A 52,643-nucleotide genomic window follows, 5' to 3' on the forward strand; every position below is an offset into this window, starting at 1 on the left:
CGGCAGTTATGGTGGCTATATGTCTCTGGCCGTTGCGACCCACTATGGCGATCGCATTCGTGCCTCAATTGATATTGTTGGTATTTCCAATTTCGTCACGTTTCTGGAAAAAACAGAAGGCTACCGCCGCGACCTGCGCCGAGTGGAATATGGCGATGAGCGTGATCCCGAAATGCGACAGTTTTTGCTCACCATTTCTCCCATTAATAACGCGCACCGCATCCAGAAGCCTCTGTTTGTTATCCACGGGCAAAACGACCCGCGCGTGCCGTTATACGAAGCAGAGCAGATCGTGTCTACGGTTCGACAAAACGGCATCCCGGTTTGGTACCTGATGGCAAAGGATGAAGGACACGGCTTCTCTAAGAAAAAGAACGTCGATTTTCAGTTCTACGCCACTATCCAATTTGTGCAAGAGCACCTGCTAAAAACATAGAGAACCTGTGGGGAAACCCAGCTCCCGGATTCCCATACCTGTAGACTTCGACTGCACCTGACCAACCGAGAGCCGACCAACCGAGAGCCGACCAACCGAGAGCCAACCAACCGAGGGCTGAGCGCAGTCGAAGCCCGGCTGGCTAATGTGTTGACTAGTTTGCCAGTCTGTAGAACGTTGAACTGCCATTCAAGAGAGTCTTTGCGTGGGGGACAGGTTAACCGTCGTGCCCATTACCAGCGATCGCGCTCCAAATCATAAATAGCTTTCTCCCAGTACCAATCTTCTGGTCGGTTGGGATGCTTTTGCTTCAACCGCTCCACCAGGCCAATGACAATGCGGCGATCGTCACCCACCAGACGACGCAATTTGTTCTGCACTTTTTGGCTGGGAGTACCCGCAACCATGCGGCGTGAACTCGACTGGGGCACAGCACTCACTGTGCGATCGCCAGTGGTCGCAATTCTGACTTGAGCGGCCTTGAGCTGATAGATAGTATCCAGCATTTGCTGAGCCATTGATGGTTCAGCCTGTTTCTGAAACAAATTGGCCGCCTGCTGATAATCGTCGATCGCCCCTCGCCAGTCGTGTAACTCTGCTCGCACTTTACCGCGACTGGCATAAGCGCTGGCATCCTGCGGATCGATTTGCAGCGCCCAATCTAAATCTTCGATCGCGCTATGGAAATAGCCCCGTCTTGCCTTTTCAATCGCCTGCTGCAAGAACTCTTCATTATTGATGGGGGGAAGCGTTGGCGGTGATGGTTGTGCATCGGGTTCAGGCGTAGCTGGCGCTTGCAGTTGGCGAATAGTAGTCAGGCAATGACGGGCATTCGTCAGGTCTTGAGCATCCAGATACAGTTCTGCCGCTTTGCGATAGCAGGAAATAGCTTTTGCGGTTTCGCCTTGCTGGCGGCGGATAGTACCCAACAGATTGTAAGTCAGGGCGTGGGTGGGTTTAAGCAGTATGGCTTTTTTGGCATCTGCGCTGGCATCGTTTAAATTGCCAAAGGCGATGTACGCCAAACTGCGAGCATAATAAGCGTTGAAATGGTTGGAGTCTAATCGCAGGGTTGCCGTGTAGTCGGCGATCGCCCACCGAAATTCGCCCAGCTTAAAGCGAGCCAGCCCCCGACGGTAATAGGCTTCGACAAAGGTTGGGTTGAGCAACAGCGCCTGATCAAATTCAGCGACTGCCGCTTTGTAGTCTTTCTGCTCTGCTTTTTCTACCCCTTGCCGATAAAACGCGTCGTGCATCAGTTCGCTTCAACAGTTGAGTTATAAATAGCTTCATGGGCTTGCAAACTTGCAATCCTATTCCTTCAGCTTAGCTCACCCCCATTGGTGTCATTGATCACAATGGACTGTTTTTTAGCGGCTGATAATCCATGCAATCTGATGACGGCATTTCAGAGTGCCCATGCCCCATCCCGCGCTTGAATAACGTAGCTAATGGGTTGCATTCGCTCCCTTTTCTGCTATTTTTTGCTATTTACAAAAGGCTTTAAGCCCACAACCTCAGGAACTGCCGAACCAGTTCTGGGGCAAAATCCCCTAGAATTGGGAAATAGCGCCTGCGGTAAGCCCAAAAAAGAGGCGGTTCGAGCTGCGCTTCGCACTTTGTAAAGCAACCTCTTAGCGACTGGGATAGATCACGAATGGGGGCTTATTGCTGTCGCCCGCAATCGCTGCTTCTGTCGCTCCGCCTTTTAACGGTAATTGTGGCCATAACGCCACGCAGTTGAGACACTAGCGTAACGATGAACACAGCACCCTCCAAGTCTCGTCCTGCTCCCGGTTGGTACAAACGGCTGTTTGCCTGGTTGATGGCACACGCCAATGCAGAGTATGAGGCAACAGTAGCCGATCGCAAACGAGATTTGTTTACCGATCTCAACGGTACCGTTGTAGAAATTGGCCCCGGAAGTGGTCCCAACCTGGCCTATTATCCTGCGGATATTCGCTGGATTGGCATTGAGCCAAACCCATTCATGCATGTCTATCTGCGGCAGGAAGCCGAGCGCCTGGGTTTAACGGTTGACATTCAAACCACCTCTGCCGAACGGTTAGAGTTTGCCGATCGCAGTGTGGATGCTGTTGTCAGTACATTGGTGCTGTGTTCCGTGCCAGATCTGGAACGCACGTTGCATGAAATTGTGCGCGTGCTAAAGCCAGGCGGCCGTTTTTTCTTTTTAGAACATGTGGCTGCCCCAGCCAACACGCGATTGCGGCGAGTGCAGCAATGGATTCGTCCACTCTGGCGTGCCGTTGGGGATGGCTGTAACCCCGATCGCGAAACCTGGGTTGCGATCGAACAGGCCGGGTTTGCACAAATTGACTACCAGCACTTTCGGGCGGATCTTCCAGCTATCGTCAGTCCACAAATTATTGGAGTGGCAACGAAGGCCACCGCTTAGCGATCGATCTACTGCCCACAGCCAAGCCTTCCGTAGCACATCTAAGAGGCTTAATTTTCTATGCAAATTAACACAGATTGATCGGCTAAAGTTCAGCAAAACAAACGATATGGCGATCGAATCGGTTCAACATCTCGGCATTTATCACGATTCGAAATACCACGTATTCATGCAAAATCTTGAAACTAACGGTTGCAAATCTTTGATTTCAGGCAAAACAATTTGCCAGTAACAACACGTCTGTAACTGCTCTGCGATCTTCAATGATTTCACGCGCAAAAGACCCACTTTTGCCAGATCGCAGTGAGGATTTTTACCATTCCTCACCACACCACACGGATGCATTGGTATCAATGATCAACCTTTATTTAAGAAACATCCTTTAAGATAAAAAATCCTTAGGATTTCAAAAATAGCTAAGACTGAGACATTGTGTCATTGCTCTCTTCCCGTAATCCATCAGGAGAAGCATACAAGTGAAATTGTCCATTATTACTGCAACTCATCGCCGTTCAGAGACGTTCAAAACAATTTGTCTGCCCAGCGTATTGTCCCAGCGGTACAAAGAGTTTGAATGGATTATCGTCAACGATGGCAGAGATTTAGCAACTCGAACCATTGTTAAATCTATCGATACTGAAATCTCAATTCAGTACATTGAAACATCGCATCGAGGGCTATGCGCCTCCAGAAACTTAGGATTAGAGCGAGCCACTGGCGACCTTGTTGGATTTTTAGATGACGACAATTACATCCACGAATCCTATGTGGAAGCGATGGTTCGTCATTTTAATCACAATACAGCGATCGCAATGGGAATGCCCATTCAAAACCGCAGACGAGACATCTACAAAAACGGCAGATTAGTGATGCGGGGCAGAGATTTTGCCAGCCCAAAACCTAGCATTACGAATCAAGATTTGATCATGGCGAATGCCCTGTTTGACAGCAATGGCTTTATTCACCAGCGCAACGATCGGCTCAGATTTAACGAAAACCTGCTTGTGCTTTCAGATTATGAGTACTTGTTGCGGTGTTTTAGCGAGTTTGGCCTGGGGTCTTTCTCGCTCTGCCCGCAGAACCTGGTAGAGTACGTTCAAACAAACGAGGGTATTATCGGTCAAGCTAGCTTCAAAGACTGGCTGAGGGAGTCAGAGTACATCTGGGCGCATCGATCGCATTACAACATCTTCTCCGTTGTCCGTCCCAGTTCGTGGATGCCTGAAAAAATTGTTGATTTACGGCTGAAGGTTTACGACAATGAGCGGCTACACGAATTTTCGGCTTAAAAACAAAAAATCCCCAGCCGAAGCTGAGGATTGAATCAGGGTGCATCTACCAATTCCTTATACTGAGTTGAGCGATCGAATCAGGAAAAGTAGGCGAGATTTCCGAAGATTTTTTTGAGCCACGCTGTACTTAATTGTAGTTCAGGTGTACTATATTTGTAGTGGTATATCCCTTATCCCACTCATGCTCCAGCAGCCGTTTCCGCAGGCTGCTTTTTTATTGTTGAAACGGTTCGGGCTGTTGGGCTGTCGAGCTTTTGGACAATGGCCACTGCCTCAAAAAATTAAAAATCCCCAGCCGTAACTAGGGATTCGTTGGGTGTATTCACCAATCTCTATATTCAGCGTTCCCGCTTTTTCAGAGAAATCACGAGGAGATTCATAAAAGTTTCTTATAACTTTTCAGTAATTAGGAGCGATCGTGGATAGGACACCCCCGCTGCCACCGTATGAGACCAGATAACGTGGCGATCGCTTCGCCTAACGCCAAACAAAAAATCCCTGGCACGTAACCAGGGATTTATAGGGTGCATCTACCAATCTCTTCTACTTAGCTTTCCCAGGTATTCAGGAAAATCACCGTTTACGAGATGAAGTTTTTTTGGGTTGCAGTTAATGAGTAGGGGCGATCGCGGACTGGCTCTGTTGTAGTCAGTGCAGCCGCACAACGTACACCTGGTTCAAAATCCTCCGTTTCACCAGATGCCCGGTGCGGTTCCCCATCGGCACGAACCATTGATGATAGAAGAGAAGTGACGATAGAAGAGAAGCAACATCGCCGCTGTCACGCTATCTCTCCATACCCATCTGAGTTACAGCAGTTCTCAATCGAGTCAGCCACAGTCTCGCCAAGAGGGGTGTGGGGTGTGGGGTGTGGTGAATGCAAATGAAAATGGCTGTAAAACAAAAAATCCCCAGCACGCAGCCAGGGATTTGAATCAGGGTGCATCTACCATTCCCTTCTACAAAACGTAGATGCTTAATCAGGATAGTCTCAAGAAAGTTAGTTCATCGGCCATTGCTAAATCAACAGATGAATCGGTGAGAGGGCATAGCTCTGTTTGCCTCCCAAGTTTTCCCAATCCTGGGGATGTTGCAGGTTCTGGACGTTCCCTAGAACTGAGGGTCGAGGGCGAATTTATAGAATGATTGAGCAACGCCGTTCATCGCTCTCTCGATAACGATGTAACGGCTGCTTCACTTCTGTGCTTACAGCGCCAGGTATCTCTCTGCCCTGTATCCTAACTGTTTTGGGATTGCTGCTCGTCCTGAATTAGCTGCTCTTTTGAGTCGCCCCAATACGCACTGTAGGTCCAAACTTCGTTTGTTCCTCTTGTTTCTACAGACCATCTGTATGTAGCTGATTTGGGATCAACCCCTACCTCAATTAGCTTTGCGCCCATGTAGTATTCCATCTGGCGCTTTTTCATGTCCTTAAGCCCATCGGGTTGATTCTTGCCAAGCGTTTTGGACATGTGCGCTTGTGTTGGTTTTGCCATGCTGATCGATGCCTCTTTAGTAAACCCTCAGAATTTCCAGGATAAAGAATTATACGCAAAGTTTCAGCCTTCTGGCCTGATTCAACAGCACTAACACCAACTAATCAATGACGTGGCGATCGCCTCCTATACCCGATGGCTCAAATGCACCTGAATACACGCCAATAAATCACTGAACCGAAACGGCTTGGTGATATAGTCACTGGCACCGCGACGCATACTTTCAGCGCGATCGCTTTCTCCATCACGAGCCGTGACAATAATCACTAGCGCCTGCTGTTTTAAGCGCCGTATTTCATCCAACACAAACCAACCATCCTTTCCAGGCAGACCCAGATCCAGGAGAATGACATCAAACGGTCGGGTTTGGGCAAACTGCAATGCTTCATAACCATTGTTGGCAATGGTTGTGTCGTATCCAAACTTTCGCAGTCCCTTTTCCACAAACGCTGTAATACGCGGTTCATCTTCAGCAATCAAAATTTGTTGCATGACCAGGTTGAGAGAAGATACGTTGTGCCGTCCATTAACTCTGGTTCAGCGGCTGTTGCAAGGCTACTTTGGCACACTAATTGACTGAACGTTCCCCTGGAAACCTAGCATGGTCAAACCCGATGAATGGAACATGAAGGCTAAATGAGAATATTCTTACGTACGGCAACGGTAACCCATGCCGCGTACGGTTTCAATCAGGTCGTCGCCTAATTTCTTGCGGAGATAGCCAACATACACATCAACAATGTTGGAGCCTGGATCGTAGTCGTATCCCCAAACATGGTTGAGTAACTGTTCTCGGCTGAGTACCTGCCCCGGATGGCGTAAAAAGGTTTCTGCCAGAGTGAATTCGCGGGCAGAGAGGTCAATGTAGCGATCGCCCACCTGCACGCGGCGGGTTCGCAGGTCTAGGGCAACGTTTCTTAAGCGCAGCACCATCTCGGACGAGTTAACGGCCGCTGTACTGGTACGGAGTCGGGCACGAATCCGCGCCAGCAGTTCCTCAAACCGAAAGGGCTTTGTCACATAGTCGTCTGCCCCGGTTTCAAACCCAGCCACTTTGTTATCAACATCATCTTTTGCCGTCAGAATAATAATTGGCAAATGTGCCCCTTGCCCCCGCAGTTCTTCGAGAACCGTCAGTCCATCTTTGCCGGGTAAGCCTAAATCTAACAGGATGAGGTCAAATTCACTGTCTAAAGCCATCTGTGCCGCTTCTTTGCCGTCTCTAACGGCTGTGGTGGTAAAGCCGTTGGCCTGTAGACCCTTTTCCAGAAATGCTGTAATTCGGGGTTCGTCTTCAACAATCAAAATGCGATTCATCCCGATAGTTTCTCCTGTGGAGGCTCTAAAGGAAGAACAACTGTAAAGGTTGAACCCATACCCGGTTGGCTAACCAGGTCGATGCGGCCACCGTGCGCCTCGGCCACGGCTCGAACAATAGATAGCCCTAAGCCTGCTCCTTCAGAACGACGATAGCTGTTTGCAGCACGGGCAAATCGTTCAAAGATGCGCTCTTGATCGGCTGGAGCAATTCCTTCTCCGGTATCACGCACCCAAAATTTCACGTTGCTTCTAGTGAGGGCGGCTCCCAGTTCAATGACATCCTCGCATTGCGTGTACTGAGTTGCGTTTTGAGCCAAGTTGATGAGCGCTCCTGTAATGCGTTGTCGATCGCCAACAATACGACCTGTTCCTTCAATGGTTAGTTTCCAGTTCCGTTCGGCTAATGCTTGCGCCTTCGCAAACAGCTCCTTTGTAAAGGAAGGAACGTTGATAGTTTCGAGCTGAAGAAAGTCAGGCCGTTCTGCCTTGGCTAGTAAAATCATATCGTTAACGAAGCGGCTCATTCGATCTAGCTCGTCTAACACAATTTCTAGTGTTTCTTGCTGCTCTTGAGGATCATTCCCCAATAACTCTAAATGGCCGCGAATGATTGTAATGGGAGTCCGCAATTCATGCCCTGCATCATTGATAAAGTTGCGCTGACTATTGAAAGCAGATTGAATTCGGTTCATCATGGCATTGAACGTTTCTGCCAGTTCTGCCATTTCACCGTTGCCCTGAACCGGGATGCGGCGATTCAGGTCAGACTCGCTGATCGAACGAGCAGTGGTTGATAAGCTGCGGACTGGCGATAGCACCTGCCCTGTTGCAGCCCACGCTAAAACAAATGAAATGACCACCACGCCCAAGGCCACTCTAGTGAATACCAAAACAGCGGCCAGGGCTTCCTGACGTTCACCCAGGGTGATATGAGCGACAACAAAGGTACCTCGAACCACTCCATCCAGCTCCAGCGGTTCTAGCAGATAAATAACGTCGCCCATGTTGGGATCGGCCAATTCCTGCTTGACAGCGGTGGAAATGCTCAATTCTCCCGCCTGTTTCCAGCGTTGTACTAACGGAGAATTGGGCTGTAATTGGGCTGGTAGTACGGTTGGATTGGACTGATAAAATTCGCCCTCAATTAACACAATTAAAAAGTTGTCGTCTTCCGGAAGTTCGTTCGCCAAGAAGTCAGCAACAAACTGCTTGAGACTGTTAACAGATTGGTTTGGTTCTTGTTCCCAGCGTTGGTAATACGTTCTAAACTCATCCATTTCTCGCCGCAGATCGTCACGAACTCGACTATCAACGCTGGTAAACAGCAAAAAGCGGAAGATGGGAATAGAAACGGCTGTGAAAAACAGCATCAACACCACATAGAGAAGCAAAATTCGCGTTCGTGCTTCGCCCATCGCCCGATTCCACCAAGCGCGATCGCGCCATTTCATCTCGTCTGCAATTCGCTTGAGCGATCGAACGACTGAGCGCTTCCATGTACTGCTCACGAATCAGTCCTCGTATTGGTCTGGGAGATGATTTGAAGCCACTATCGTATCTGCTAAAAGCTACGCCATCTGAATTCAATGCTTTATTCGACCGAGGATTGCCTATATTTCTTATATCAAACTCTTCCACCGCAACGAAAAAGAGAGCAATTGGATGCTCCCTGTTCTAGGTTGTTGATATTGAGTGACGCCAAACCACTAGACCAGCGTTAGCCTACTTGCTGCCGCGATCGCGCTCTAAATCGTAAATCACTTTTTCCATATACCAATCGGTCGGGTGGTTAGGATACTTGAAGCTCACCTGCGTTAACAGTCGGTTAGCCGTAGCGCGATCGTCGTGCAACAGCCGCATCAGCCGTTTCTTCAGCTTGCCGCTGGCGCGATCGACGTTAACATCATCGCCCTGTCTACGAGACTGGACACTGTAGCGATCGCGTGTCGATTGGGGTTGGCGCTGGTGTTGCAGGGCACTCGCAACAATAACCGCACCCCCTCCGGCTAGCAGTGCCAGCGCTACCCCAGTGCGGCTGTTATCTGCGGTGGTCTGGGCAGACCATTGATTATTGGCAAACGGTTCAAACGACTGCATTAGCGATGGCTCATGCCGTAACGCTGCGGTAGGAGATACCTCAACCGCCAGCAGGCTTCCCAGCGCTCCAGCCACCAGAAATGACAGAGCTGTTGCAGATTTGGGAAGAGAAAAGGAACGAAACATTTTGGATGTGCGAACTCAACAGTGGTAGGAGCCACGCACCTTAGCTGGTGTAGGGTTGCAAGGCCAAACCCCTGCGGTAGAACCCTCAGTGAAACAGTTAGTGCGTAACGTTTAAGCTATGTCGCTTGATTTTAGTTTAGTAAACCACTGTGACAGCAATATGACAGCCCTATATCGGTAGAAATGGCTGGCTCAATCTTTTGCGTCTGGAGACTCAGGATCGATCGCTTCAATTGGAGTAGAGGTAACACGATCGATCGCCAGATCAAGCTGATAGTCGAAGGGTTCAGTGGTCGTGGAAACGATCACCACTTCATAAAACCCAGACTGCGGCAAGCGTCCCGACCAGGTGCGTTGAGCCGCATCTTCAAGCAAAAATGGACTAACCGGGGTGGGGCGTGGTAAATAAATCGACAAGAGCGTGCTGCGAGCAGGCGCTTGCAGATTGAGGCGCAGATGTTGACCTTCGGACAGGTTGGCAATGTAAACCCGTCCATCACCCGGTTCCAATCGACCGCTAATCTGCTTACCATAGCTATCGTCCTCAAACCGGACTCGCTCCAGGTTGCGGCCCGCTTGCAACGTGGCTACCGCATCTTCCGCGATCGCGTGCCACACTTGCCCGATGGGTTGAGCAATGAAGTTTTGGTCTTGCTGATTGGGAAACAACTGAAAAAATTTGGCATCGGCTAAGTCATTGAGCGCTCGACTGCTGACATAAAGCCGATTCACCGATTGTTTCCAGCGATCGCGATCGGCCTGGGTATATTGCCCCAGGTGACTACGAGCTTCGGCACTCAGGTTTTGCTCTAAAGTGGTCAGCAGGTCGTTGGCGATCGCGTCCCAGCGGGTGCGCCATTCGGCATCGGCAGCCCCATCGGTTAAGGTTCGTCCTTGCTGGTCGGGATAGCGGTCATAAAAAGCACCATTAGTCAGGTCGATCAAAAACTGGTAATCAATTTTCAGGGCTTCCCGGCGATCGCGCAATGCGATTTTGCGTTCCTGTTCGCTGGGTGGAAAGTTAGAGGAGGTATCGCTTCCCGGTTCCACGGCTTCAGGCGGGTTGAGTTGAGAAATGACCACGGGTAGCCAGCGATCGCGCGTTTGCCATCCGGCTCCCGCTAAGCCCATCAGCAGAAACAGCGGCAGCACGGCTTGACCCAGCCCTCGACGCTTTGGCTGAGGTAAGGTCGATTGGGGAACCGCTATGGTTGGGTTGGGCAGGGCAGTGGTTGGGTTGGATTGGGTTGGCGGCGACAGAAAGGGGTCAAGCTCCAATTCCAACAGGGGTGGCGATGTATAGCCAACGGGGGGTTGGGTAGCGGTTTCGTCAAATTCAAACGGATTGCCAGCCAGGGCTTGCAGGACTTCCTCCGCAGACTGGTAGCGATCGACCGGATTCGAGGCCAACATGTGCGTTAACACAGCTATTAGCGTGGGGCTGAGGTGAACCCGGTCTTGCCAATTCTGGCGCGGAGAACCGCTAAGCAAGTCCTGTGGGTCATCTCCGGTCAGCAGTACCAGGACGGTAACGGCCAGGGCATACAAATCGCTAGGCGGGTAAGCCCTCCCCATTTGCATTTGTTCATCGGGCGCATAGCCCATTTTGCCGAGCCGAGTTGGAGGAGCCGCGATCGCCTGATTCATCTGCACGTATTGAGCAGCGGCAGCGGATATCTGCTTCACGCCTCCAAAGTCAATTAAAACGGGCATTTGGTCGTCACTTCGCAGGATAATGTTATCCGGCGAGATGTCGCGGTGGATCACCCCAATACCGTGAAGGTATTGCAGAACGGGCAGCAATTGCACCAGCAGTTGAGTCGCTTCTACTTCCGAGAAGCACACGCCACGTTGCTGTTTTCGGGTTTCTAAAAGCTGCTGGTAGGTTTGACCATCAATATAATCTTGAACTAAAAACAGGTGATCCCGGTCTTCGAATGTGGCTCGAAACAGTTCACGAAATTGGGGAATCTGCGGATGTTGAAGCTTATAGAGAATCCCGGCTTCTCGACCAAACAGTTCTTCTGCCTTTTGCAGAGCGTAGGTTCCTTCCACCTGGGGGGCAAACTCTTTTAAAACACAGGGTTCGTTAAACCGATTGATGTCTTCTGCTAAATAGGTTCGCCCAAAACCGCCGTGCCCTAACTCGCGCCGAATGCGATACCGTAATCCCAAAATAGAGTCAGACGGATGATGGCCTGACGAAGGTTGGGAAAGGCGTTCGCCACACAGATAGCAAAACCGACCTTCATGGGAGTTGAGGTGTCCTTGACTGCAACGGACGGATGTCATTTAACCGCGATCTCCTGGGTTAGGCATTATCTTGCCCAACACTAGCTTACCCATCCATTACAGCCTTAATCTTAGGAATCAGGTAGACCCAGGAAAAATATCGCGATCGCCCCGTCTCTCCGTATCGGCAAAGCCGATAAGATACCAGGTCATGAGAGGTCGGTCGCCTGATGCCTTCAGCACTCTGACGACCTGAATACCAAATATCTAGTCAAGAATATTGTCAATGCTATCCAGGGGGGCGCTGCAACCCCCTGGATGGCCAACCCTCACGTTAAAACGGGCAACGCGGAGGTTTGGGAGATTTAACACTCCTGTTAAGTTACCCTGTTTTGCGCTGCACTGACAACGGGGTTAGCCGGTTTTTTGGCGTTCCTGTGCGTTAGCCAAAACCGGAGTCCTATCAGGTCGGCTCCTGTCGGTGTGTTAACGATGATGGTATCGACGCTCGCAATCCTCAGCAGGCCGCTCAGCAACCAGACGAGATGGAGCGATCGCACCCCGTCGTCTCCCTTCAGCCGCCGATAAAGTGAACCTTTGAGAGGCCAGCGATGGATGTCACCTGCGGTGAAACGGGTTGGCTCAATCGCAACAGTCGATCGCTATAGTTAAATCAAAAACTGACCACACGTTTTACCAACCCACTATGAAAGTTACTCAATCGCTGCACACCGCGCTGCTGGTTTCTAACCTGGAGCAAGCAGAACATTTCTACGGCACCGTTTTAGGATTGCCAAAAGTCGATCGCGTCCTCAAATTTCCGGGTGCATGGTATCAGCTCGGCTCCTATCAACTGCACCTAATTGTCGATTCGGCCTATTCTACCCAGATTCAAAATCAGCAGAAATGGGGACGCAACCCTCACATTGCCTTTGCAGTAGACGATCTGGAACAAGCGAAAGCGCAATTAACAACCCACGGCTGCGATATCCAACTCAGCGCGTCAGGACGACCTGCCCTGTTTACCCGCGATCCGGATGGCAACATTGTTGAATTATCGCAGACGTAAACTTGACAAATCCAAATTTTTCTGTAACACTGAATACAGAAACAAAAAACGTTCATCCTTTCAAAGCTTTCAACAGTTTTTTTAGAAGGACGGAAGTAGGGTCAACACCCGAAGGAACGCGCCTCGTCAATCGACATCCCTGAAGGAGGCGAATCCATGAAACTTCAATATCGCGGTGCTACATACGACTACAATCCACCTGAAGTGGTTTACAGCAGTAGCAACACCGTTGGCAAATACCGTGGGCTAGACTTACGATTCCGCAATCTTCGTAAGGTACCTGTTTTTCAGCCTACGTTAGATCTGATTTATCGCGGCGTGCATACTAAAGCCAGCACATCAGCCCCTGCCGCATCCTAAGCAGCAACGAGCGAGTGGAACCGTTTAATAGAGACTGAAGCACCCTTGAGGGGTGCTTTTTTTGGCAATTGGGGCAATAGTAGTAACGCCGTCCGGCAATGTCTTTGACAATAGGCGTGCCGCACACAAAGCAAGGTTCGCCCTCGCGGTTAAACACCCAATGGCGATAGGCTTGCCGCCGTACCCCTTGCTGGCGCAGTTGGGCGGCCAGGTTTGGATCGTTCGTAATACCGCCTGTTTCGTAGGAGCGACGAGAAATCGCGATCGCCGCCTCTGCCAGTCGGGCGATTGCCTCATTATCACAGTCCACCGGACGCAAGGTGGGATGCAGCCGCGCTACAAACAGCACTTCACTCCGCAAGTAGTTGCCCAATCCAGACAAAAAATGCTGGTCTAGCAACAGCGCCGTCAGAGAGCGACGGTAAAAGCGTTTGTCCTGAAACCGTTGGATCACCGCATTCAGCGACACCGATGCATCCAGCACATCGGGGCCAATTCGGCTCAAAAACGGATGTACCGCAATCTCCGATTCCGTCAACACCTCAATATCAGACGCGCTGTAAAGCAACGCTGATTTTTCCTGTGTGTGGATGGCTAAGCGAAGTTGACGGGTCGTTTCAGGATAAGAATAGGCGTTGCGGATCACCCATTTACCGTAGAGCTGGTTGTGGCTGTAGATGCTGAGCTGGTTGTTAAACCGAATCAGCAAGGCTTTGCCTTTCGGGTCAACCGCCGTTACAAGGTTGCTGGCAAACTGCGGCTCGTAGGGCTTGAGCCGGTCGAACGCAAACCTTACTTCCACAATGGGACGATGGGCGATCGCCGCGGCAATCTCATCTGCCGCCCGTTTAATCTCTGGCCCCTCTGGCATAGGCTACTTATAAAACGCCTTTGGAACTGGGGATCAAATGCGCCCGACGGGGATCGGTTTCGGTCGCCATCCGCATCGCTCTGGCAAACGCTTTGAAGGTTGCTTCAATAATGTGATGCGAATTGATACCGTCCAATTGCCGGATGTGGAGCGTCATTTGCGAATGGTTGACGATCGCCACAAAAAACTCGCGCACCAGTTGAGTGTCGTAGGTTCCTACCCGTTGTGTGGGAATCTCAAGCCCATAGCTGAGGTGAGGCCGCCCCGAAAAGTCGAGCGTTACCTGTACTAACGCCTCATCCAGTGGTGCAAAAAAGTGTCCAAATCGGGTAATTCCTTTGCGATCGCCCAACGCTTTTGCGATCGCCTGTCCCAGGGTGATCCCAACATCTTCATTGGTGTGATGATCGTCAATTTCCACATCACCCGTCGCCCGGATCGTTAGATCGATCAATCCATGAGACGAAATTTGATGCAGCATGTGGTCTAAAAACGGAACGCCCGTTGCCACATCACACCGCCCCTGCCCGTCCAAATTGACGCTGACATGGACATCCGTTTCCTGGGTTTTGCGACTAACAGATGCCGTTCGAGTTAAAGTCGGTAATTCGATCGCAGCATAATGACTGGGTTCAGACGGGGCGTTTGGATCACGAGTTTGCATAGGATAAAGCCCAAATAAACCAAACCATAAACAACCCATGAGGGTCATCAGGCATCATTCTCTATGGTATGCCTTGAGCGGGCAGGTTCACCATCTGGCAATGGATGCATTAGCGATAGACAGCAATTGGTGCTCTGCAACCAATCAACTGCCACCCGCACTTACATCCCCATAATTTCGTAACCTGCATCTACGTAAATCACCTGCCCGGTGATGCCGCTGGATAAGTCGCTACAGAGAAATGCTGCCGTGTTGCCCACTTCCAGTTGAGTCACCGTCCGACGCAACGGAGCCACATTCTCGACATGATGAATCATATCGAGGATGCCGCCCACCGCTGAGGAGGCCAGCGTACGGATGGGACCAGCCGAGATCGCGTTAACCCGAATGTTTTGAGGCCCCAGTTCCGCCGCCAGATAGCGCACATTCATTTCCAATGCCGCTTTGGCAATTCCCATTGTGTTGTAGTTGGGGATCACCCGCACCCCCCCCAGATAGGTCATCGCCACAATGCTGCCCCCGTCGGTCATCAACGGTTTAGCCGCCTTGCTCAGGCTCACCAGGGAATAGGCACTAATGTCGATCGCCTGCAAAAAATCCTGCCGAGCAACGCTGCTAAAGTCGCCGCTGAGGGACTCTTTGCTGGCAAAGGCAAGGCAGTGAATGAGGATGTCAACCGTGCCCCATTTATCTCGAATGGTGTCAAAGGTTGACTGCACCTGCTCCTCATTTTGAACATTACAGGGCAAAAACAAACTGGGTTGAAGCGGCTCGACCAGTTCTGCCACCTTCTTTTCCATGCGGCCTTTTTCGTCGGGCAGATAGGTTATCCCCAGATTGGCACCCGCCTGATGGAGTTGCTGAGCAATGCCCCAGGCGATCGAACGATTGTTGGCAATCCCAGTAACAAGGGCGTTTTTTCCAGTCAAATTCAACATGGCGATTTAATTAGGGCAATTTCAACAAAATGGGACTGATGCAGCCAGAGTGCTTTTCAGGGGGACTTATCCCCACAGAAGGACATCCCGGTTATCCCCAAACAGTCTGAGCTGCGTAACTCGCACGCAACGACTCGAATGCAATTAGGAGAATACTGAAAAAGACGGCACAAAGATAGGGGAGACAGGGTAATTTCACCGGAGAGAGAAGCGATCGCAGCAACAAAACTCAAGCCCCATCAGCCTTTCATCTTTGATAAACAAATCATGCGTCGGGTGCATTTCGATCGCCAATTCCAACTGCTTATGAGGAGTGTCATCCGCCGTTTGGGTGAATTTACACTCAGAACAAACGTATTTACTTAGAATGTGTAGCAAGCACTACAAAAAACTAGATGGGAGTTACGTTTTAGTGTTCTAAAGTCAAAAAGTTCTCACAGTAACATTTTGCTCAATGCAGTAGTCGATAAGACAGGCGATCGATTCAAAATCTCACGAGATGCTCGGAAGGGGAAGAGTATGGTAATGACGCAGGACAAGCCACTCGCAAACGTGTTTCGCCAGCTCGGTGGAGGCGCGTTTCCGCCTGTAGTTGAAACCTTTGACCGGGGTAAAACCATTTTCTTCCCAGGCGACCCGGCAGAGCGAGTTTACTTTTTGCTCAAGGGCGCTGTAAAGCTATCCAGGGTATATGAAGCCGGGGAAGAAATTACGGTTGCTCTATTGCGAGAAAACAGCGTTTTTGGTGTGCTGTCGTTGATTACCGGACAGCGAGCCGATCGCTTCTATCATGCCGTTGCGTTTACACCGGTTGATCTGCTGTCGGTGCCCATCGAACAGGTTGAAAAAGCGCTTAAAGATAATCCTGAACTTTCAATGTTGATGCTTCAAGGGCTATCGTCTCGGATTTTGCAGACCGAGATGATGATCGAAACCCTGGCGCATCGAGATATGGGATCGCGGCTCGTTAGTTTCTTGCTGATTTTGTGCCGCGATTTTGGAGTGCCAACCTCAGAGGGGATCACAATCGACCTGAAGCTGTCGCATCAAGCGATCGCCGAGGCCATTGGCTCAACTCGCGTTACTGTAACTCGGCTGTTGGGCGATTTACGGCAGGATCAAATGATTTCAATCCATAAAAAGAAAATTACGGTTCACAATCCGGTTGCTCTCAGCCAACAATTCACCTGAGCCAATGGGTTTGAATTTAGTCAATCGATACCGTTCAGAATACAGTAGGCTGTATCTGGACTGTTATGGATAGGCGATGACCACAGGGCTGGTCTTGATTGCAGCCATTTTAGTGTTAGGCGGAGTGATTGCCACGGTGGGCGATCGCGTCGGTATGCGCGTTGGTAAGGCTCGCCTCAGCCTGTTCAACCTGCGTCCTCGCAAAACGGCAACGTTGGTCAACATTTTGACGGGTAGCATCATCTCGGCAATTACCTTTGCGATTCTGTTTGCTGTCGATGATCAGTTGCGAACGGGTGTGTTTGAGCTGGAAGAAATTCAAAGTGATTTAGACACTGCCCGCACAGAATTGCAGGAAGCGACGCGAGAAAAGCGGCAAATTGGCCGGGAATTGAACCAGGCTACCGCCCAACAAAACCAGGCGCAGCGGCGACTGCGGCAAATTAATCGATCGCTCAACTCCGCTATTGAACGGCAGACCCAAACCGAAGCGCAGTTAAACCAGACCCAAACCCGTCTCAACCAGGCGCAAGCGCAACTCAGCGAAATTCAGCCCCGGTTTGAACGGGCGCAGGCGCAACTGCGAACCGTGTCGCAACAAACCGATCGGCTACGCATTGAAATTAGCCAGCTTCAGTCCGATCGGCAGGAGCTAATCCGACAGCGGGATGAGGTGAGAGAACAAATTGCCCAACGCGACCAGGAAATTGCCCAACGCGATCGCGCCATCGCCGAACGAGAAGCCCTGTTAATGCGGTTGGAAAATCAGCGGACTGTGCTGATGCGGGAAGTAGAAGCCCTGGAACAGGCGGTTGCCGTCTCACAGCAAGAACTGCTGGATCTGCGGTTGGGCAATCTGGCCGTGATTCGAGGTCAAACGCTGGCAACCGGAGAATTTCGGGTGGTAAATGCGGGGGGAGCCCGGCAGGCGATTGACCAACTGCTGCAAGCGGCCAACCGCTACGCGCTTCAGCGAATTCGACCCGGTACAATCGAGCTAGACACGCAAATCGTGCAAATTACCAACAGCCAGGTCGAACAGCTTGTAAGCCAAATTCAAGATGGGGAAGCGTATGTGGTTCGTATCCTTTCTGCTGGAAACTATGTGGTCGGAGAACCCTGCGTGTTAGCCCGTGAGTCTTGCGTGGCGGTGGCGGCAGAAGCGGCTCCAAACCGCCTGGTGTTTCGGGCTGGAGAAGTCGTGACTTCGACCTCTGCTGATCCCACCAGCATGAACAACCGCCAGATTCAGGAGCAGATTCAACTCTTGATTGATGCAGCACAGTTTCGGGCACGGCAGGCTGGTATTTTGACTGATACAATCCAGATTGCAGATGGCAGTATTGAAGCAGTGTTTCGCTTTTTCGAGGCGGTTCGACAGTACAACCAGCCGGTAGAGCTTCAAGCGATCGCGGCGGTTGATAGCTATACCGCAAGAGCTAGATTTGAGCTGGTTGCAGTTCAAAACGGCCAGATTCTGTTCGGCACTCAAACACTACGCTGATTTTGACCTCTCATTGCTAGAGTTTTGATGTCTTTATCTTTTGAAGCTCCGGCTCAACCCGTCATTTTAGGATTTGATCCTGGACGCTCCAAGTGTGGGGTGGCGGTTATGGGACTAGACCGGAATCTTTACTATCATCAGGTGATCCCGGCAGAAGAGGCGATCGCTACCATCCAGGTGCTGCAAGGAAAGCTGCCCATTTCAATGGTGGTGATGGGCGATCAAACTACGGCAAGTCAATGGAAAGAAAAAATCAATGCTGGTTTAGCAGAACCCCTGCGAATCATCATGGTAGACGAGCGCTATAGTTCGCTGGAGGCGCGCGATCGCTACTGGAAAATGTATCCGCCTCGTGGGGTGTTCAAACTAATTCCTCGCAGCGTTCGCAGCATTCCTCGCCCGATTGACGACATTGTGGCGATTCTCTTAATTGAACGCTACCTGGGACGGCTCACCGACTAACAGAAGCAATAGGCGATCGGCACGGCAGAGCGTTCGGCAGTGCGCTTAGAGTTCGGCACGAATCGTGAAGTAATAATCTCCGCCGGGTTCAAGTTGATAATCGCAGCGTTCTAGAAAACGACTGAGCGGCTCCTTAATCAAGGCTCGGCCAAGGGACGGTTCTACCGACAGTTCGCCCTGCTTGAAGCGCCACTGAAACTGCCATTCATATTCACTGGCTCTGACTTCGCCCTCAATTCGACCTTGATGCCAGGATTGATGCGTAATCCGGACATGAGCAGTCGTTTCAGGTAGACGTTTAGAACTCACAGTCGCTCTCTTTTCCTGCTAGCTGCCTAACAACAGCGGTTACGGTGTGGTACTCGACTTCTGAGCGAGTCGCGCCTCCGGCTCATGAACCCACATTACCAAACCTCTTGGCACTCTAGTCAGGATAACGTTATTTCCACGAGCCGTCATAAGTGCCGCCTTTTGCCGTGCCACGTCCACACTGGAAAAAAATCGCACGTAGGCGTAAAACTGCCCCTCATAAAAGATGGCGCTGGTGGGTTTGGGCGTATCCGGTAATGCAATGTGGCATCGTTCTACCAGCTTTTGCACAAAGATGGGAGTTGGCTCTACGTAATTCTGATAATTTGACTTGTCTTTTGGCATCTCCAACACAAGAACTCTCCTAATATGCAAGTGCCTAGCAGGATTGCGACCTGATCATCACCGCAAATCTAGCCAAGTGCCAGAGCAGGAGCCAACAGTTAAAATACAGAACTTAGCGGATAGCTGATTCGCTTAATGCGAATTTTATTGATAACTCCGTGAAAATACCGCAGTGATGCCCAACCCTTGCTAGACCGTTGGGGGAGAGGCGATGGCTTGATTGAGGGTGAAAAGGCGATCGTTCCGTTATTACCCGTTCTTCGCCATTTTATTGATAGCCATTTTATTGATGACCCACGCGATCTATGGCTGTAGAACCACTTCACGGTTGTTGTAGAGGCTCATGGCTTTAGGAATGCCCTGCTTAAGGCTGAGTTCTGTGGCTTCTACCACCAGTTGCATCACATCTTGAATGACTTGAGTTTCTGCTGGCGCAAACCGCCCCAGAACGTGAGACACCGTCTCACCCCCATTTGCCCCCTTAGGGTTGCCGATGCCGATTCGCATCCGGGGAAAGTTCTGGGTGCCCAAATGCGCGATCGCCGACTTCATGCCGTTATGTCCTCCGGCGGAACCGGATTGACGTAGTCGCAGCCTACCGACGGGCAAATCCATATCGTCGTAAATAATCAGCACGGATTCGGGCGGTAGCTTAAACCAGTCGATTACGGCGCGAATCGACTGTCCAGAGAGGTTCATGTAGGTCGATGGCTTCAGCAGGCGAATTTTGTCCTGATGCGAGCCTCGTCCTTCACCGACAAAGCCTTGAAACTTACGGTTTTCGGACAGGGTAATTTGCCAGCGACGAGCCAGGATATCGATCGCCTCAAACCCAACATTGTGGCGAGTGCGATCGTACTTAGCCCCCGGATTACCAAGCCCGACAATGAGTTGAGGAATGATCAGTTCAGAAGCAGCCGTTTCAGCCATAGATTGAATTGTGATAACCGTCAGTCAAGCGAACAGGGGCAAGATGATCTCGCCCCTTTAATCTTTAAGATGACTCATCAGTGAGGTTGGGCTTGAAGCTGGCTACTGCATTACCCTTGCTGCGTTTGACTCACGGCATCAGGTTCAGTGGTAGCGTCAGCCACTGGCTCATCTTGCTCCGCTGCCGCTTCTGTCGCAGCCAGCACTTTTTGAGACGGTTCCAGCGTTGCCTTCATGGGGACGTTAACGGATTTTTCGATTCGATCGGCTTCTTTTTTGAACTCGTTTTCAAATTCTTTAGAGGCTTCCTGGAAGCCCCGAATGGCTTTACCCAGGCTGCGACCGATTTCAGGTAGCTTTTTGGGGCCGAAAATCAGCAGAGCCACGACCATAATTAATGCCATTTCAGGCAAGCCAATTCCAAAAACATTCACGACATTCCCTCCTGCAATCCGTCGCGATCGCCATCTCTACATTACCGTGCTTGCTTTCATCCTGCCGAGTTTAGCCCGTACAAAAAAACCCGGACAAGCCGGGAGTTTCCATTCAGGTGTTTAAGCGTGTGGAACATGAACCTAGAACTAGCTGCCTAAGCTCTTCCAATCGACATCGAAGCTATCGAGTAGCAGCGAGTTGTTATAGATTTGCAGGATGATCAGCAGAAAAACGAAGAATAGAGCCATAAAAACACCCATCAACGGTGTGGTGCCCCAACCGGGAGCAACTTTACCGTATTCGGAGTTAAGGGGTTTGAGAATATCTCCCAGCCGAGTGCGTTGTGCCATGAGTGACCTATCAGCTAATCTCAACAAATTAATGGTTCGTAATATTATAGAAGCATAATACTCATAATTGATGACACATATGGAGCCTGCAACAGTTCTTAGTATTTCCGTCGGTGCTTTCCTGGTGGCAATCACAGGATTGTCTATTTACACCGCGTTTGGCCCTCCGTCTAAGCAGTTGGACGATCCGTTTGAGGATCATGAAGACTAAGCTTGCCGTTTAGTTTGACGGGTTGCTCCCGAAAGTGGGTCAGGTTTTGCCAGTTGTTAGCGCAAACGTCGCTATCTTCCACGGTGCAATTTGACTCACCTGCGTTTGGGAAATGGTTGCATCCGAAAATGCGTTCGAAGATCGCTCCAGTAAATTTGTAGGGTTGGCGATCGTCAACCCTAAACTATTTTGCACGCTGAACTCCGCTGGCTCACCGTGACATTCATAACAGCGCAAAATCCATTGGTTTGGGTTCGCTTCTGCTGGTTTAAAGGCGGAAAGAATGAGATTAGGGGACGATACATCGATAAATTGCCCCACTGGAGGGAGCGATCGACTTGAAGGGGTCGTTGGCAGGTTACGAACAACGCGCAACGGTTGGTTTAATTCATAGCCTCGCCGCACCGTCTGCGCCATCTGCCAGGTGTCTCCGTGGGGATAGAGAGCATAAGTAAATTCATGGTGCCCCCGGTCAGCGCCAGGGTGAGGCCAGTTAGGGCTACGCAGCAAGGTCAGTCTGAGTTGCGCCGGTTGGCTATCATAACCATATTTGCAGTTGTTGAGCAGGCTAACGCCATAATCTGCCTGACTTAAATCAGCCCACTGCAATGCCGGAACTTCCCACTTTGCGGCTTCCTGAGGCGTAGCGGATTGGGTAGAGCGGGCGATCGCGCCAAACGGAATTTCGTAAGTGGCTTCAGCAGCCGTTAGATTCAGCGGAAATGCCGCTTTAACCATGACATGCTGCTCTTGCCAGTCTACCTGGGACTCAATCTCAAGAATGGGGCTGCCTTTTCGCAGCACATAGGTTTGCCGAAACGTCGAAGTACCCAACTGTCGAGTGACACCCAACCGGGTTTCGAGTGAGCCGTGGGTTTGGTAGCAAATCGCTTGCAGCGTCGCTGAAGGCAAAGGATGGTCGGCATAGTTGGGGTCAATGTTCCAGGCATCCCAATATTGCCCCTTGTCTTGAAACGCCTGAAGCTGGTTACCCGCCCCGTTCAAAACGGAACGCTGACGCACCTTGTCAACCATTTGAGCGATGTCTCCCGTTGCCGGATCAATGCGAACATGGAGATAGTCGTTTTCTAGCTCCAAGGTCGCCACTGGCTCAACAACTGGCTCAATAACAGCAGCGGGGGATGGAGTGGCACAGAGCCAAAAAACGCGATATCCCACCGCCGGAACGTCGATCGCCCAAAATGAAACCTGTTCAACGTTTTGTGTATCTACCCAACGTTGCGTTTCAACCGCTTCACCGTCCGCAGTAAAGACCTGCCAGGAAGACTCTCTACCCTGCGCCACGGCCAGGGGCAGCGTTACCACCTGCGATCGCTTCCAGTTGAGCGAATTGAACACCACGATCGCTTCTGCCCTGGGCTGTGGTGGCGATGGCAAATCGATCTGCGCGGCGATCGCCGTTAACGCTTCATCCACGATTTTCCCTGTCACCTGTTTCACATCTTGCCACGCCTGGTTGGCATCGGTATAAACCTCTGCGATCGCCGATCCTGGCAAAATATCGTGAAACTGGTTGAACAACACTTTCTTCCAGGCTGCTTCAATGGCATCACCGGGATAAGTCGCGTTTGTTAGCAGGGTTGAGATCGAGGCAAACAGCTCTGCCTGGTAGAGCAATATCTCACATTGACGGTTCGATCGCTTCTGCCCCGCGTGGGTGGTGTAGCAACCGCGATGAAATTCTAAATACAGTTCATCGTTCCAAACAGGAAAAGACGGTGGCGAATCGCCATTGAGTGAGGTGCTGGCTTGATCCAGCAGTGGCAATTGCTCCTGACGTTCGAGCGTCTGCAAATAAGCTGAGGCCGTGGTGAATGCAAGCGTTGGGAAGAAGGGCGATCGCTGCCATCGTCGGGCCAGGTCTACCATATCGCGCGTGGGGCCGCCGCCGTGGTCGCCCACTCCCGGTAGCCACAGCGCCGCCGAAACCCCTGTTTTTACTTCTAAATCGCAGGCATAAGCAACCATTTTAACGGGGTCAATGCCCGTGCCAATCGGAGCAGACATGAGGCTAAAGCGCTGAGTGCCATCGGGCGATCGCCACCAAAACAGCTCATGCGGAAACGACGTTGAATCGTTCCAGCGCAGCTTCTGGGTAACAAAATAATCCACCTCCCCCTGCTCCAAAATTTGGGGCAATTGCCAGCAGAACCCAAAACTATCGGGTAGCCATGCGATCGGGCTAACGGTGCCAAATTTTGCCTCTGCATAACGCTGACCGTATAGCACCTGACGGGCGATCGATTCGCCGCTCACCGTATTGAATTCTGGCTCTACCCACAGTCCGGCTACCACTTCCCACCGTCCGTCGGCAATCTGTCGCTGAATCTCGGTAAACAATGCCGGACGGTGTTGCTCGATCCAGTCGTACAAAGCAGGAGTGGAGTGGCAAAACATCAATTCCGGAAACTGACGCAGGAGTTGCAGCACCGATTGAAAGGTGCGCTCGGCAGCCTCCCAGGTTTCACGAATTTCCCATAGCCATGCCAGATCCAGATGAGCATGACCCAATAATTGAATCTGGCGCTGTTTGATCCAGTCTGCAAATGGCTGCAACTGTTGACGGAGGTTGAGCAGCGATCGGTCAAATATCTCTCGCTGCGGTAGCGCCGACCAGTTAATGTGAGCGATCGCCTGTTCTAGCGTTGCCACCTGCTCTGGCTGCAAAGCTGTGAGGTAGGTGTGCAATACGGCTAGCTCATCCGCCACAAATCCGGGTTCAGGTACTGGCTCAAGGCTGTGATCTGGACGTTCGTACAGGCAGAGAGAATGAACCAGCGCACCGTCGTCGTGCCCCGGGCTCACCAAACGAATGGCAATGGCGATCGCCTCTCCTGGCTTAACTGCCGCACTGAGCAAAAGTCGAGTCGAGCAATCAAACAAATCTCCAGCTTGAACGGACACGCCATTAACGAAAATCTCGGCAGCATCCGCCCACCAGGTCAACGATAGTCGCAGCGTCAAACCCTCCAGCGCATAACCGTTCAAGTGAGAGGGTACAACGAGTTGTTGCCCCAGCCAGATCACCCGATGCCCGCGATCCCAGGCCACATGCTGACGAGCGTTGAGCCTGACGGTTGGCCAGCTCTGCCAGGTGGCTGACTGGGTCGCGTCGGCGATCGGCACATCATAAAGGCAATACCGCCAGCCGGATTGCACATCAAGCTGCGACAACTGGCGCAAACGCTCAATACTGCCGGATAGCGAAGGAATGAGGGTTCGACTTTGAGACGGGGGCGGAGTAACTGAGTCGGTCATCTTTCGATTAAGATCAGGGCATTCGGGGTACGAGTCGCCATCAGGCCAGCGAACGTTCTGACTCTACATTACTCTCCCTAACCTGTGGTGTTTTGACCTGAGCGACTGCTCAACCAATCCGTTCAGCCCGTTCTGTTTGAGCCAGTCTGTTTAGAGTCAACCCGTTCGAGCCAACCTGTTTGAGCCAACCTGTATGTCTTCTGGACGTTATCAAAGCAGAGTATTCAATCTGGTTTCGCGGCAACTTCTTCACTGGCGCGAAGAGGCGGCTCGTACCCTGCGCCGCGCTAAACTAGCGACCGTTTGGGGCACTCAGATTGTGCTTTACCCGGTCTATGCGCTGTTTCAAACGGCTCGGGTTACAGGTCGGCAGTTTCAGCAAACGATTCGCCGTATTTTGCCTCAACTCCAGGCCGCAAAAGAAGGGATTCAGCAAGAAGTTGATGTGCCGTCGCGATCGCACCTGGCACCCACAGTAGATACCCCGATCCATCGGGCGTTGATCGCCGTTCAACAGTTTGAGTTACCGATTCTCGTGCAATCGACTCAATCAGCCTCCCTGCCCGGCACAGCCGCCCCCAAAGCCCTACCGCCAAGCAAGCCCAGGAGAGGCATCCTATCGCTATTTCAATGGAGACCAGCGATCGCCCCCACTGCACCGCCTCAGCCCGATGCAGTAGTTCCTGTGCCACCAGTGCCAACGGCGATCGCGCTCACTTCCACCACCGCACTGGCAGAGCGACCTGCGGCAGCACTGGACAGGTTAGCTGAATCGGCGATCGCTCAATCTCAGTCTGGCCTGGACACATCATCCCAGGGAGAAACAGTGGTTAGAGGGGCAATAGTGGTCAGAGGGATTGCCTCACTGGTCGAGCAACGAACGCTGGTTTTAGTCACCGTCGAGAACGAAACCCTGGACATCTTGACCCCAGAGCAGCAGCAGCAGCTTCGCCAACGAATGATCTGGGAAGTGGCTCACTATTCGCGATATCAGCGGATGTTACACGCCGCTCAGCGAACGCAGCCGTACCCGTTGCCGCCCCCGGCTGACCATCCACACCTGCTTCCCCCGGTCAGGCTGTTTCGCCGTTTAATGGCCTGGATGCAGGTTAGCTCTGTCGCAGTTGCAATCAATCTTTTTCAAGAATCAGCTCTGGTACTGTATTCGCCTGTGCCTTCCCCTGGCTCCAACGCATCGTCTGAATCAGATAGCCTGAGTGGGTTAGCTCGGTTCTGGCTCGATCCCTATCCCAATATACCGCGATCGCCTTCCCCATCCAGTCCTGCCTTCTCTACCTGGGAAGATGAGGTGCTGTGGGAACAAAACGACCCTAAGTCCAGTGCGATTATTCCGGCTCCTTCGGGCGGGTCCAGATTACAGCGCTTTGTTCAGGCGGGGCGGGCAGTCGTGCGGGCACGTCGTTCTGCTCCAGCCCTGCAATATTCACCCCAACCTAATCACCCGCCACCAGGCCAGCCTCTGTTGGCCTACGCCGATCCGGTTCAACCAACCGTTCCGTTATCCAGCGAACTGGTTCCTCCGGCATCCGCAACGACGCTGGCATCCTCCCAGCCCGGCTCATCCTTCACCACACCGTCTTCCGTTGATGAAACACCCTGGATTGAGATTCAGGCAACGGTGGTGGGCTATGTCAAACATCCCTTAGAGCAAGTGCTGGAGTGGTTGGACGTGGGCATGTCCTGGATAGAAGACCACCTGGCAAGGGTGTTGCACTGGATGCGCGATCGCCTGTAACCTCCAAACGGTCAAAACCTGTAACATGGCTGCATTACGTGGATTCAGCCACGTCGGTTTTTCTCCAGTGAAGGGTTTGGGGAACGACTTAGCATCACGCCTCGTCAGACGCAAGGTAACTGTCTGAGCCGCTGAGGAGCGCACCCTTTAGTGACAGAAGTAAAACCTCAAAAAATGAGCCATCATTCCGATATGATAATGAATGCCCGTCTCAGGAGGTTTTTACATGCTGACACTTAAGATTGTTGTTTATATCACAGTTGCCTTCTTTATTGGTTTGTTTGTGTTTGGTTTCCTATCAAACGACCCGGCTCGGAACCCCAAGCGCCGGGATATGGAATAAAGAAGCCGCAACGGTTGATACTGACTCCTCAGGCAGTAGTTATGTTATTGAGGACGGCTGAGATCCTTAGCGGGCTGTCCATTTGTGTCGTTTCGCTAGTGTATGCCCTACCCGGTTCCGCCGCCTACTCCCCCTGCCATTGTTAATGTTCTACCGCCTGAGGATCTTAGCCATTCTGCTACGTCCTCCTCTGTTTCTGCTCCAGTTACTTCGGTTCAAAGTGTTTCTCAGCCAACAGCCATAGCACCCCCGGATGGTGCAGCGGTTGGGGCTGCGCCGAGCCCGGTTTGCCCTCCAGAGCGATTTCCTGCCAATTGTTTGTCGAGCAGTACTTTGCTGTCGGGCATTACTTCTGGTGCCGATACATCTGGTGCAGATACATTGGGTATGCCCATCGAGATGGGCTTGCCAGAGCAGCCTGATGAACTGATTCCCGTCCGTTATGGGTTAACCAGGGTTGAATCAGACTGGGGTGGTTCCCCTCAGGCACCACCCACCCGGATAGCACCGACCCAAACATCTACTCAGACAACCACTACCCAGGCAGCAACTACCCAGACAGCGCCGCAGGCTGGAGCCGCTATGTCGTTGATGGGGATTCCGGTGGTAGCACAGGTGCGCGATGCCCAATCGCAACGGGTGCCAAACTTACCAGAGCTTGAACCCGCCTCACCACAATTGCCGGGTACTCAACCTCCCCCTGTTCTACCCAGTCCTGAAATTCGCAACCCGCCTGAGAGCCAGCCCGGTTTAGAGCTTCCCGATCCGCTTGATAGCCCCACTGTTCCTCCCGATCAACCTCTTCCAGTCGAAGAGAATGCCCCGACGCTAGAGAACGAAGAGGAACCCACCGAAACAGACGATCGCTCGCGTCCCGGTTCAGCCGCTCCCAATCTGGATGAAGGTGGTGAAGTTCTAACGATTCCCGAATCGGGCAGTCCCGATCCAGACTTGGCCGAGCCAGCTAGCGAAGGAGCCGCTCCGCCAGATCCAGCAACTCCACCTACCAACCCAGCAGAGGTGGTTCCCATCGACCCATCTGGAACAGGGGGTGTGATTGAACTCACGGCTGACCGCCAGCAATATGACACCATTCGCCAGGTATTTGTGGCTGAAGGCAATGTTGAAATGCGGTTTCGCGGTGCAGTTCTCAATTCAGAATTTTTGCGCGTTAACTTGCCCAACCGAGTAGCGGTAGCGGAAGGCGACGCGATTTTGGTTCGAGGCGAGCAGGTGTTACAGGGCGATCGCTTTGAGTACAACTTTGTTCGCAACGAAGGAGCCATCTTCAACGCCCGGGGTGAAGTGTTTATCCCCAGTGCCGGGGCAGATTTAACGCCATCGTTACCCACGGATGTGAGTGCCGATGCCCGAACTCAGCAAATTCTAACCGATCGCATTGCGGCCGAGCAGCCTCCGGTTCAAGCAACTCCAACTGGGAGTGGGCTGGACATTGGAGTTGGCAGTGGGCCAGGAGTAGAGTCTGGCTTTTCAGGTGAGATTAACCGTATTCGGTTTGAAGCAGAACGGCTGGATTTCTTTCCGGGAGGGTGGGAGGCCAGTAATGTACGGTTGACCAACGATCCGTTTTCGCCACCAGAACTGGAGCTGCGATCGCCCGAAGTCACCTTTACCGAAGAGTCGCCCACCCGCAGCGTCATCCGCGCACGCAGACCACGCGTGGTATTTGACCAGGGCTTTTCCTTGCCCCTGTTTCGTAATCGCTTTGTGATTGACCGACGAGAACGCGATCCGGGGTTGGTGCAGTTTGGGTTTGATAACGAAGACCGGGGAGGGCTGTTTGCCGAGCGCACCTTTGATGTGTTGTCTAACCCGATCGCCCGCTTTAGTCTCACGCCTCAGTTTTATATTCAGCGTGCCCTGACCGACAGCGGCGGCAATATTTTTGACCCATCTAACTTTGGCGTAAGAGCTGAATTCGATGCCAGACTGGATCAGCGCACTTCGATTACGGGCAGCGCTGTCGTCACCGACTTCTCGCCCGAAGAGTTTTCAGAGGAATTGCGGGCTAGCGTCCGAGCGCAACGGCGCATTGGAACGCATCGGTTAGCCGCAGAATATAGCTACCGCGATCGCCTCTTCAACGGCTCCTTAGGCTTCCAAAACGTGCAGAGCAGCCTGGGGATTGTCCTCACCTCACCCTCCATCCTGTTAGGAAATACAGGCATTGGGCTGAGCTATCAAGTTGGAGCACAATACATTACAGCCAATACTGACCGGGAAGATCTGCTGCCTGAACCACCGCGAGATAACAACCGAGCCAGTTTAGGTCGCTTTCAGGCCAGTGCAGCGCTTAACCGAGGTTTTCTGCTGTGGCAAGGTACTCCACTCCCGGCTACGCCCACAGAAGGCTTACGGTATAGCCCCTTTCCCATCGTGCCCTATCTGCAACTGTTCTCCGGGGTGAGAGGCGTGTACAACGCTTATACCAACGGTGAGAACCAAACCACTTTAACCGGGAGCATTGGTCTTCAAGGCCAGTTCGGTCATTTCTCCCGCAACTTCTTTGATTACACGGCGTTTAACGTCACCTACTCACAAACCGCAAAGGCAGGCGATTCACCGTTCTTCTTCGATCGGGTTGAAGATCGACGGGTCATTTCAGCCGGGTTGGTTCAGCAAATCTACGGGCCGCTGCGGGCAGGCTTCCAGACATCTCTCAATTTAGACAGATCCCGCGAGATCGATACAGAATATATCCTGGAGTACAGTAGACGCACGTATGCCATCACTCTAAGATTCAATCCGGTGCGTGAAGTGGGTTCCCTGCGTCTGCGAATCAATGATTTTAACTGGACCGGTAATCCTGGTCGCTTCTCGGGTGCTGACTCTGGAACGGCAGGAGGTGTTCAACGTTTAGATAATTAGCTCGCTAGTTTGCAGGCAGATTGAACCCGGCCAACGTTTTTGCGATCAGAATAAGTGCGCTAAACTAATGCATCTCTGCTTGCCTGACCGGACGTGGTCAAGGCAAATTCGATGTTTAGATAATTCCTTTTCTTTTTCCCGGCAATGACCGAACAGGCTAAGGACTCTATTTCAATGGATGCCGCCAACCTGCTGACCCGCTACGGCTTTGACCTGAGTGGTTACACAGCCGAGCAGTTGGTCAACCGTTGGCAGCCCTATTATCCGTCCCTGTGGCTTCGGGCTGCCGTCATCGAAGCGCTCTATCAAGGTCGCTATAAAGCGGTTTCGGTGGAGCAAATTTTATCTCTATGGCAACGGCGCGGACATCCGGTTTACCATTTCAATCATGAGTTCGAGCGGATTGTCTGTAACCGCTTTCCCAAAAAATTGAATGCGCCTGAGTCTGAGTCTGATTTACCGCATCAATCGTTACCGATCCATGCCGATCGCCCCACTACAGAAGAAGACTGCGATCGCCCCCTTTTGCCTTCAAGTTTAAACGCACCCGATTCGGTTCCAGCGATAACAGCGGAGCCGAGGGAAGATGTCGCTGCACCGCCCGAATCAATCCCTCTGGCAGCAGACGCTTCAGCCTTACTCTCAAGTCAACCTGCCACACTAGAGCCAAACCTGGCCGATACGTCTATTCCAACATTTAAGCCGAGCAGCAACGACCCTTACGAATCGACCGAGCTTCTCAACTGGTCAAAACAGCAGACCGCCAAACATCCGATTCATCAATTTGTTCCGGCTCCTACCGCTTCCGAGTTCTACGACAAGCTTAAAGCCGTGGCCCAACGCAAAGAAACATCTGCCAATGCCTCGTCTGACTAATCAATCTGACTAATCAACAAAAGCAGTGCATCTGGTCAAGGCAGAGGTTCAACCCTGCGTCAGTCATTTCCCGTGCAGTCGTTTGCCACCCTCAGACGAGCCGACAGAACAAAGCCGCGTTGAACGTTCTCCCAACGCGGTTAACACTGTCGTTTGGTGATGGTTGTTTAGTAATGAGAGCAAGCAGACTTCAGCTCGAGGACGGAGCCGTTGCATCGGCAGAGGTGTCAACGGGGGGTTGAACGCCGCCCATGCGAATTTCGGAACAGAAAGAGGCCATACTAAACCCACCAAACCGTTTGAGGATGCTGGTTCTAAGGCGCAAATTCGGGCTGGCAAACCAAAGACGCTCTTCTGAGTACATGGTTTCATACTCCGTGATTAGCGTCAGAGATTCATCGGCACTCATCACATAGCGCCCCGCAACGGGCGCTTTCTCGGCGTATCCCATTTCTCGCAAGAGTTTGCCTTCGTTAACTTTATCGGGATCGGCAATGGGAACCAAAACGGTAGAGCCAGCGTGCTTCTCTTCGTCCCATTCCATTGAACCGTCCCAAGTGACTCGCGCACCACAAAGGGCTAAAGCCGGATCAACTTCATATTGCTGGCAAAGCTTGATCACCTCTGGATCGTCTTTGGAAAGCATCTCAATTCGCAGATCTGACTTTCCCCCTTCTGATTGTTTGAAGGCAAGGTGATGGCTGGTTCGTTGCGAAAACCATTTGCCGGAACTTTGCTGAAAAAATTCAACGATATCCATGAACGTGATGCTCTGCTAGCGGTTGCCAATAGTTCTATCTTAAAACAAGCTGTCCAGTCGCACAGTTGTACTGTCCGCTAAAGACGATCGCTCTTTAAATTGCGATTGATTGCCCTGCGGCGAATGAATTAAGTTGAATAACAAGCTGTGTTAACTGCTCAGACTGGTTCACGCGATCGCGTATAATCTGATCCTGCGGTAATTCGATATAAGAGAGAGCTTTATCAATGACTGGATCAACCCAGATTCCCTACTTGCTGCGGGCAACTCAAGGTGAGGTGCTGCCTCGTCCGCCGGTATGGATGATGCGACAGGCAGGGCGTTACATGAAAGTCTATCGGGATCTACGGGAAAAGTATCCGTCATTCCGCGATCGATCCGAAAAAGTTGATCTGGCTGTTGAAATTTCGCTTCAACCGTTTCGAGCCTTTCAACCAGACGGTGTCATTCTGTTTTCCGATATTCTGACCCCGCTTCCGGGGCTTGGCATCCCGTTTGACATTGTCGAGAGCAAAGGGCCGATCATCGACCCGCCGATTCGAACCCATGAGCAGATCAAACAGTTACACCCCCTGGAACCTGAAGAGTCTTTGCCCTTTGTGCGGGAAATTTTGCAGACGCTGCGGCAAGAGGTGGGCAATCAGGCAGCGGTTTTAGGATTTGTGGGTGCCCCCTGGACACTGGCTGCTTACGCCATTGAAGGCAAAAGTTCAAAAGACTACGCCATCATGAAACGCATGGCGTTTTCCGAGCCAGCCATTCTGCACGAGTTCCTAGGAATCCTGGCAGATTCGATCGCCACCTATGTGCGTTACCAAATCGACTCTGGAGCGCAGGTTGTGCAGATGTTTGACTCATGGGCTGGCCAGCTTAGCCCTCAAGACTACGAAGTATTTGCCTTACCCTACCAGCAGCGCGTCGTGCGGCAGGTGAAAGAAACCCATCCCGACACGCCATTGATTCTGTATATTAACGGCAGTGCGGGTTTGCTAGAGCGGATGGCACAATCTGGCGTGGATATTGTCAGTGTGGACTGGACAGTAGACATGGCAGAAGCAAGAAGACGGCTAGGCCCCAACGTTGGTGTGCAAGGCAATATTGATCCGTGCGTCCTGTTTGGGTCGCAGCCGTTTATTCGCGATCGCATCCTGGATACCATTCGCAAGGCTGGCGATCGAGGGCATATTCTCAACCTGGGGCATGGAATTCTAGCGTCTACTCCCGAAGAAAATGCCGCCTTCTATTTTGAAACCGCAAAGCAAGCAGATAAGCTGCTGGCGGTGCCTGCTTAGCAAGCATTGGATACGGTCATTGGATTGCGTTCATTTGATCCAGAATGTTTCATAATGACAGCAACAGGGGTTGCCAGGACGGTCAGCAGACGTTTGAGTTTTTTTGTGTGAGTGGTAAGTTGCATTAACTCTCTACTCTTTCTTGTTCCATTTCTCCACGCCAATGAACTCTAAACGCATCTTAGTAACAGGTGCTAGTGGCTGTATCGGTCATTACATCGTTGATGCTCTGATTCACCAGACCGACTACGAGCTGTTTTTGTTAGTCCGAGATCCCGCCAAGCTGCGGATTGACTACAACGCCCGTCCTGGTGTAACCCTGCTGCAAGCTGACCTGCGAAACATTGACTACTTTGCCAAGCTGCTCAAAACGATCGATTGTGCGGTGTTAACAGCCGCCGCCTGGGGAGGAACGCAAGAGTCATTTGACATCAACGTAGCCAAAACTGTTCGGTTGATGAATCTGCTCGATCCCAACAGTTGCGAACAGGTCATTTATTTTTCCACAGCCAGTATTTTGGGTCGCGACAACCAACCGCTGAAGCAAGCCGGACAAATTGGTACGGACTATATTAAGTCCAAATACATTTGCTATCAGCAGCTCAGCAAGTTGGCGATCGCGCCTCGCATTACAACGCTACTGCCAACCCTGGTGTTTGGCGGAGACGGGCAAAAACCTTACTCTCACCTGTCTGGCGGGTTATCAGACGTGACAAAGTGGGTCAACCTGGTTCGTTTTTTCAAAGCGGATGGCAGCTTCCACTTTATCCATGCTCAAGACATTGCCCAGGTTGTGGTACACCTGGCGCAATATCCTCCTGAACCAGGACAACCCCGACAAATGATTTTGGGCAACTCGGCCATCACCGTTAACCAGGCCGTTGCAGAAGTGTGTGCTTATTTCAACAAGCGCATCTACTTTCGGGTGCCGCTATCGTTGCAGCTAGCCAACCTTTTCATTGCCCTCTTTCGAATTCAGATGGCAGCCTGGGATCGTTTTTGTTTGACCTATCGCCACTTCACCTATCAGAATCCGGTGAACCCGGCCAGTTTTGGCTTACCCTGCTACAGCCCTACCGTGGCCGATTTGTTTAAGGTTAGCGGTATCCCCAGCCAACGCTCTTCTCCTTAAGCATTACGACATCTCGCAAATCGGCACCGAGCCAATCAACACGATCCAGAATGGTGTCGGCCAAAATGGCACCAATCAGAATGGCATATTGCAGCTTAGCCCCCAGCAGATTGGCACTCTGTAAATTAGCGCCCGTCAGTAAAGATTGCTTGGCCGATATGTCTCTTAAGTCTGCGCCTCGTAGGGTCGCGTCTCGCAGGTCGGCTCTGGTCAAGGTGGCTCGGCTCAAGATAGCATCATGCAAATTGGCAGCGCTTAAGTTTGCTTCACTCAGGTTGGCGGCAATGAGGGTAGCGGCAATCAGTTGCGATCGACGCATATCAGCGTTGCAAAGCTCTGCTCCATTCAAATTGGTTCGAATCAAATTCGCTTCACGTAAGCTAGCAGACGTTAAGTCGGCCATCATCAGCTTCGCGCCGCCTAAGTTGGCTCTTGAAAGGTTAGCGTTACGGAAACTTGCTTCAACTAAAGTTGCGCCTGCTAAGTTGGCTCCCGTTAAATCAACATTATCAAATGTTCGCTCTCCGGTGCTGTATCTCGCCAACAGTTCGCTTGCCTGCATTGCTAACGTGCCAATAACTCACTTGCATGACTACCTTATCGAATCACGTCCTGCTTCTTGCTGAGCTATTTGGCGGAATCCATTGCTTAAATACGAAAGATTCGACGGTTTTGAGTTTTGAAGACGCCCCGTTAGAAACCACTCAAAACGGTAAAGGCCACCTAAAAGGACTAACATTCGGCAGATTGCCCTTGGCATAAACCCAGACGGGTTGCCCAAAAGCCATACCCTTCCGGGTGTCAGGCTACAGATTAGACCTTATAAATTACCTTCTAACCTGTGGAGTGTTGCCGCCTGCCTATCAAAACTCAAAACTGAACATTAAATGAGCTTGACGGCTCGCAATCCGTAATACAGCCCAATAGCCAGCCCAATGGCACCACCCAGAAACACGATATAGGCTATGACTCCAGACATTTACTTCTCTCCGATAAACGTTCCTGACACTATTGAATCATTTTCTGTGCTGTCCCATGAGAGCAGCAACCGAATAGCTCTAGAAATGAGCCACCTTGATTTCTGGGTTACAACCATCCACCCAACCGTCTACTCATTCTACACAGGCATCTATAGAGTAGAATACAGCCCTACAAACGTTGACGAGATGGGGAAATGAACACAATTACGGTGGACTTACCGCAACAGCCGTATGAGATAGCGATCGCTCCTGGAGGGCTGAATCAACTAGGCGAGCAGATGCAGCCGCTCAAGCTCGGAAAAAAGGTGCTGCTGGTATCTAATCCGGCGTTGTTTCGGCTCTATGGCGAACGGGCGATCGCCTCACTGGAACGGGCTGGGTTTGAGGTGGTTCAGGCGACCCTGCCAGCAGGGGAACGCTACAAAACGCTGAACTCAATTCAGAAGATCTACGACATCGCGTTGGCCAACCGCCTGGAGCGATCGTCTACCATCGTGGCGCTGGGGGGGGGAGTCGTGGGAGACATGGCTGGCTTTGCCGCAGCGACCTGGCTCAGGGGAATCAATTTTGTGCAGGTGCCAACGTCTCTATTGGCAATGGTGGATGCGGCGATCGGCGGTAAAACGGGAGTAAACCATCCCCAGGGCAAAAACCTGATTGGGGCGTTTCATCAGCCTCGGCTGGTAGTAATCGACCCGGAGGTGCTGCATACACTTCCTGCCCGTGAATTTCGAGCGGGTATAGCAGAGGTGATCAAATACGGAGTGATCTGGGATCTAGAACTGTTTACGCAGTTAGAGGCAGCTCAGCGGCTAGATCAGTCCCGTTATGTGGACGACGCTCTTTTGCAAACCATTCTGACCCATTCTTGCAAGGCCAAAGCCCATATTGTGAGCAAGGATGAGAAAGAAGCAGGATTAAGAGCCATTTTGAATTATGGTCACACGATTGGTCATGCGATAGAAAGCCTGACGGGATACCGACTGATCACGCATGGAGAAGGCGTTGCCATTGGCATGGTCGCGGCTGGAGCTATTGCTTTAGACATGGGGCAGTGGGATGAAGACGCGGCTCAGCGGCAACACGCGTTGATTCAAAAAGCGGGTTTGCCGACTCAGCTTCCCAGTGGGTTGGATATTGCAGCTATTGTGTCTAGTTTGCAGTCTGATAAGAAGGTACAATCTGGCCGCGTTCGGTTTGTGCTGCCAACGCAAATTGGAGCAGCAATGGTTACCGATCAGGTATCGTCAACGACGATTCAAACCGTATTACAACAGATGCAAGTTGCTTGACGGTCGGTGAACTGGCTTGCTTTTAAAGGTTTTTCTGGTTTACTAGATTTCATCCCTCAACGGAGTTGACCGGATATCAGGTATCCTCTCGTCGTTTGTGCGATCGCCTCCCCCAAGCGGGAATGAGTGCCTTTAATCACTTCACTGCTGTTTTAAATTCAACCGTGAGCGAAAGGTATGTTAAAGGTTTCTGCCAGTTTGAAATCAGCCCCTCGCTATCAGCCGGCCTTAGCCACCGTGAAAGAAGCGGCAATCCTGATGTTGCTTGCCGTTATCACCTGGTGTTCTCGGTTTTATTACTCCTCAGAATTTGGCCTCTATTACGAGGACTATGGCAGAATTCCAGTGGCAATGGGATGGACATGGACAGACTTGTGGGACTATGTGCTTCACATTCCTGGATGGCTGATCCATATGGATTATGAAGGGCGTGCCCTCCATCCAGGATTGATTCACATTCTTTCGTTTATTGGCAATCGAATTGGTGGATTGCAGGCTATTTACAAGATCGGTTATGGGATCGCAACCGTTAACACCATCTTGTTTTATGCCCTCCTGAGACGCACCTCGTCCCAACCGTTTTTTGCATTAACCAGTTCTCTAGCGTTTGCACTGTTTCCGGTTCATACCAGTCAGGCGTTTCTCACGATTTCTCTGGGAATATTGCCTGCACTCACTCTGTTTCTAGTAGCGTGCCACTTGTATCTCTCGGATAATGTCAAAACCTCACGCCTTTCCTATGGGGCTATCCTGGCATCTTTACTGTGCTACGAAAAGTTTTTTCTGCTGTTTTTAGTCGCTCCCTTATTGCAGAAAGCGCCTCTTTCCGGTCGGCGCAGAGAGGTCATCAGGCATGTTGCCATTTTGGTGGCACTCCTGTTGGGGGTAACGCTCCTGCGGAAACTCAACGGTGAATCTCGCGTTTCTGAACTGGGGTTGACTGATCTTACCAATGCCTTGATTAGCATTGTCCTGGGGCCCTGGATCACGATAGGGACGTTTTTGGAACGTGCTGTTCAAGCGGTGGGGTTGTTAAATCAGCAGTGGTTGGGGTTGCTGCTGGCAGCCTTTCTAGCCATTGGCTTGAGTCTATATAGTCTATTGTTAGTCAACCGCAGCAATCAGCCGATTTTCTCAAAATCGGTGTCGTTGAAACGCAATCGGTTTCGGGCAGGCCGTTCATTTCTCTTCAATGATTTAGCGCGGTGGGCGATCGCTGGCACGGCAATGCTTTTTCTGGCTTACCCGTTAAACTTTCTTGATTCTGTGTTTATCACAACTGGAAGAACATCGCATGTTCATGTGGCAGCCGTTGTAGGAGCGTCGATTCTGTGCGGTTGTGGTTGTGTCCTGGTTGATAGTTTAGCCAGTGCTTATCAAAAACGATTGGCCTCAACGGTGGTGTTGTCTACGTTCTTTACGCTGTTACTTGTCTTTGGGCTAACGGTTCAACAAGACTACATTACAAGCAAACAATATCAGCAGGCGTTTTGGACAGACGTAGTGAGCCTGTGTCCTGATATGACCCAGGACACCATCATTTTAGTGAATAACCAGGTCTTGCCTCAGGTAGAGCAAATCAACCCGCTCCAAACAGGTCACTTTGCTAAAGTACTGGGTTACATTTATCAATTTCCAGAGAGTTGGCTTAATTTCGAGGATGAAAGTCTATCTCGGCAGCCCAAGGTATATCGGCTGAAACACGGATGGCGAAACAAAATTTTGTCGGAGGAGGGTTTGCTGCACATCAACGAAGATATAGTCGCGACGCGAACGGTATCGCCCGATAAGATTGATGGTTCCAACCTGATTGTGCTGGAGACCAGAAATGGAGCGTTGAGCCGTAGAACCCAGCCATTCATCGTTAAAAACCGCCAATTTCCGCTTAAACAAAACAATTCTGAGTTTGAAGTCCCTCCATTCAAAGCAGGAGTGTTGCATAAGTATCTAATTAATAGATCCCACGGTGCATCCGTTCGATATCGTTCTCAGCGTCCAAATGGAGGCGATCGCAGGTTCTAAGTTGCAACTGAAATAGGCGTACCCCGTCATTATCCCCATCTATCGTTGTGAGTTTTAGCGACTATTGACATGGGTAAAATAGGCGAAAGTATTATCCTAGCCTTGCTTGCAATAGTGACATGGGGCAGCCGTTTCTATTACTCCAGTCAATTTGGGCTGTATGAAGACGATCATTACCGGGTTCCTGTGGCAATGGCCTGGACGTGGTCTAACTTCTGGGAGTATCTTGCCCGTATTCCCCAAAGCCAGTTACGGATGGAAGGTCAAGGCCGAATGCTGCATTCTGGCTTGATTTTTGGTTTGTCGTTTCTAGGCGAACAGTTGGGAGGGCTGTCTGCTATTTATTGGTTGGGCTACTGCATTGTTGCTCTCAATACGCTGCTGTTTTACTATCTGTTGAAACGGTTATCAGGACAAGCATTTTTTGCCACGACAGGGGCGATCGCCTTTGCTTTATTTCCAGCCGATACCACCCAGGCTTTTCTAACACATGCCCTGGGAGTACAGCCCGGATTAACGCTTCTACTCGTTAGTCTGCATGGGTATAGCTTTAAGACACGATTACGCTCACTGCTGTCCTATTGCTGTATTTTTCTGTCGCTATTCATCTACGAAAAATTCTTTTTAGTATTCCTGGCTGCGCCACTGTTGAGGCGATCGCCCCCTCGGATTAGGGAGTTGCTGCGCCATGCTGCCATTATGGGGGTGCTATTAATGGGTGTACTCATTGCTCGAAAAGCGAGCGGCGAAAGTCGTGTGAGTGAACTCGATCCGCTGGCCGTGTTCAAGGTCATTACCGACAGTGTGCTTGGGCCTGTGGTTAGTGTGGCGATGTTCATCTACCGACCCATCACAGGTCTCGTTTCATTACAAACAGATTGGTTTATTCCTTTAGCTCTCTTTTTTCTGATCAGTGTTTATGTGCTGTATCAAACACACCAGACCAGCCGAGACAGAGCAGCAGATCCGTTCACGTTCAATGATCTCTACCGATGGGCGATCATTGGCCTTAGCCTGTTGGTGTTAGCGTATCCGCTAACTCTAATTGGTGTCGTTGGCGAAATTAGCGGTCGTGGGTCACGCGTGCATGTAGCGGCAGTGGTTGGAGCATCGATTTTGTGCGCCTGTGCCTGTTCTGCGATCGCCTCCATAGCAACCGCACGTCACAAACAGCCTCTTGCCATGCTGGGTCTGTCTGCCTTTTTTACCCTACTGCTGGCTTTTGGGTTCACCATTCAGCGAGATTTTGTTACCAGTTGGCGCTATCAGCAAGCATTTTGGAGCGATTTAATTACCCTTTGCCCTGATATGACGGCAGATACAGTCATTCTGGTTGAACAATATGCCCTGAAAGATACTCAGCAAATTATGGCGCGATCGCCTTACATGAATCGAGTGCTGAACTTGATATATCAATTTCCTGCTAACTGGAAGCCGTTTGTCAATGAATCAAGCGTGTTTACACCAACATCAAGAACTCGTCCTCCAGTGATCTACCGTCTCCAGAGAAACTGGAGCGATCCTCTTGCAGATGATGTCTCTGGTAATCGTCTCAAGTTAACTCAAAATACAATTGTTTATCATCGTCTGGCTAAAGCCACACCTGAGGTAGAAAGCTCCAACCTTATTGTGATAGAAGCTCGGAATGGCCAATTGAGCCGCCGAACGGAACCGCTTCCAGGGGATGGCAGAACTTTTCCACTGAAGCCACCCGATTTAACCATTGAACCTCCATCGTTTGAGGAAGGTATTCTTTACCCTTACTTAATTCGCGCCCAAGGTGAACAACCAATCCAATACATTCAATGAGCTAAAACTCTGGCTCTATCAGTCGTGGGGAGGTTCAGCAAAATTTGAACCCGTGCGGATACATTGTACGACTGCGTCAACCGCCTTTTTATAAGCAATATAACTTTATAGTAGTATAGTAATATACGATTAAAGGAGGGCGATGCCTCGGCGTCCATTGCCATCTCATCCTCTAGTGAATCCAGTGATATGAAAATTGTCTTCAATCCTGCGAACTAGAGGTCTTGCAATGTCGGTTCAAAATTTTGGCTCCATCTACCTGGCTGCAAATTCTGGCCGCACTATGCAAGCAGGAACTGCGACAGGCTTTACAGCCATTTTCGTTTGCATTTACCACACACCAAACCCTACACCCCCATCTTGGCAAGACTGTGGCTTACTCAATTGAGAACTGCTGTAAGAACGTTGTGAATTATCCAGAGGAATTGTAATGGGATGTCGTTTACGAAGACTCTTTTCCAAATTGCTGTTGCTGGGGGCACTCATACTGGGTGTTGTCCTGGGATTAGAACTATTGCATCCCTCCGCTGCCGCTGCTGCCATTAGACGGCTAGAAGAAGCACCGGGACAAATCGTTTATCAATCTCGCCAAACCCTCAAAGATCAGCATGGTAATAGCTGGCAGACTATTGCCTTCAAACGTATTTATTCCAACGGTCAAACCAAGGTTGAGCTAAGGCTGGTGGGCTTCCCTGGTGTAGCCGCAATCGAGCGATCGCAGTCCTTGACGCTAACCAACTCACTGGGCAAAACACTAACGGCGGCTGATACGTCCAGCACTGCATTTACAGAGCGCGATCGTCCTGAACCTAACGTAGGACAGTATGACCTTCAGCCATTGCTACCAGAATTACCAGCCGAGATTCCTTTGAAATTGATATTGCCCACAACGGAGGGAGAAGGTATTCGTCTATCTATTCCGCCTTCGTTGGTGCAGGAATGGCAAACCGTTGCTAGCCAATAATGTTCAAGAGGTATTTGGATCTCATGAAATCAATTAATGAAGGATGGCAAAGACTCAACGGCAACGTGGGCGATCGAGTTATCGAAGCAAATATCCGCGAGTTGCTACACAATCCTCCCGGAAAACAATCCTGGTGTTACATCAGAGTGTTAGCTCCCCTACCCTAACTGGTAACAAAAGCTTACGAACCTTGTCTTCCGGATTTTGGGAATTTAAAGAGACAAAAAAGCCACAACCGTCAAACCAATCACCTGGGTGTACACCACAGTTCACAGAGAAGGATTGGCAATTCAGTCTATGCATCACTTTCTGACCTGGCATCAAAGAAAAGCAAGTCAAGGGTGAACGGTGCAAGCTGCCAGTATATTATGATGCAGCGAATATGCTACGGTTTTGAGCATCTGTCAACTGCCGGAGTAATTTGAGGATGGCTCTACCCTTAGTTATCGACATTGCTATAGGGACTATTTTTATTTATTTAACTCTCAGTTTGTTAGCGTCAGAAGTTCAAGAAATTATTACAACTTTATTGCAGTGGAGAGCCGAGCATCTTAAAAAATCAATTGAAGTTCTCTTTTCGGGAAACAGTGAAACAAGTTCTACTGACCGAACGTTCACTAATGAGCTGTACAGGAGTCCACTGATTCAATCCTTGAATCAAGAGGCCAGAGGACGATTTGCGCGGTTCTTTCGGCGAATTGGTCAAACTATTGGTGATTTGTACCGGACGCTTTCAGGCACTCGCAATGTATTTGGCAGTCAGCGTAGTGGCCCTTCCTACATTCCGTCAGAAACGTTTTCAGTAGCGCTAATGCAGCAGCTTGAGATTGACGCATTGAGCCAAAAATTTAGTGAGTGGACGATTCGTCAATTTGGTGAAGAGAAGCTAATTTTAGTGCAAGATATTCTGGATGCATTGCGATATAGCCTTGGAGATGAATCGCTATTAGAAAACGAATTGGCTGCCTTGAAGCGCAGTTTAAACACCATCGTGAATGACTTTATGAGAGGCAGAACGTCGCTATCGAGCAGCATCGATTTAGCCACTCAACAACTGGTGGGATTTATCGACAACACAGAACTATCCTTAAGCGATAACCATCACTGCCAAACCATCATTCGGCAACGATTACCTTATTTACGACAGGCACTCTCTGTTCGCAGCTTAGAACCCACCATTGTTGAGGTATTGTCATTAGTCATCAGCCAAAGTGACCTGCGAAATCTACCGCTCGACATTGCCGAGATGGTTGCCCGTATTCGGCAGAACAATTTGGCCATTCCGCCGCAACTGATTCGCAACTTGCTAGCGCTCGCAGAACAGGCACAGGCCAAAGCCACTGGCTTAGACGATGGCGTGCGCCACCTTGAACACGAATTTGCCACCTGGTTCGATCGCTCCATGGAACGCGCCAGCGGGGTTTATCGGCGCAACGCCAAAGGTATCGGAATCATCATTGGCTTTCTCATTGCGGCAGGAACCAACTCTGATACGTTTCATATCGTCAATCGCCTCTCTCGGGATTCGGCTATTCGTTCTAGCATTACCCAGGCGGCTAATCAGGCGATCGCCGACTCAACCCAGGTGCTAGCTCCTGCCCGTCCACCCGGTGCATTACCAGACACAGCCTCCCCACTTAGCCCCAGCGAACAAACAGCCACAACCAGAAGCCTGCAAACGGATTTAGAAACAGTAAGAGATGCCGTTGATGGCACATTAGAGACGCTGCCGCTCCCGCTGGGATGGAACGCCATCAATTTAGAACAGCAACGTGTAGAAGGAATCGGGTGGGGCATTCCGTTCCTGCGTCAGGTGCTCGGGTGGTTTATTACTGGCATTGCGCTCTCGATGGGCGCATCGTTTTGGTATGACCTGCTCGGTAAGGTGGTCAAGGTTCGCAATACGGGAAAAGTGGAACGGCAAAATGATTAGCTTAATGGCTCAAGTTTGTCCACTTGGGTAATGTGAGCCACGGTTAACACTGTTTACAATCACGGTCAGTACAGAGTATCCAGTTTGGAACCCTGGCTGTTCGCTATTACTTCGGGTGGCAGAGGCGCGATCGCTCTGATTTGTCTAGCCTCTGTCGGTCAACCCTCACCATTGAGAGAGGAGTAACGCTTTTATTTGCGTTATACATATTATTATTTCTCAATATTTTTTAACAAACCACCTGTTCTGTCCATATATCTGTCCATAGTCCGTTTATCCAGGGAGAGCAGCGATCGTGCAGAACACAGCAAAAACCGGGTTCAGCATCAGTGCCCTAGCCATTCAGCAGCATATTGGCACTTTAATGTTGACCCTGGCCATGATTGTGATTGGGGTCTTCTTTATTTTCAATCTTCAGGTTGATTTGTTGCCCTCCATCACCTATCCGCGCATTGGAGTTCGGCTCGACGCTCCTGGCGTTTCGCCCGAAGTCGCCGTCGATGAGATAACTCGCCCTCTAGAAGAAGCGCTTTCGGCAACCGAAGGAGTGGTTCAGGTTTATTCTCAAACCCGCGAAGGACAGGTGAGTGTAGACCTGTTTTTTCGTCCCGGTGGCAACATTGACCAGGCACTAAATGAGGCGACCGCAGCCTTCAACCGGGCACGCAGCACGCTACCAGAGACGGTGGAAGAGCCTCGCCTGTTTAAGGTAGACCCATCCCAGCAGCCAGTCTATGAACTGGCCTTAACCTCTCCCTCTCTAGAACCGGTTGATTTGCGCGTCTTTGCCGATGAAGAATTAGGCCGTGAATTAAGCGTGGTTCAGGGGGTTGCTGCCGTTGATGTATCTGGCGGCATTGCCGAAGAGGTTCGGGTTGTGGTTGACCTGGCTCGTCTCCAGGCGCTTGGCATTGGGCTAAATGATGTTTTAAGTGAACTACAAGAAACGAATCAAGATGTTTCTGGAGGTCGCCTTTTAGGGGATACCTCAGAACAGCTCACTCGTGCCGTGGGGCGCTTTCAAGATGCCCAAGAAATCAGCAATTTGTCGTTCGCAGTAGGTTCTGCGGCGGGGCAAGATGAGGCTCCCTTGAATGCGACGGCCTCTGATTCTGCCACCCGTCGGGTTTATCTGCGTGATTTTGCTGAAGTGGTTGATGGCACGCAGGATCAGCGAATTTTTGTCACCCTGAACGGTCAATCCGCTGTTAAAGTTAGCGTGCAAAAGCAGCCCGACGCCAACACAATTGAAGTGGTTGATGGCGTGAAACGTCGAATCGAGGAACTGCGGCAGTCAGGGTTGATTCCAGAGGACATGGATTTAATTTCAACGCTGGACGAGTCGGTTTTTATTAACAACGCGATTTCTAATGTCACCACGGCGGGTTTAACGGGTGCCGGACTGGCAGCGATCGCCGTTCTACTGTTCCTCGGTTCCATTCGCCAAACTCTCATTATCGTGCTGGCGATTCCGCTGGCAACACTGACTGCCATTATTTTCATGAACCTGTTTGGCTTAACCATCAACGTCTTTAGCCTGGGTGGGCTGGCGTTGGGGGTGGGTATTGTCGTCGATAACTCGATCGTCATGCTGGAGACTATTGCCTCTGGCGCTGGCATGACTCCCGGTAAAGACAGCCAAACCCGGTTAACCTCGCGTCAGTTAATTGAACAATCGGTGCAGAGCAGTCAGTCCGTTGAATCGGCGTTAGTGGCATCAACGTCTACCAACCTGGTAGCGGTGTTGCCGTTTCTACTCATTGGCGGGTTCTTGGCGCTGCTGTTCAATGAGCTAATTTTGACCGTAAGCTTTGCCGTGGCCGCCTCAATTTTGGTGGCCATTACAGTAGTGCCGATGATGACCTCCCGGCTGTTGGCGATCCCCATGTCGAGCCGAGTCGGAGAGTTCTGGCTGCTGCAAGCGTTCAATCGACGGTTTGATGCCGCAACCCGACACTATACGTCTCTGCTCGATCGCGTTTTGCGACGGCGAATCATTGTTATTCTGCTGGCCTTTCTGCTGCTGGGTGGCAGTAGCCTGCTCATGCTGGGTCGTATTCCTCAGGAGATTTTGCCTCGAATTAACACCGGGCAGGCGCGATTATTTGCTCAGTTTCCGCCAGGAACCACGCTGGACGACAACCGGAGGGTGATGGCAGCAGTAGACGACATTTTGCGATCGCAGCCAGAAACAGAGTATGCCTTTTCAACCGCCGGGGGTGCCCTGTTTGGTACCAATACCAGTGAAAACCCGTTGCGAGGGTCGAGCACCATTACGCTGGAACCGGGAACGGATGTGGAAGCCTATGTGTCGCGGGTCAGCCGCGAGTTTGAGCGCTTAAATCTGGTGGACGTGCGTTTGCGGCTCAGTCCGGGCGAAGTCCGAGGCTTGATTTTGAATAACTCACCCGTGCGCGGAGCCGAAGTGGACGTGCTGCTGCAAGGTGAGGATGCAGATACGCTGGCACAGGCTGGAGAGCAAGTTTTGCAAGCTCTAGAAGCGCAATCAACCCTGGCGAGTTTTCGACCCGATGCCGATCGTCGCCAGCCTGAGGTACAAATTCGGCTGAACCCAGAGAGGGCTGCCGATGTTGGCCTTAATATTCGCGACATTGGGGACACCCTGGAGACGGCACTGGCAGGCTCAACGCCAACCCAACTTCAACGAGGCAACCGCCTGGTGGATGTGCGAGTCGAGCTGGATAATGAAGCCATTCGCCGCCCCTCTCAACTCGCCCAACTGCCGCTATTTACTGAAACCAATCAGTTAATTCGGCTCAGCGACGTGGCTCAAATTGAGGAAGGTGAAGCCCCTGGAGAGATTCAGCGAATTAATCAACGCCAGGTGTTTATTATTGCTGGCAGCCTGACTGAAGGCGCAAATTTAGGGGAAGCACTGGCTGAAGTCGATCGCATTGTGCAGGGAATCGAATTACCCAGAGGTGTGAGCCGACTGCCCAGTGCATCTGCCGAAAGCAACCGAGAAATTCAATCTGCATTGCCGATCCTGGGTGGGCTAGCCGCCTTCCTGGTCTTTGTGGTAATGGCCGTGCAATATAACTCGCTTGTTGACCCACTGGTGATTATGTTTACCATTCCGCTGGCGCTGGCGGGCGGCATTTGGGGCTTATTCATCACACAAACTGCCATTGGCGCAACTGTGATTGTGGGTGCCGTGTTGCTGGTTGGAATTGTCGTCAATAACGCCATCATCATGGTAGAGCTGGCAAATCAGATTCGCGAGCAGCAGCAAGTCGATCGCCGTATTGCCATCTTGCAAGCTGCACCGCAACGCCTTCGCCCAATTTTGATGACCACGATCACCACCGTTTTGGGTATGTTTCCCCTGGCAATGGGTCTGGGAGAGGGGGGCGAGTTTTTGCAACCGTTGGGAATTGTTGTGTTTTCAGGGCTATCGCTAGCAACCGTGTTAACCCTGTTCATTATCCCGTGTTTTTACCTGCTGCTCCACGACTCTCGCTGGACTGGAGGGCTGGGAAATCTGTCTAAGACTGTGTTTCGGCAGAAGCCCACTCGCAAACGCGAGGCTGTTGGGGTGCGAGACTAGCTCCCCCGCCGCGATCGCCGCTTCAACCACTCTCCTGTCACCCGTCTGATGTATCACACCACTTTAAGTTTGAAGGGGATGGGTAACGACAGTGTCCCTCGGCTCGGTAGGATGAGGACAGTCCTTAGAACCGCTCACGATAGTAAACCGTTATGCCTTCACAATTTAAGCTGAATCTGGTCGAAGGCTCTGTTTCTTTCAGCTTTACTCCTGAAGCGGCACGCGACCTTCAGGCAGCGATCGCCACTTTAATGGCTAGCCTCAAAGCAACAGCAGCCCAGGGAACCTCAGGCAGCACCAGACCTCAACCCAAACGCTCAATGGAATATCAACACACGGGGGACATTTTTCTAGAGGTGTTTTGTAACCCAAACATTTGGGCCAGTCCCTTTGCAGCCAAGGTATTGATTACCCTGAGAGACGATCGGATTCGGCTCAACACCGAAGCGGAACTCACCCGCCTGATCGAAGATATCAATTTGTTTTTAGAACAGGAGGGTTAACTGGCGCGATCGCATTTGTTTCGTCTGATTCTTCTGGCGAATTGCGATCGCCTGGTTGACAGCTTAGAATCTAGGCAATCTTCAATGTTAACTTGACGTCTTTTACGTAGCTACAATGAATACCGATACTGCTTTAGAACTCGTACAAAAAAGCTTTCGTGTTACGTTAGGCGCAACTGCATCCCTGATCGAGGTGTTGCAAGACCCCCAGCGGCGAGATGAAAATTTAACGAAGTTGAGGCTTGAATTTAGCCAGCTTGCCGAAGAGTGGGCGGCCAAAGGAGAAATGACCGAGCAAGAAGCGCGCAATTTTGTTGACACCATTCTAAAGCAGCGCGCTTCCCAGAGCAGTTCAGCAGATTATGCAACGACTTCGCCTGCCTCACCAGATACAACGGCGGTTTCTGTTTCTGCTCCACCCGCCTCAGATGTTCAGCTAGAACTCCAGGAGCTAACAGCTCAGATTGCTGCTATCCGAACCGAGTTAGAAAAACTCCGCGAACAAGATCAAGCCAGCTAACGGCTCTTTAAAAGCATCACCTTGTGGCTTAAACGCCTTGAAACTGAGGACTTTACCTGGTTCTAAAGTCCTCAGTTCCACTAATCGTTTTCCCAGTCTTCTCGTCCAAGCAAGTCGCCGATCCGATCTCGAAGCAGGTAATCGCTTCTTTCGAGTTCAACCTCAATCATGGCCCATTCACGGGCAGGGATGAACTTGCAGAGAGAATAGATAGGCTGCTGACGGCTAACCACTCCCTTTTGCACCAGTTGACGAGCTTCATCCTGAATGAGGCTCAGGCAGTCTTGAATAGATTGAATCATGATTCACCCTCTATGTATCGGATTTTTGTTGCGTAAAGTAAAACGTGTAGTGGGGAAGTCTACTGATTAAGTCCAGATGGTTTGTGACTTGGGTAAAACTTTGTAGTGGAGGATACTGAACTTTTTTTATTTTCAGACTAAACGCTTTACTGGCATATTAACAAATATTGCGAAAGTCATCAAACTTTAACTATTTTCGCCAATGTGGAAACCTTAGAAAACGCTAAAGCCAATGCCCTGACGCTATTTTGGTTGATACAGTCCTCGATCGCCGCTAAAGGTTGCAAGAGCAATCTGTCATTAGTTAGATGCTTCGTTGGACGGGTTGGCGAGGTTGCTCCCTTCAGGGTAAGCCCCTTCTATGCGCTTGCATTAAAATCAACAACATTTTTTAGATTTGTTTTCAAGTTGCAGTTTGCCGTGCTGATTCAAACCGCCTTTTGCAGCAGAACGTATGGCTTTGCTCTCCCACAGTGCAATCAATAGCCACCCCAAGACGATAGGGCGCTACAAAGATAGGGCGCTACAGAGATAGAGCACATCAACCAGCGATCGCGGCTTGCTCAATTCGCTGGCTGGCTTGGGCGATCGCCAGGTCAATTGCAGCGTTCATACTGCTTGCATCCGCAATCCCCTGTCCCGCGATGCCAAACGCGGTGCCGTGATCTGGCGAAGTGCGGATAAACGGTAACCCAATTGTTGTATTAACGGCTCGGTCAAACGCCATCAGCTTGACTGGAATTAAACCCTGGTCATGATAAAGCGCCAGATAGGCATCGTGAGCCTGGGGCGAGGCGGTGCTGCTGTTGCTGCCATACCAGGCCAACCCAGGAGCAACCCACAGCGTATCGGGCGGCACCGGCCCTTCTAAACTCACATGGGGCAGGCGATCGCCCATCTCTTGAATCCAATCAACCATCCAGTCTTGTTCCTCATGCCCCAACTGCCCCTGCTCGCCGCTGTGGGGATTTAAGCCAGACACCGCAATTCGGGGTGCGGCAATCCCAAAATCGCGCCGCATACAGTCCACCAACAGGTCTAGCTTTGTGGTTAGTAAGGATGGGGTGAGTGCATCTGGCACCTGACGCAGAGGAATGTGAGTGGTAGCCAGCAAAGTACGCAGTGTCCATCCGGTATGGGGCGATCGCGCCACAAACAACATGCCAAACCGAGTTGCGCCTGCCCGTTCGGCTAACAGTTCCGTTTGTCCGGGGTAATGGTGGCCGGCCATGTTCCAGGCCGCTTTAGAAATCGGAGCCGTCACAATGGCATCAAATTCACCAGCCAGCGTTTGGGCGATGGCCTGTTCCAACGCGCGAAAACTGATCGCACCACTGGCCGCATTACCAATTCCCAAACGAACCTGTTGTTCCAGATGGCGATCGGATATATCCATGATCGATAGCTGCTCAGGATCAGCAAGGTTAGATCCTGGCTTCGCCATCTGCTGATAGGTTTGAATTAGTAAGGTTCGACTGCCAATCAACGTGGGCTGGCAGGCGCGGAGGATAGCCGGATCGGCAAGGGCTTTAAGCACGACCTCTGACCCAATACCTGCCGAATCTCCAAGGGCGATCGCAAGTCGAGGATGAGCGTTAACCATATTTACAACACCATATTCACAGTGAAGCGGGGGTTGAGACAATTACATCGCAAAACTGCTTTAAAATACTTTATGCAGGTTTAATCGGGTGGTTATCCGGCGATCGCTCATAGGTGCGCTTCAACCAACGAAGTCTGGCACGCGTGAGCGCTGGCAAACCGATCTCTCATCCACCTTTAATCCACTTTGTTCGGTCATCCAGGCACAAAAGGAGCATTTTATACATGAACGGCGAACTTTTTAACGCAGCAATCCTATCTTCAACCCTCATTCTTGTTGGGCTGAGCCTGGGCTTTCTCCTGCTCAGGCTTCAAGGCGGCGAAGAATAAACCGAACATAGACTTGGGCATTAGACTGCAACAGTTGCAGTCTGATGTTCGACTCCTGAACGCTGTTGTAAATGAAGAGGTTGTCGGTAAAGTCAATCTTCAGGTTCGTCTAAATGTTCAGCCACCGCTCGATAGAGATTCAACACGTGGCTATCTTTGAGATAGTAAAACACGTTGCGTCCCTGCTTGCGATAGCTCACCAGGCGAAGCGATCGCAGCGCTCGAAGCTGATGAGAAACGGCAGACTCGCTCATTTTGACGATCGCGGCCAGATCGCAAACGCACAGTTCTTGACGAGCCAGCGCAGACACAATCCTGAGTCGATTGGCATCACCTAACAGTGAGAAAAATTCAGCCATTCGCTGCGATTTTTCTACACTTAAAATCGTTTGGTGTAACTGGCGAACATTGTTCAAATCAACAGGATGTTGAATCGTACAATTCAAATCGCGGTCTGCCGTGGGAGAGGCCGCATGAGTAGAGGGAGCGATGGGGTCAGAACCAGACATGATGGCTATGGATCTATATGATCTAGGGAATGATCTAAAGGGAGCGGGCTTTAGCTTTAACGGAACAACGCTGGAGTCGAGTTACTTTTAGCGTAGCAATTTTGCCGTCCGCTGCACGAAAAAGCAGTTCGCCAGCCATAAAATCCTGCCAGACCACGAAATATTAAGCCTTTTATCAGTTTTTTTCAGCCAATCAGCGTAAATCATTCTTAAAGCGCTGCTATGGAATAATCGGTTTCTGATATATCTTAGAAAAAGTTAAAGGTTTGTTACGGAATCCCTCATGAAAGTACTAATTACAGGTGCCACCGGTACCTTGGGAAGGCAAGTGACTCGTCGCGCCCTGGATGAGGGATACGAGGTGCGTTGTCTGGTGCGAAGCTTCAGAAAAGGAGCATTCCTTAAGGAATGGGGCGCAGAACTGGTTCAGGGCGATCTCTGCGACCCTTCTACGTTGCCCCCGGCACTAGCCGGCGTAGATGCGGTGATTGACACCGCTACAACCCGACCCACCGATTCGTTTAGCATTAAGCAAGTAGATTGGGACGGAAAAGTTTCTCTCATACAGGCAACCAAAGCGGCAGGAATCGATCGCTTCATTTTCTTCTCGATTTTGGATGCCGAGAAATATCCAGATGTGCCTTTAATGGAAATCAAGCACTGTGTTGAACAGTACCTGGCTGAATCGGGCTTGAAATACACCATTTTGCGTCCTTGCGGCTTTTTGCAAGGGTTAATTGGTCAATATGCAATTCCGATTCTGGAAAAGCAAGCCGTGTGGGTGATGGGAGCCACTTCACCGATCGCCTATATGGACACGCAAGATATTGCTAAATTTGCGGTGCAAGCGCTAAAAATCCCTGAAACCGAACAGCGATCGTTTCCAGTGGTAGGGTCACGTCCCTGGGAAGCCTACGAAATCATCCGCCTGTGTGAACGGCTCTCTGGTCGAGAGGCAAAGGTAACCCGAATGCCCATTGGTCTACTGCGAGGCATTCGTCGGGTGGCTCGATTCTTTCAATGGAGTTGGAACATGGCCGATCGCCTTGCCTTTACAGAGGTGATTGCATCCGGTAAGCCTTTGGCCGCTTCCATGGAAGAAACCTATGCTGTGTTCGACATTAGCCCCAAGGAAATCACCACATTAGAATCCTACATGCAGGATTACTTCAACCGCATCATGAAGAAGCTCAAAGAGCTGGAGTACGAGAAGCAGAAAGCAAAGAAGAAGAAATCGCCCTTCAAATCGTCGCAAAGTAGCGACAGCTAAGCAGCTATGCAGGTGTTGAAGCTACTCTTTGTTCGTCATGCCCAGTCCACTGGCAACCAGCAGAAGCGAATGCAGGGGCATGGCGAATTTGAGCTTTCAAACGAAGGCAGAAGTCAGGCCGAGAAACTGGCGCAGCGGTTGCTAGCAGAATCGTGGCATCCAACCTGTATTTATAGCAGTCCGCTTAAACGAGCCGTTCAAACGACAGAGATTTTGCTATCGCATTTTTTGGCAGAGCCGCTACCTGCGATGGTGAGTGACTTAGTCGATGGTGAAGTATCGGCTCCGCTCGATGTTTTAGCGGCTCAATCTGCTCCGCGATCGATCCAGGTTCACTATGCAGACGAGCTGAAGGAATTCCAAAACGGGGTCTTTCAAGGATTAACCTGGGCAGAAGCCAAAACCCAATATCCAGAGTTGTGCGCCGAACTAGAGAGAACGCTTGACTGGATGCAAATTCCCGAAGCAGAATCGCTGCCCGATGCTCGCGCTCGCGCCCGTCAGTTTATGCAAACGGTAGTGGAGCGCCATCACAACGGAGAGCAGATCTTGATCATGACCCATAGTTGGATTTTGCAACATTTGGTTGCAGAGTTGTTGGGCAGCGATCGCTCCTGGCGTTTCCACTCCAAAAACACGGCGTTGTTCGAATTTTGGTTGGAGCGATCGCGGTGGCAAAATCTTGACTACAGCCGATTTAATACCGATCTATGGCAAATTCGTCGTTTTAACGACTCGCAACATCTGGCAACGGTCGGCACTTGAAGCAGGTAGATGGGTAAGGCTGAAAGTGCAGAAACTGGCTCACAACCATCACAAAATCTAAAGTTGCTTTAAAGTGGGCACAATTCATCTATAATCTCATGGCTATAAACGTTTCTGAACGGCTGATTGTGTAGAACTATCCTCAAGGTGGGGTATCTTCTTTAAAGACATCCATGCCTGTGTTGAGGTTAACAGCCTCAGAGTCAGGGTTCCCTACCAGCTTATTGCTGAGCCAACAATGGTAGATCCGATAGATGATATCGCCCATCAAGCCCGTCAGGGCAGCGTGTCAGCGATTATACAAATTTTGAATCAGAAATTGGCTGACTCGGGTGTAAGAACCAGAGCCATTCTCTCTGATGGCATTTTACAACTCTTGTGCGAAGCACCCAGACCAGAGCAGCTAGAGCAACCAACGTTAGTACCGCAAATTCGCCAGATTCTAGAGTCCATTCAACCGCGCAATATCCATCGCGTTAGCATTAACAGCCGTATTGTGCGAGAGCAGCAGTTGTTGTGGCTAGACGAAATCAACCGCGATCCCGATAGCCAGTTGCTGTGGTCTGAGCAAGTTACCTTAAAGAAATCCAACCCGTTCAAACGGTTTTCTGAAGACTGGCAGTTTGGGCGATCGCAAGCAGCCAAGGCAATCATGCCGAAGGTGGGTTCCGGTAAAAGCACCCGCGAGAAACGCCAGTTCAGACGGGGAATCATTGGTGGAACCGGGATAAGCTTGCTGGTGCTGCTAGCAGGTTGGGGATTGTATGAATGGTTGGAGGAGCGCCCTGAACAGCAAACCCAGGCAACCCCAACGCCATCTCCCAACTCCAGCGCTACGGTAGCGGCGAGTCCTGATGCTCCAGCGATCGCAACACCCACCCCCACTGCCACCC

General features: G+C 50.9%; 53 protein-coding genes and 1 riboswitch (1 of these 54 only partly in view). Of the genes, 28 read left to right on the forward strand and 25 right to left on the reverse strand.

Features of this window, described 5'->3' with window-relative positions:
• Nucleotides 1-436: the 3' end of a S9 family peptidase gene (locus tag IQ268_RS14295; protein ID WP_193879969.1), read on the forward strand. 1,460 nt of this gene lie to the left of the window's left edge; only the last 436 of its 1,896 coding nucleotides appear in the window; its start codon lies off the left edge, out of view; its stop codon occupies nt 434-436.
• Here the strand turns inward: IQ268_RS14295 and IQ268_RS14300 are convergent.
• Nucleotides 425-625 (reverse strand): hypothetical protein, encoded by a 201-nt coding sequence (locus tag IQ268_RS14300; protein ID WP_193879971.1) that lies wholly within the window; start codon nt 623-625, stop codon nt 425-427. The genes IQ268_RS14295 and IQ268_RS14300 overlap by 12 nt on opposite strands.
• Before the next feature lie 44 nt (nt 626-669).
• On the reverse strand, nt 670-1,692 hold the full coding sequence (locus IQ268_RS14305) for a tetratricopeptide repeat protein (RefSeq protein WP_193879973.1): 1,023 nt from the start codon (nt 1,690-1,692) through the stop codon (nt 670-672).
• Between the two features lie 503 nt (nt 1,693-2,195).
• On the opposite strand from IQ268_RS14305, the gene IQ268_RS14310 reads away from it, so the two are divergent.
• Nucleotides 2,196-2,852 (forward strand): class I SAM-dependent methyltransferase, encoded by a 657-nt coding sequence (locus IQ268_RS14310; RefSeq protein WP_193879976.1) that lies wholly within the window; start codon nt 2,196-2,198, stop codon nt 2,850-2,852.
• Between the two features lie 476 nt (nt 2,853-3,328).
• Nucleotides 3,329-4,141 (forward strand): glycosyltransferase family 2 protein, encoded by an 813-nt coding sequence (locus tag IQ268_RS14315; protein WP_193879978.1) that lies wholly within the window; start codon nt 3,329-3,331, stop codon nt 4,139-4,141.
• Nucleotides 4,142-4,533: 392 nt separating this feature from the next.
• Here the strand turns inward: IQ268_RS14315 and IQ268_RS14320 are convergent, their stop codons facing one another.
• The 8 genes from IQ268_RS14320 to IQ268_RS14355 form a co-directional block, all read right to left on the reverse strand.
• Nucleotides 4,534-4,674, reverse strand: coding sequence for a hypothetical protein (locus tag IQ268_RS14320; RefSeq protein ID WP_193879980.1), 141 nt, complete (start codon nt 4,672-4,674; stop codon nt 4,534-4,536).
• A gap of 50 nt (nt 4,675-4,724) precedes the next feature.
• The gene (locus IQ268_RS14325; RefSeq protein ID WP_193879983.1) at nt 4,725-4,877 is read right to left on the reverse strand and encodes a hypothetical protein; all 153 of its coding nucleotides are present in this window, start codon (nt 4,875-4,877) and stop codon (nt 4,725-4,727) included.
• A gap of 505 nt (nt 4,878-5,382) precedes the next feature.
• Nucleotides 5,383-5,640 carry a hypothetical protein gene (locus tag IQ268_RS14330; protein ID WP_193879984.1) on the reverse strand — a complete coding sequence of 86 codons (258 nt, stop codon included), beginning with the start codon at nt 5,638-5,640 and terminating at the stop codon, nt 5,383-5,385.
• 126 nt (nt 5,641-5,766) lie between these two features.
• Complete coding sequence (locus tag IQ268_RS14335) at nt 5,767-6,132, reverse strand: response regulator transcription factor (protein WP_193879987.1); 366 nt, start codon at nt 6,130-6,132, stop codon at nt 5,767-5,769.
• Nucleotides 6,133-6,288: 156 nt separating this feature from the next.
• Entirely contained in the window at nt 6,289-6,957 is a 669-nt protein-coding gene (locus IQ268_RS14340) for a response regulator transcription factor (protein ID WP_193879990.1), read from the reverse strand.
• A complete protein-coding gene (locus IQ268_RS14345; RefSeq protein ID WP_339383306.1) occupies nt 6,954-8,468 on the reverse strand; it encodes an ATP-binding protein in 1,515 nt (504 codons plus the stop codon). The genes IQ268_RS14340 and IQ268_RS14345 overlap by 4 nt, the downstream gene beginning before the upstream one ends.
• Before the next feature lie 214 nt (nt 8,469-8,682).
• Nucleotides 8,683-9,183, reverse strand: a complete 501-nt coding sequence (locus IQ268_RS14350; protein WP_193879993.1) for a hypothetical protein — start codon at nt 9,181-9,183, stop codon at nt 8,683-8,685.
• A 192-nt stretch (nt 9,184-9,375) separates the two neighbouring features.
• Complete coding sequence (locus IQ268_RS14355; protein WP_193879995.1) at nt 9,376-11,475, reverse strand: serine/threonine-protein kinase; 2,100 nt, start codon at nt 11,473-11,475, stop codon at nt 9,376-9,378.
• Between the two features lie 646 nt (nt 11,476-12,121).
• Here IQ268_RS14355 and IQ268_RS14360 point away from each other — a divergent pair.
• Nucleotides 12,122-12,484 carry a VOC family protein gene (locus IQ268_RS14360; protein ID WP_193879998.1) on the forward strand — a complete coding sequence of 121 codons (363 nt, stop codon included), beginning with the start codon at nt 12,122-12,124 and terminating at the stop codon, nt 12,482-12,484.
• A gap of 47 nt (nt 12,485-12,531) precedes the next feature.
• Nucleotides 12,532-12,607, forward strand: a riboswitch (Glutamine riboswitch).
• 33 nt (nt 12,608-12,640) lie between these two features.
• Entirely contained in the window at nt 12,641-12,844 is a 204-nt protein-coding gene (locus IQ268_RS14365) for a DUF4278 domain-containing protein (protein ID WP_193880000.1), read from the forward strand.
• Here IQ268_RS14365 and nei read toward each other — a convergent pair.
• The 3 genes from nei to fabI form a co-directional block, all read right to left on the reverse strand.
• Nucleotides 12,810-13,715, reverse strand: a complete 906-nt coding sequence (gene nei / locus IQ268_RS14370; RefSeq protein ID WP_193880003.1) for an endonuclease VIII — start codon at nt 13,713-13,715, stop codon at nt 12,810-12,812. The two genes, IQ268_RS14365 and nei, sit on opposite strands and share 35 nt — an antisense overlap.
• Before the next feature lie 7 nt (nt 13,716-13,722).
• Nucleotides 13,723-14,379, reverse strand: a complete 657-nt coding sequence (hisB, locus tag IQ268_RS14375; RefSeq protein WP_193880006.1) for an imidazoleglycerol-phosphate dehydratase HisB — start codon at nt 14,377-14,379, stop codon at nt 13,723-13,725.
• 161 nt (nt 14,380-14,540) lie between these two features.
• The gene (gene fabI / locus IQ268_RS14380) at nt 14,541-15,317 is read right to left on the reverse strand and encodes an enoyl-ACP reductase FabI (RefSeq protein ID WP_193880009.1); all 777 of its coding nucleotides are present in this window, start codon (nt 15,315-15,317) and stop codon (nt 14,541-14,543) included.
• Nucleotides 15,318-15,836: 519 nt separating this feature from the next.
• Between fabI and ntcA the strand changes: the two genes are divergently transcribed.
• The 3 genes from ntcA to IQ268_RS14395 all read left to right on the forward strand — a co-directional run bounded on the left by ntcA (nt 15,837) and on the right by IQ268_RS14395 (nt 18,474).
• Complete coding sequence (gene ntcA / locus IQ268_RS14385) at nt 15,837-16,508, forward strand: global nitrogen regulator NtcA (protein ID WP_193880012.1); 672 nt, start codon at nt 15,837-15,839, stop codon at nt 16,506-16,508.
• Nucleotides 16,509-16,584: 76 nt separating this feature from the next.
• On the forward strand, nt 16,585-18,012 hold the full coding sequence (locus IQ268_RS14390; protein ID WP_193880015.1) for a DUF3084 domain-containing protein: 1,428 nt from the start codon (nt 16,585-16,587) through the stop codon (nt 18,010-18,012).
• Between the two features lie 27 nt (nt 18,013-18,039).
• Nucleotides 18,040-18,474, forward strand: a complete 435-nt coding sequence (locus tag IQ268_RS14395) for a resolvase (RefSeq protein ID WP_193880018.1) — start codon at nt 18,040-18,042, stop codon at nt 18,472-18,474.
• A 45-nt stretch (nt 18,475-18,519) separates the two neighbouring features.
• Here IQ268_RS14395 and IQ268_RS14400 read toward each other — a convergent pair whose 3' ends face one another.
• The 5 genes from IQ268_RS14400 to psbH form a co-directional block, all read right to left on the reverse strand.
• A complete protein-coding gene (locus IQ268_RS14400; protein WP_193880020.1) occupies nt 18,520-18,783 on the reverse strand; it encodes a DUF3146 family protein in 264 nt (87 codons plus the stop codon).
• 39 nt (nt 18,784-18,822) lie between these two features.
• The gene (locus tag IQ268_RS14405; protein WP_193880023.1) at nt 18,823-19,137 is read right to left on the reverse strand and encodes a hypothetical protein; all 315 of its coding nucleotides are present in this window, start codon (nt 19,135-19,137) and stop codon (nt 18,823-18,825) included.
• A 294-nt stretch (nt 19,138-19,431) separates the two neighbouring features.
• Nucleotides 19,432-20,058 (reverse strand): aminoacyl-tRNA hydrolase, encoded by a 627-nt coding sequence (gene pth / locus IQ268_RS14410; protein ID WP_193880025.1) that lies wholly within the window; start codon nt 20,056-20,058, stop codon nt 19,432-19,434.
• Nucleotides 20,059-20,168: 110 nt separating this feature from the next.
• Nucleotides 20,169-20,492: a TatA/E family twin arginine-targeting protein translocase gene (locus tag IQ268_RS14415; protein ID WP_193880028.1), complete on the reverse strand. Its 324-nt coding sequence runs from the start codon at nt 20,490-20,492 to the stop codon at nt 20,169-20,171.
• A gap of 147 nt (nt 20,493-20,639) precedes the next feature.
• Nucleotides 20,640-20,843, reverse strand: coding sequence for a photosystem II reaction center phosphoprotein PsbH (psbH, locus tag IQ268_RS14420; RefSeq protein WP_193880030.1), 204 nt, complete (start codon nt 20,841-20,843; stop codon nt 20,640-20,642).
• A gap of 79 nt (nt 20,844-20,922) precedes the next feature.
• On the opposite strand from psbH, the gene psbN reads away from it, so the two are divergent.
• The gene (gene psbN / locus IQ268_RS14425; protein ID WP_193880033.1) at nt 20,923-21,054 is read left to right on the forward strand and encodes a photosystem II reaction center protein PsbN; all 132 of its coding nucleotides are present in this window, start codon (nt 20,923-20,925) and stop codon (nt 21,052-21,054) included.
• 39 nt (nt 21,055-21,093) lie between these two features.
• Here the strand turns inward: psbN and IQ268_RS14430 are convergent, their stop codons facing one another.
• Nucleotides 21,094-24,333, reverse strand: a complete 3,240-nt coding sequence (locus IQ268_RS14430; protein ID WP_193880036.1) for an alpha-mannosidase — start codon at nt 24,331-24,333, stop codon at nt 21,094-21,096.
• A 193-nt stretch (nt 24,334-24,526) separates the two neighbouring features.
• Between IQ268_RS14430 and IQ268_RS14435 the strand changes: the two genes are divergently transcribed.
• From IQ268_RS14435 to IQ268_RS14450, 4 genes are all read left to right on the forward strand, one after another.
• Complete coding sequence (locus IQ268_RS14435; RefSeq protein ID WP_193880038.1) at nt 24,527-26,089, forward strand: hypothetical protein; 1,563 nt, start codon at nt 24,527-24,529, stop codon at nt 26,087-26,089.
• A gap of 226 nt (nt 26,090-26,315) precedes the next feature.
• Nucleotides 26,316-26,432 carry a photosystem II reaction center protein I gene (locus IQ268_RS14440; RefSeq protein ID WP_193880041.1) on the forward strand — a complete coding sequence of 39 codons (117 nt, stop codon included), beginning with the start codon at nt 26,316-26,318 and terminating at the stop codon, nt 26,430-26,432.
• Nucleotides 26,433-26,534: 102 nt separating this feature from the next.
• Entirely contained in the window at nt 26,535-29,321 is a 2,787-nt protein-coding gene (locus IQ268_RS14445; protein WP_193880043.1) for a DUF3769 domain-containing protein, read from the forward strand.
• 144 nt (nt 29,322-29,465) lie between these two features.
• Complete coding sequence (locus tag IQ268_RS14450; RefSeq protein WP_193880046.1) at nt 29,466-30,197, forward strand: hypothetical protein; 732 nt, start codon at nt 29,466-29,468, stop codon at nt 30,195-30,197.
• A gap of 190 nt (nt 30,198-30,387) precedes the next feature.
• Here IQ268_RS14450 and IQ268_RS14455 read toward each other — a convergent pair whose 3' ends face one another.
• A complete protein-coding gene (locus tag IQ268_RS14455) occupies nt 30,388-30,957 on the reverse strand; it encodes a phycobiliprotein lyase (protein ID WP_193880048.1) in 570 nt (189 codons plus the stop codon).
• 227 nt (nt 30,958-31,184) lie between these two features.
• On the opposite strand from IQ268_RS14455, the gene hemE reads away from it, so the two are divergent.
• Together hemE and IQ268_RS14465 are read left to right on the forward strand one after the other, a co-directional pair.
• Nucleotides 31,185-32,249, forward strand: coding sequence for a uroporphyrinogen decarboxylase (hemE, locus tag IQ268_RS14460; RefSeq protein ID WP_193880051.1), 1,065 nt, complete (start codon nt 31,185-31,187; stop codon nt 32,247-32,249).
• Nucleotides 32,250-32,412: 163 nt separating this feature from the next.
• A complete protein-coding gene (locus IQ268_RS14465) occupies nt 32,413-33,381 on the forward strand; it encodes an NAD(P)-dependent oxidoreductase (RefSeq protein ID WP_193880054.1) in 969 nt (322 codons plus the stop codon).
• Here IQ268_RS14465 and IQ268_RS14470 read toward each other — a convergent pair.
• Nucleotides 33,347-33,943, reverse strand: coding sequence for a pentapeptide repeat-containing protein (locus IQ268_RS14470; protein ID WP_193880057.1), 597 nt, complete (start codon nt 33,941-33,943; stop codon nt 33,347-33,349). The genes IQ268_RS14465 and IQ268_RS14470 overlap by 35 nt on opposite strands.
• Before the next feature lie 321 nt (nt 33,944-34,264).
• Nucleotides 34,265-34,360 carry a cytochrome b6-f complex subunit PetL gene (locus tag IQ268_RS14475; protein WP_193880059.1) on the reverse strand — a complete coding sequence of 32 codons (96 nt, stop codon included), beginning with the start codon at nt 34,358-34,360 and terminating at the stop codon, nt 34,265-34,267.
• A gap of 195 nt (nt 34,361-34,555) precedes the next feature.
• Here IQ268_RS14475 and aroB point away from each other — a divergent pair, with 195 nt between their 5' ends.
• The 9 genes from aroB (at nt 34,556) to IQ268_RS14520 (ending at nt 46,972) form a co-directional block, all read left to right on the forward strand.
• Nucleotides 34,556-35,653, forward strand: a complete 1,098-nt coding sequence (gene aroB, locus IQ268_RS14480; protein WP_193880062.1) for a 3-dehydroquinate synthase — start codon at nt 34,556-34,558, stop codon at nt 35,651-35,653.
• A gap of 177 nt (nt 35,654-35,830) precedes the next feature.
• A complete protein-coding gene (locus IQ268_RS14485; RefSeq protein WP_193880065.1) occupies nt 35,831-37,675 on the forward strand; it encodes a hypothetical protein in 1,845 nt (614 codons plus the stop codon).
• 69 nt (nt 37,676-37,744) lie between these two features.
• A complete protein-coding gene (locus IQ268_RS14490; RefSeq protein ID WP_193880068.1) occupies nt 37,745-39,484 on the forward strand; it encodes a hypothetical protein in 1,740 nt (579 codons plus the stop codon).
• Nucleotides 39,485-39,914: 430 nt separating this feature from the next.
• Nucleotides 39,915-40,448 (forward strand): DUF3122 domain-containing protein, encoded by a 534-nt coding sequence (locus tag IQ268_RS14495; RefSeq protein WP_193880070.1) that lies wholly within the window; start codon nt 39,915-39,917, stop codon nt 40,446-40,448.
• A gap of 23 nt (nt 40,449-40,471) precedes the next feature.
• The gene (locus IQ268_RS14500; RefSeq protein WP_193880118.1) at nt 40,472-40,615 is read left to right on the forward strand and encodes a hypothetical protein; all 144 of its coding nucleotides are present in this window, start codon (nt 40,472-40,474) and stop codon (nt 40,613-40,615) included.
• Nucleotides 40,616-40,875: 260 nt separating this feature from the next.
• A complete protein-coding gene (locus IQ268_RS14505) occupies nt 40,876-42,381 on the forward strand; it encodes a hypothetical protein (protein WP_193880073.1) in 1,506 nt (501 codons plus the stop codon).
• Between the two features lie 295 nt (nt 42,382-42,676).
• The gene (locus tag IQ268_RS14510) at nt 42,677-45,949 is read left to right on the forward strand and encodes an efflux RND transporter permease subunit (protein ID WP_193880076.1); all 3,273 of its coding nucleotides are present in this window, start codon (nt 42,677-42,679) and stop codon (nt 45,947-45,949) included.
• A gap of 152 nt (nt 45,950-46,101) precedes the next feature.
• Complete coding sequence (locus IQ268_RS14515) at nt 46,102-46,452, forward strand: hypothetical protein (protein WP_193880078.1); 351 nt, start codon at nt 46,102-46,104, stop codon at nt 46,450-46,452.
• Nucleotides 46,453-46,567: 115 nt separating this feature from the next.
• Nucleotides 46,568-46,972: a hypothetical protein gene (locus IQ268_RS14520; RefSeq protein WP_193880081.1), complete on the forward strand. Its 405-nt coding sequence runs from the start codon at nt 46,568-46,570 to the stop codon at nt 46,970-46,972.
• Nucleotides 46,973-47,052: 80 nt separating this feature from the next.
• Here IQ268_RS14520 and IQ268_RS14525 read toward each other — a convergent pair whose 3' ends face one another.
• Nucleotides 47,053-47,274, reverse strand: coding sequence for a DUF4327 family protein (locus tag IQ268_RS14525; RefSeq protein WP_193880084.1), 222 nt, complete (start codon nt 47,272-47,274; stop codon nt 47,053-47,055).
• A gap of 541 nt (nt 47,275-47,815) precedes the next feature.
• Nucleotides 47,816-48,877: a 4-hydroxythreonine-4-phosphate dehydrogenase PdxA gene (gene pdxA, locus IQ268_RS14530; protein ID WP_193880087.1), complete on the reverse strand. Its 1,062-nt coding sequence runs from the start codon at nt 48,875-48,877 to the stop codon at nt 47,816-47,818.
• Between the two features lie 224 nt (nt 48,878-49,101).
• Between pdxA and IQ268_RS14535 the strand changes: the two genes are divergently transcribed.
• A complete protein-coding gene (locus IQ268_RS14535) occupies nt 49,102-49,206 on the forward strand; it encodes a PetM family cytochrome b6-f complex subunit 7 (protein WP_193880091.1) in 105 nt (34 codons plus the stop codon).
• A 92-nt stretch (nt 49,207-49,298) separates the two neighbouring features.
• Here IQ268_RS14535 and IQ268_RS14540 read toward each other — a convergent pair whose 3' ends face one another.
• Entirely contained in the window at nt 49,299-49,715 is a 417-nt protein-coding gene (locus IQ268_RS14540) for a helix-turn-helix transcriptional regulator (protein WP_193880094.1), read from the reverse strand.
• Nucleotides 49,716-49,998: 283 nt separating this feature from the next.
• Here IQ268_RS14540 and IQ268_RS14545 point away from each other — a divergent pair, with 283 nt between their 5' ends.
• From IQ268_RS14545 to IQ268_RS14555, 3 genes are all read left to right on the forward strand, one after another.
• Entirely contained in the window at nt 49,999-50,985 is a 987-nt protein-coding gene (locus IQ268_RS14545; protein WP_193880096.1) for an SDR family oxidoreductase, read from the forward strand.
• Nucleotides 50,986-50,991: 6 nt separating this feature from the next.
• Nucleotides 50,992-51,750 carry a histidine phosphatase family protein gene (locus IQ268_RS14550; RefSeq protein WP_193880099.1) on the forward strand — a complete coding sequence of 253 codons (759 nt, stop codon included), beginning with the start codon at nt 50,992-50,994 and terminating at the stop codon, nt 51,748-51,750.
• Nucleotides 51,751-51,988: 238 nt separating this feature from the next.
• Nucleotides 51,989-52,643 (forward strand): hypothetical protein (locus IQ268_RS14555; protein ID WP_193880102.1); only part of this gene is annotated, 655 nt, incomplete at its 3' end.

It is taken from the genome of Oculatella sp. LEGE 06141 (assembly GCF_015207605.1).
In the GTDB taxonomy this organism is placed as follows: Bacteria; Cyanobacteriota; Cyanobacteriia; order Elainellales; family Elainellaceae; genus Oculatella.

Excerpts from the sequence above, each read along its gene's own strand:
- IQ268_RS14300 (WP_193879971.1), bottom strand. The coding sequence starts at position 625 with ATGGCAGTTCAACGTTCTACAGACTGGCAAACTAGTCAACACATTAGC.
- IQ268_RS14305 (WP_193879973.1), bottom strand. The coding sequence starts at position 1,692 with ATGCACGACGCGTTTTATCGGCAAGGGGTAGAAAAAGCAGAGCAGAAA.
- IQ268_RS14310 (WP_193879976.1), top strand. The coding sequence starts at position 2,196 with ATGAACACAGCACCCTCCAAGTCTCGTCCTGCTCCCGGTTGGTACAAA.
- IQ268_RS14320 (WP_193879980.1), bottom strand. The coding sequence starts at position 4,674 with ATGCACCCTATAAATCCCTGGTTACGTGCCAGGGATTTTTTGTTTGGC.
- IQ268_RS14325 (WP_193879983.1), bottom strand. The coding sequence starts at position 4,877 with ATGGTTCGTGCCGATGGGGAACCGCACCGGGCATCTGGTGAAACGGAG.
- IQ268_RS14330 (WP_193879984.1), bottom strand. The coding sequence starts at position 5,640 with ATGGCAAAACCAACACAAGCGCACATGTCCAAAACGCTTGGCAAGAAT.
- IQ268_RS14335 (WP_193879987.1), bottom strand. The coding sequence starts at position 6,132 with ATGCAACAAATTTTGATTGCTGAAGATGAACCGCGTATTACAGCGTTT.
- IQ268_RS14340 (WP_193879990.1), bottom strand. The coding sequence starts at position 6,957 with ATGAATCGCATTTTGATTGTTGAAGACGAACCCCGAATTACAGCATTT.
- IQ268_RS14350 (WP_193879993.1), bottom strand. The coding sequence starts at position 9,183 with ATGTTTCGTTCCTTTTCTCTTCCCAAATCTGCAACAGCTCTGTCATTT.
- IQ268_RS14355 (WP_193879995.1), bottom strand. The coding sequence starts at position 11,475 with ATGACATCCGTCCGTTGCAGTCAAGGACACCTCAACTCCCATGAAGGT.
- IQ268_RS14360 (WP_193879998.1), top strand. The coding sequence starts at position 12,122 with ATGAAAGTTACTCAATCGCTGCACACCGCGCTGCTGGTTTCTAACCTG.
- IQ268_RS14365 (WP_193880000.1), top strand. The coding sequence starts at position 12,641 with ATGAAACTTCAATATCGCGGTGCTACATACGACTACAATCCACCTGAA.
- nei (WP_193880003.1), bottom strand. The coding sequence starts at position 13,715 with ATGCCAGAGGGGCCAGAGATTAAACGGGCGGCAGATGAGATTGCCGCG.
- hisB (WP_193880006.1), bottom strand. The coding sequence starts at position 14,379 with ATGCAAACTCGTGATCCAAACGCCCCGTCTGAACCCAGTCATTATGCT.
- fabI (WP_193880009.1), bottom strand. The coding sequence starts at position 15,317 with ATGTTGAATTTGACTGGAAAAAACGCCCTTGTTACTGGGATTGCCAAC.
- ntcA (WP_193880012.1), top strand. The coding sequence starts at position 15,837 with ATGGTAATGACGCAGGACAAGCCACTCGCAAACGTGTTTCGCCAGCTC.
- IQ268_RS14390 (WP_193880015.1), top strand. The coding sequence starts at position 16,585 with ATGACCACAGGGCTGGTCTTGATTGCAGCCATTTTAGTGTTAGGCGGA.
- IQ268_RS14395 (WP_193880018.1), top strand. The coding sequence starts at position 18,040 with ATGTCTTTATCTTTTGAAGCTCCGGCTCAACCCGTCATTTTAGGATTT.
- pth (WP_193880025.1), bottom strand. The coding sequence starts at position 20,058 with ATGGCTGAAACGGCTGCTTCTGAACTGATCATTCCTCAACTCATTGTC.
- psbH (WP_193880030.1), bottom strand. The coding sequence starts at position 20,843 with ATGGCACAACGCACTCGGCTGGGAGATATTCTCAAACCCCTTAACTCC.
- psbN (WP_193880033.1), top strand. The coding sequence starts at position 20,923 with ATGGAGCCTGCAACAGTTCTTAGTATTTCCGTCGGTGCTTTCCTGGTG.
- IQ268_RS14430 (WP_193880036.1), bottom strand. The coding sequence starts at position 24,333 with ATGACCGACTCAGTTACTCCGCCCCCGTCTCAAAGTCGAACCCTCATT.
- IQ268_RS14435 (WP_193880038.1), top strand. The coding sequence starts at position 24,527 with ATGTCTTCTGGACGTTATCAAAGCAGAGTATTCAATCTGGTTTCGCGG.
- IQ268_RS14440 (WP_193880041.1), top strand. The coding sequence starts at position 26,316 with ATGCTGACACTTAAGATTGTTGTTTATATCACAGTTGCCTTCTTTATT.
- IQ268_RS14445 (WP_193880043.1), top strand. The coding sequence starts at position 26,535 with ATGCCCTACCCGGTTCCGCCGCCTACTCCCCCTGCCATTGTTAATGTT.
- IQ268_RS14450 (WP_193880046.1), top strand. The coding sequence starts at position 29,466 with ATGACCGAACAGGCTAAGGACTCTATTTCAATGGATGCCGCCAACCTG.
- IQ268_RS14455 (WP_193880048.1), bottom strand. The coding sequence starts at position 30,957 with ATGGATATCGTTGAATTTTTTCAGCAAAGTTCCGGCAAATGGTTTTCG.
- hemE (WP_193880051.1), top strand. The coding sequence starts at position 31,185 with ATGACTGGATCAACCCAGATTCCCTACTTGCTGCGGGCAACTCAAGGT.
- IQ268_RS14465 (WP_193880054.1), top strand. The coding sequence starts at position 32,413 with ATGAACTCTAAACGCATCTTAGTAACAGGTGCTAGTGGCTGTATCGGT.
- IQ268_RS14470 (WP_193880057.1), bottom strand. The coding sequence starts at position 33,943 with ATGCAGGCAAGCGAACTGTTGGCGAGATACAGCACCGGAGAGCGAACA.
- IQ268_RS14475 (WP_193880059.1), bottom strand. The coding sequence starts at position 34,360 with ATGTCTGGAGTCATAGCCTATATCGTGTTTCTGGGTGGTGCCATTGGG.
- aroB (WP_193880062.1), top strand. The coding sequence starts at position 34,556 with ATGAACACAATTACGGTGGACTTACCGCAACAGCCGTATGAGATAGCG.
- IQ268_RS14485 (WP_193880065.1), top strand. The coding sequence starts at position 35,831 with ATGTTAAAGGTTTCTGCCAGTTTGAAATCAGCCCCTCGCTATCAGCCG.
- IQ268_RS14490 (WP_193880068.1), top strand. The coding sequence starts at position 37,745 with ATGGGTAAAATAGGCGAAAGTATTATCCTAGCCTTGCTTGCAATAGTG.
- IQ268_RS14495 (WP_193880070.1), top strand. The coding sequence starts at position 39,915 with ATGGGATGTCGTTTACGAAGACTCTTTTCCAAATTGCTGTTGCTGGGG.
- IQ268_RS14500 (WP_193880118.1), top strand. The coding sequence starts at position 40,472 with ATGAAATCAATTAATGAAGGATGGCAAAGACTCAACGGCAACGTGGGC.
- IQ268_RS14505 (WP_193880073.1), top strand. The coding sequence starts at position 40,876 with ATGGCTCTACCCTTAGTTATCGACATTGCTATAGGGACTATTTTTATT.
- IQ268_RS14515 (WP_193880078.1), top strand. The coding sequence starts at position 46,102 with ATGCCTTCACAATTTAAGCTGAATCTGGTCGAAGGCTCTGTTTCTTTC.
- IQ268_RS14520 (WP_193880081.1), top strand. The coding sequence starts at position 46,568 with ATGAATACCGATACTGCTTTAGAACTCGTACAAAAAAGCTTTCGTGTT.
- IQ268_RS14525 (WP_193880084.1), bottom strand. The coding sequence starts at position 47,274 with ATGATTCAATCTATTCAAGACTGCCTGAGCCTCATTCAGGATGAAGCT.
- pdxA (WP_193880087.1), bottom strand. The coding sequence starts at position 48,877 with ATGGTTAACGCTCATCCTCGACTTGCGATCGCCCTTGGAGATTCGGCA.
- IQ268_RS14535 (WP_193880091.1), top strand. The coding sequence starts at position 49,102 with ATGAACGGCGAACTTTTTAACGCAGCAATCCTATCTTCAACCCTCATT.
- IQ268_RS14540 (WP_193880094.1), bottom strand. The coding sequence starts at position 49,715 with ATGTCTGGTTCTGACCCCATCGCTCCCTCTACTCATGCGGCCTCTCCC.
- IQ268_RS14545 (WP_193880096.1), top strand. The coding sequence starts at position 49,999 with ATGAAAGTACTAATTACAGGTGCCACCGGTACCTTGGGAAGGCAAGTG.
- IQ268_RS14550 (WP_193880099.1), top strand. The coding sequence starts at position 50,992 with ATGCAGGTGTTGAAGCTACTCTTTGTTCGTCATGCCCAGTCCACTGGC.